The 55,322-nt window shown below is 68.6% G+C and carries 62 protein-coding genes and 1 pseudogene (2 of these 63 cut by a window edge); 43 read left to right on the top strand and 20 right to left on the bottom strand.

Annotated elements, in window-relative coordinates; all coding sequences use genetic code 11:
- The 6 genes from SCA03_RS14630 to SCA03_RS14605 all read right to left on the bottom strand — a co-directional run.
- Positions 1 to 1,267 carry the 5' portion of a phage portal protein gene (locus tag SCA03_RS14630; RefSeq protein WP_268932832.1) on the bottom strand. The gene continues 119 nt to the left of window position 1, outside the view, so only the first 1,267 of its 1,386 coding nucleotides appear in the window; its start codon is at positions 1,265 to 1,267; its stop codon lies beyond the left edge, outside the window.
- A gap of 99 nt (positions 1,268 to 1,366) precedes the next feature.
- Positions 1,367 to 2,962, bottom strand: coding sequence for a terminase large subunit domain-containing protein (locus SCA03_RS14625; RefSeq protein WP_086814146.1), 1,596 nt, complete (start codon positions 2,960 to 2,962; stop codon positions 1,367 to 1,369).
- Positions 2,963 to 3,004: 42 nt separating this feature from the next.
- Positions 3,005 to 3,706, bottom strand: a complete 702-nt coding sequence (locus SCA03_RS14620; protein ID WP_443098230.1) for a phage terminase small subunit — start codon at positions 3,704 to 3,706, stop codon at positions 3,005 to 3,007.
- Between the two features lie 176 nt (positions 3,707 to 3,882).
- The gene (locus SCA03_RS14615; protein WP_086814142.1) at positions 3,883 to 4,449 is read right to left on the bottom strand and encodes a hypothetical protein; all 567 of its coding nucleotides are present in this window, start codon (positions 4,447 to 4,449) and stop codon (positions 3,883 to 3,885) included.
- Positions 4,450 to 4,670: 221 nt separating this feature from the next.
- The gene (locus tag SCA03_RS37245) at positions 4,671 to 5,024 is read right to left on the bottom strand and encodes an HNH endonuclease (protein WP_086814140.1); all 354 of its coding nucleotides are present in this window, start codon (positions 5,022 to 5,024) and stop codon (positions 4,671 to 4,673) included.
- A gap of 287 nt (positions 5,025 to 5,311) precedes the next feature.
- On the bottom strand, positions 5,312 to 5,623 hold the full coding sequence (locus tag SCA03_RS14605; protein WP_141275426.1) for a hypothetical protein: 312 nt from the start codon (positions 5,621 to 5,623) through the stop codon (positions 5,312 to 5,314).
- 287 nt (positions 5,624 to 5,910) lie between these two features.
- On the opposite strand from SCA03_RS14605, the gene SCA03_RS14600 reads away from it, so the two are divergent.
- From SCA03_RS14600 to SCA03_RS14430, 35 genes and pseudogenes are all read left to right on the top strand, one after another.
- Entirely contained in the window at positions 5,911 to 6,402 is a 492-nt protein-coding gene (locus SCA03_RS14600; protein ID WP_086814136.1) for a hypothetical protein, read from the top strand.
- 46 nt (positions 6,403 to 6,448) lie between these two features.
- Complete coding sequence (locus tag SCA03_RS14595; RefSeq protein WP_086814134.1) at positions 6,449 to 6,982, top strand: hypothetical protein; 534 nt, start codon at positions 6,449 to 6,451, stop codon at positions 6,980 to 6,982.
- A gap of 23 nt (positions 6,983 to 7,005) precedes the next feature.
- Positions 7,006 to 8,265 carry an MAB_1171c family putative transporter gene (locus tag SCA03_RS14590; RefSeq protein ID WP_086814132.1) on the top strand — a complete coding sequence of 420 codons (1,260 nt, stop codon included), beginning with the start codon at positions 7,006 to 7,008 and terminating at the stop codon, positions 8,263 to 8,265.
- Complete coding sequence (locus SCA03_RS14585) at positions 8,262 to 8,867, top strand: phosphatase PAP2 family protein (RefSeq protein WP_230988675.1); 606 nt, start codon at positions 8,262 to 8,264, stop codon at positions 8,865 to 8,867. The genes SCA03_RS14590 and SCA03_RS14585 overlap by 4 nt, the downstream gene beginning before the upstream one ends.
- A 929-nt stretch (positions 8,868 to 9,796) precedes the next feature.
- The gene (locus SCA03_RS14580; RefSeq protein WP_086814130.1) at positions 9,797 to 10,192 is read left to right on the top strand and encodes a hypothetical protein; all 396 of its coding nucleotides are present in this window, start codon (positions 9,797 to 9,799) and stop codon (positions 10,190 to 10,192) included.
- Between the two features lie 384 nt (positions 10,193 to 10,576).
- Positions 10,577 to 10,777, top strand: a complete 201-nt coding sequence (locus SCA03_RS14575) for a hypothetical protein (protein WP_086814128.1) — start codon at positions 10,577 to 10,579, stop codon at positions 10,775 to 10,777.
- A 94-nt stretch (positions 10,778 to 10,871) separates the two neighbouring features.
- Entirely contained in the window at positions 10,872 to 11,180 is a 309-nt protein-coding gene (locus tag SCA03_RS14570) for a hypothetical protein (RefSeq protein WP_141275425.1), read from the top strand.
- 142 nt (positions 11,181 to 11,322) lie between these two features.
- Positions 11,323 to 11,571, top strand: coding sequence for a hypothetical protein (locus SCA03_RS14565; RefSeq protein WP_086814126.1), 249 nt, complete (start codon positions 11,323 to 11,325; stop codon positions 11,569 to 11,571).
- 104 nt (positions 11,572 to 11,675) lie between these two features.
- The gene (locus SCA03_RS14560) at positions 11,676 to 11,876 is read left to right on the top strand and encodes a hypothetical protein (RefSeq protein WP_086814124.1); all 201 of its coding nucleotides are present in this window, start codon (positions 11,676 to 11,678) and stop codon (positions 11,874 to 11,876) included.
- Positions 11,877 to 12,158, top strand: a complete 282-nt coding sequence (locus SCA03_RS14555) for a hypothetical protein (RefSeq protein ID WP_141275424.1) — start codon at positions 11,877 to 11,879, stop codon at positions 12,156 to 12,158.
- A gap of 1,085 nt (positions 12,159 to 13,243) precedes the next feature.
- On the top strand, positions 13,244 to 13,438 hold the full coding sequence (locus tag SCA03_RS14545; RefSeq protein WP_141275422.1) for a hypothetical protein: 195 nt from the start codon (positions 13,244 to 13,246) through the stop codon (positions 13,436 to 13,438).
- 96 nt (positions 13,439 to 13,534) lie between these two features.
- Entirely contained in the window at positions 13,535 to 14,803 is a 1,269-nt protein-coding gene (locus SCA03_RS14540) for a hypothetical protein (protein ID WP_086814118.1), read from the top strand.
- Positions 14,804 to 14,874: 71 nt separating this feature from the next.
- A complete protein-coding gene (locus SCA03_RS14535; protein ID WP_086814116.1) occupies positions 14,875 to 15,447 on the top strand; it encodes a hypothetical protein in 573 nt (190 codons plus the stop codon).
- A complete protein-coding gene (locus SCA03_RS14530; RefSeq protein ID WP_086814114.1) occupies positions 15,447 to 15,731 on the top strand; it encodes a hypothetical protein in 285 nt (94 codons plus the stop codon). Before SCA03_RS14535 ends, SCA03_RS14530 begins: the two co-directional genes overlap by 1 nt.
- 28 nt (positions 15,732 to 15,759) lie before the next feature.
- A complete protein-coding gene (locus tag SCA03_RS14525; RefSeq protein WP_158102234.1) occupies positions 15,760 to 16,563 on the top strand; it encodes a M48 family metallopeptidase in 804 nt (267 codons plus the stop codon).
- A 9-nt stretch (positions 16,564 to 16,572) separates the two neighbouring features.
- Positions 16,573 to 16,821, top strand: coding sequence for a hypothetical protein (locus SCA03_RS14520; protein ID WP_141275420.1), 249 nt, complete (start codon positions 16,573 to 16,575; stop codon positions 16,819 to 16,821).
- Positions 16,802 to 17,059, top strand: coding sequence for a hypothetical protein (locus SCA03_RS14515; RefSeq protein ID WP_086814109.1), 258 nt, complete (start codon positions 16,802 to 16,804; stop codon positions 17,057 to 17,059). The genes SCA03_RS14520 and SCA03_RS14515 overlap by 20 nt, the downstream gene beginning before the upstream one ends.
- Before the next feature lie 315 nt (positions 17,060 to 17,374).
- A complete protein-coding gene (locus SCA03_RS14510) occupies positions 17,375 to 17,941 on the top strand; it encodes a hypothetical protein (RefSeq protein ID WP_086814106.1) in 567 nt (188 codons plus the stop codon).
- 91 nt (positions 17,942 to 18,032) lie between these two features.
- Positions 18,033 to 18,836: a RecB family exonuclease gene (locus SCA03_RS14505; protein ID WP_086814104.1), complete on the top strand. Its 804-nt coding sequence runs from the start codon at positions 18,033 to 18,035 to the stop codon at positions 18,834 to 18,836.
- Positions 18,837 to 18,924: 88 nt separating this feature from the next.
- On the top strand, positions 18,925 to 19,197 hold the full coding sequence (locus SCA03_RS14500; RefSeq protein WP_086814102.1) for a hypothetical protein: 273 nt from the start codon (positions 18,925 to 18,927) through the stop codon (positions 19,195 to 19,197).
- 32 nt (positions 19,198 to 19,229) lie between these two features.
- On the top strand, positions 19,230 to 20,036 hold the full coding sequence (locus tag SCA03_RS14495) for an AAA family ATPase (protein WP_086814100.1): 807 nt from the start codon (positions 19,230 to 19,232) through the stop codon (positions 20,034 to 20,036).
- Positions 20,014 to 20,514 carry an endonuclease VII domain-containing protein gene (locus SCA03_RS14490; RefSeq protein WP_308697820.1) on the top strand — a complete coding sequence of 167 codons (501 nt, stop codon included), beginning with the start codon at positions 20,014 to 20,016 and terminating at the stop codon, positions 20,512 to 20,514. The genes SCA03_RS14495 and SCA03_RS14490 overlap by 23 nt, the downstream gene beginning before the upstream one ends.
- A gap of 165 nt (positions 20,515 to 20,679) precedes the next feature.
- Positions 20,680 to 20,904, top strand: a pseudogene (locus tag SCA03_RS37240) (hypothetical protein); the annotation flags it as partial.
- Positions 20,905 to 20,938: 34 nt separating this feature from the next.
- Positions 20,939 to 21,628, top strand: coding sequence for a topoisomerase (locus tag SCA03_RS14480; RefSeq protein ID WP_230988674.1), 690 nt, complete (start codon positions 20,939 to 20,941; stop codon positions 21,626 to 21,628).
- Between the two features lie 5 nt (positions 21,629 to 21,633).
- Positions 21,634 to 22,143 (top strand): DUF3310 domain-containing protein, encoded by a 510-nt coding sequence (locus tag SCA03_RS35520; protein ID WP_230988684.1) that lies wholly within the window; start codon positions 21,634 to 21,636, stop codon positions 22,141 to 22,143.
- Positions 22,140 to 22,949: a metallophosphoesterase gene (locus SCA03_RS14470; protein ID WP_086814095.1), complete on the top strand. Its 810-nt coding sequence runs from the start codon at positions 22,140 to 22,142 to the stop codon at positions 22,947 to 22,949. The genes SCA03_RS35520 and SCA03_RS14470 overlap by 4 nt, the downstream gene beginning before the upstream one ends.
- A 27-nt stretch (positions 22,950 to 22,976) precedes the next feature.
- Positions 22,977 to 23,534 (top strand): hypothetical protein, encoded by a 558-nt coding sequence (locus tag SCA03_RS14465; RefSeq protein ID WP_086814093.1) that lies wholly within the window; start codon positions 22,977 to 22,979, stop codon positions 23,532 to 23,534.
- 16 nt (positions 23,535 to 23,550) lie between these two features.
- A complete protein-coding gene (gene nrdJ, locus SCA03_RS14460; RefSeq protein WP_086814091.1) occupies positions 23,551 to 25,542 on the top strand; it encodes a ribonucleoside-triphosphate reductase, adenosylcobalamin-dependent in 1,992 nt (663 codons plus the stop codon).
- A 101-nt stretch (positions 25,543 to 25,643) separates the two neighbouring features.
- Complete coding sequence (locus SCA03_RS14455; protein ID WP_141275418.1) at positions 25,644 to 26,135, top strand: hypothetical protein; 492 nt, start codon at positions 25,644 to 25,646, stop codon at positions 26,133 to 26,135.
- 69 nt (positions 26,136 to 26,204) lie between these two features.
- Positions 26,205 to 26,936, top strand: coding sequence for an FAD-dependent thymidylate synthase (gene thyX / locus SCA03_RS14450; RefSeq protein ID WP_211293562.1), 732 nt, complete (start codon positions 26,205 to 26,207; stop codon positions 26,934 to 26,936).
- A gap of 5 nt (positions 26,937 to 26,941) precedes the next feature.
- Entirely contained in the window at positions 26,942 to 27,511 is a 570-nt protein-coding gene (locus tag SCA03_RS37235) for a transglycosylase SLT domain-containing protein (protein WP_371863938.1), read from the top strand.
- Positions 27,511 to 27,729, top strand: coding sequence for a hypothetical protein (locus SCA03_RS14440; RefSeq protein WP_086817812.1), 219 nt, complete (start codon positions 27,511 to 27,513; stop codon positions 27,727 to 27,729). The genes SCA03_RS37235 and SCA03_RS14440 overlap by 1 nt, the downstream gene beginning before the upstream one ends.
- Positions 27,722 to 27,892, top strand: coding sequence for a hypothetical protein (locus tag SCA03_RS35085; RefSeq protein WP_158102353.1), 171 nt, complete (start codon positions 27,722 to 27,724; stop codon positions 27,890 to 27,892). The genes SCA03_RS14440 and SCA03_RS35085 overlap by 8 nt, the downstream gene beginning before the upstream one ends.
- A gap of 84 nt (positions 27,893 to 27,976) precedes the next feature.
- Positions 27,977 to 29,770 carry a DNA polymerase gene (locus SCA03_RS14435; protein ID WP_086817811.1) on the top strand — a complete coding sequence of 598 codons (1,794 nt, stop codon included), beginning with the start codon at positions 27,977 to 27,979 and terminating at the stop codon, positions 29,768 to 29,770.
- Positions 29,767 to 30,198, top strand: a complete 432-nt coding sequence (locus SCA03_RS14430) for a deoxycytidylate deaminase (protein WP_086817814.1) — start codon at positions 29,767 to 29,769, stop codon at positions 30,196 to 30,198. Before SCA03_RS14435 ends, SCA03_RS14430 begins: the two co-directional genes overlap by 4 nt.
- 52 nt (positions 30,199 to 30,250) lie before the next feature.
- Here the strand turns inward: SCA03_RS14430 and SCA03_RS14425 are convergent, their stop codons facing one another.
- On the bottom strand, positions 30,251 to 30,508 hold the full coding sequence (locus SCA03_RS14425; protein ID WP_141275417.1) for a hypothetical protein: 258 nt from the start codon (positions 30,506 to 30,508) through the stop codon (positions 30,251 to 30,253).
- A 705-nt stretch (positions 30,509 to 31,213) separates the two neighbouring features.
- Here SCA03_RS14425 and SCA03_RS14420 point away from each other — a divergent pair.
- On the top strand, positions 31,214 to 31,681 hold the full coding sequence (locus SCA03_RS14420; protein WP_141275416.1) for a hypothetical protein: 468 nt from the start codon (positions 31,214 to 31,216) through the stop codon (positions 31,679 to 31,681).
- Between the two features lie 106 nt (positions 31,682 to 31,787).
- Here the strand turns inward: SCA03_RS14420 and SCA03_RS14415 are convergent, their stop codons facing one another.
- Complete coding sequence (locus SCA03_RS14415; protein WP_141275415.1) at positions 31,788 to 32,180, bottom strand: hypothetical protein; 393 nt, start codon at positions 32,178 to 32,180, stop codon at positions 31,788 to 31,790.
- Between the two features lie 405 nt (positions 32,181 to 32,585).
- On the opposite strand from SCA03_RS14415, the gene upp reads away from it, so the two are divergent.
- Positions 32,586 to 33,221, top strand: coding sequence for a uracil phosphoribosyltransferase (gene upp / locus SCA03_RS14410; RefSeq protein ID WP_086817810.1), 636 nt, complete (start codon positions 32,586 to 32,588; stop codon positions 33,219 to 33,221).
- A 67-nt stretch (positions 33,222 to 33,288) separates the two neighbouring features.
- Here the strand turns inward: upp and SCA03_RS14405 are convergent, their stop codons facing one another.
- From SCA03_RS14405 to SCA03_RS14395, 3 genes are all read right to left on the bottom strand, one after another.
- On the bottom strand, positions 33,289 to 34,059 hold the full coding sequence (locus SCA03_RS14405; RefSeq protein WP_230988673.1) for a LytR C-terminal domain-containing protein: 771 nt from the start codon (positions 34,057 to 34,059) through the stop codon (positions 33,289 to 33,291).
- 121 nt (positions 34,060 to 34,180) lie between these two features.
- Positions 34,181 to 34,477, bottom strand: coding sequence for a type II toxin-antitoxin system VapB family antitoxin (locus SCA03_RS14400; protein ID WP_003999914.1), 297 nt, complete (start codon positions 34,475 to 34,477; stop codon positions 34,181 to 34,183).
- Positions 34,478 to 34,699: 222 nt separating this feature from the next.
- On the bottom strand, positions 34,700 to 36,541 hold the full coding sequence (locus tag SCA03_RS14395) for a M28 family peptidase (RefSeq protein ID WP_230988672.1): 1,842 nt from the start codon (positions 36,539 to 36,541) through the stop codon (positions 34,700 to 34,702).
- A 487-nt stretch (positions 36,542 to 37,028) separates the two neighbouring features.
- Here SCA03_RS14395 and SCA03_RS14390 point away from each other — a divergent pair, with 487 nt between their 5' ends.
- Positions 37,029 to 38,156, top strand: a complete 1,128-nt coding sequence (locus SCA03_RS14390; RefSeq protein WP_086818224.1) for a DedA family protein — start codon at positions 37,029 to 37,031, stop codon at positions 38,154 to 38,156.
- Positions 38,157 to 38,219: 63 nt separating this feature from the next.
- Here SCA03_RS14390 and SCA03_RS14385 read toward each other — a convergent pair whose 3' ends face one another.
- The 4 genes from SCA03_RS14385 to SCA03_RS14370 form a co-directional block, all read right to left on the bottom strand.
- A complete protein-coding gene (locus SCA03_RS14385; RefSeq protein ID WP_030887218.1) occupies positions 38,220 to 39,416 on the bottom strand; it encodes a cation:proton antiporter in 1,197 nt (398 codons plus the stop codon).
- Positions 39,417 to 40,114: 698 nt separating this feature from the next.
- Positions 40,115 to 41,653: a tripartite tricarboxylate transporter permease gene (locus SCA03_RS14380; protein WP_141275436.1), complete on the bottom strand. Its 1,539-nt coding sequence runs from the start codon at positions 41,651 to 41,653 to the stop codon at positions 40,115 to 40,117.
- A gap of 2 nt (positions 41,654 to 41,655) precedes the next feature.
- Positions 41,656 to 42,348 (bottom strand): tripartite tricarboxylate transporter TctB family protein, encoded by a 693-nt coding sequence (locus SCA03_RS14375; protein ID WP_169729663.1) that lies wholly within the window; start codon positions 42,346 to 42,348, stop codon positions 41,656 to 41,658.
- Positions 42,345 to 43,328, bottom strand: coding sequence for a Bug family tripartite tricarboxylate transporter substrate binding protein (locus SCA03_RS14370; RefSeq protein WP_030886324.1), 984 nt, complete (start codon positions 43,326 to 43,328; stop codon positions 42,345 to 42,347). Before SCA03_RS14370 ends, SCA03_RS14375 begins: the two co-directional genes overlap by 4 nt.
- A 358-nt stretch (positions 43,329 to 43,686) precedes the next feature.
- Here SCA03_RS14370 and SCA03_RS14365 point away from each other — a divergent pair, with 358 nt between their 5' ends.
- Together SCA03_RS14365 and SCA03_RS14360 are read left to right on the top strand one after the other, a co-directional pair.
- Positions 43,687 to 44,196, top strand: coding sequence for a cupin domain-containing protein (locus SCA03_RS14365; RefSeq protein ID WP_086816754.1), 510 nt, complete (start codon positions 43,687 to 43,689; stop codon positions 44,194 to 44,196).
- Positions 44,193 to 45,101 carry an SDR family NAD(P)-dependent oxidoreductase gene (locus SCA03_RS14360; RefSeq protein ID WP_141275414.1) on the top strand — a complete coding sequence of 303 codons (909 nt, stop codon included), beginning with the start codon at positions 44,193 to 44,195 and terminating at the stop codon, positions 45,099 to 45,101. The genes SCA03_RS14365 and SCA03_RS14360 overlap by 4 nt, the downstream gene beginning before the upstream one ends.
- Positions 45,102 to 45,141: 40 nt before the next feature.
- Here the strand turns inward: SCA03_RS14360 and SCA03_RS14355 are convergent, their stop codons facing one another.
- Both SCA03_RS14355 and SCA03_RS14350 read right to left on the bottom strand, forming a co-directional pair.
- Positions 45,142 to 47,475, bottom strand: coding sequence for an ATP-binding cassette domain-containing protein (locus tag SCA03_RS14355; RefSeq protein ID WP_141275413.1), 2,334 nt, complete (start codon positions 47,473 to 47,475; stop codon positions 45,142 to 45,144).
- Positions 47,476 to 47,606: 131 nt separating this feature from the next.
- The gene (locus tag SCA03_RS14350; RefSeq protein WP_086817712.1) at positions 47,607 to 48,668 is read right to left on the bottom strand and encodes an ArsR/SmtB family transcription factor; all 1,062 of its coding nucleotides are present in this window, start codon (positions 48,666 to 48,668) and stop codon (positions 47,607 to 47,609) included.
- 332 nt (positions 48,669 to 49,000) lie between these two features.
- On the opposite strand from SCA03_RS14350, the gene SCA03_RS14345 reads away from it, so the two are divergent.
- Positions 49,001 to 49,600 (top strand): hypothetical protein, encoded by a 600-nt coding sequence (locus SCA03_RS14345; RefSeq protein ID WP_141275412.1) that lies wholly within the window; start codon positions 49,001 to 49,003, stop codon positions 49,598 to 49,600.
- A gap of 208 nt (positions 49,601 to 49,808) precedes the next feature.
- Here SCA03_RS14345 and SCA03_RS14340 read toward each other — a convergent pair whose 3' ends face one another.
- Together SCA03_RS14340 and SCA03_RS14335 are read right to left on the bottom strand one after the other, a co-directional pair.
- On the bottom strand, positions 49,809 to 50,645 hold the full coding sequence (locus SCA03_RS14340; protein ID WP_086817711.1) for an alpha/beta fold hydrolase: 837 nt from the start codon (positions 50,643 to 50,645) through the stop codon (positions 49,809 to 49,811).
- A gap of 100 nt (positions 50,646 to 50,745) precedes the next feature.
- A complete protein-coding gene (locus SCA03_RS14335; protein ID WP_086817710.1) occupies positions 50,746 to 51,585 on the bottom strand; it encodes an SDR family oxidoreductase in 840 nt (279 codons plus the stop codon).
- A 216-nt stretch (positions 51,586 to 51,801) separates the two neighbouring features.
- On the opposite strand from SCA03_RS14335, the gene SCA03_RS14330 reads away from it, so the two are divergent.
- A complete protein-coding gene (locus SCA03_RS14330; RefSeq protein WP_030886341.1) occupies positions 51,802 to 52,245 on the top strand; it encodes a protein-tyrosine phosphatase family protein in 444 nt (147 codons plus the stop codon).
- A 68-nt stretch (positions 52,246 to 52,313) separates the two neighbouring features.
- On the opposite strand, the gene SCA03_RS14325 is transcribed toward SCA03_RS14330, so the two are convergent.
- Positions 52,314 to 52,973: an RNA polymerase sigma factor gene (locus SCA03_RS14325; protein ID WP_230988671.1), complete on the bottom strand. Its 660-nt coding sequence runs from the start codon at positions 52,971 to 52,973 to the stop codon at positions 52,314 to 52,316.
- 20 nt (positions 52,974 to 52,993) lie between these two features.
- Between SCA03_RS14325 and SCA03_RS36975 the strand changes: the two genes are divergently transcribed.
- Positions 52,994 to 55,322: the 5' portion of a serine/threonine-protein kinase gene (locus SCA03_RS36975; protein ID WP_308697815.1), read on the top strand. The gene runs 5 nt beyond the window's last position; 2,329 of the gene's 2,334 nt are visible here — the first part of the coding sequence; its start codon is at positions 52,994 to 52,996; its stop codon lies beyond the right edge, outside the window.

Genomic DNA, 55,322 nt, shown 5'->3' with positions numbered 1-55,322 from the left:
ACTGCTCCTCCAGGCGCTGCTTCACGTCATCGATGTCGCGCTGAGTGAAGCCGGGCATCTTGGCCAAAATCAGATCAGTCGGCACACCGATGTTGAACAGCTTCACGCCGGCATCGGCCGCCTGCGCGAGGGAGCGATTGCCCTTGTCTGCCCAGGTCACCTCGGCATCGACAGCGTCCCACCCACCCTGGTCTCCGGCGATCAGTGCGCACAGGCGCAGGACGAGCTCCCAGGACTCGCCGAAGGAGTGTCGGATCTCGTCCACCTTCCTGGTGAAGGCTGATTCGGCCGCGGCCAGCGCGTCCGCACTGAGGTTGGCGAGCTTTCCCGACAGCAGGTAGTGCGGCGGTGTCTCGGTGACGGCGCACATGTGCCGTACGACGAGTTCGATCGCGTCGAGGAAGTCCTTGGTTTCGGCGGCCGGCAGTTGCCCGAACGAGGTCGATTCATTCGGGGAGATGAGCATCGTCGAAGGGTCGAGGACCGGTGGCACATAGGTGGGCTGCCCGTCCTGGTCGAGGATCGGCATGCCATTCTCATCGAGCCGCTCGACCGGGGACAGCCCCGTCGCCCAGCGCACCGCGAAGCCCGTGTAATGCTGGGCGATCAGCAGACTCAGGAACATCTGATTGAGCTTGTCCTGCTGCCTGATGACGCCCTCAACCATGCCCGTGGTCCGGCCCAGGAGATCCATCTTCGGCGTGAAGCGGATGATGGGGCACACCCCGAGCCCATGGGGGAACCGACTGAGGATGCGGACCTTGTCCGTCACCTCGACCTCGTAGACGAAGGTGTCGTCGAAGTACTGGCCCTTCACCCGGTTCTTCTTCGAGTAGTTCACATCTTCCAGGTACAGCGCGTACAGCGGGAAGGCGTCGAAGACCGGGTCGTCGTAGGCTGCCATCATGCGGATCGCCGGATACCCGCGGACCTGCGGCTCCTTGGGGTTGGCCGGGTTGGGCAGCACGGACACGTAGGAGCTGCCCGTCGCGAGTGCCTCGCGGTGCACGAAGGACTGCCGCTGGTCGAGGCGGTTGTGCTGCCACCAACGCCACTCCGGCGGGTTGCCGGTGACGTCGGGCCGTCGGTAGCCCTCGACCGCGATGGCGTTCGTGGGCGCGTCCAGCAGGAGCGGGATGATGTTGTGCGTCGACCGCTTCACCAGCTCCTTGAATTCCGGATTGCTCTTCCGAGGTATGTACGGAGAAGCGTGCAGGCCCCGCACATACCGGTCGATCAGGTCGAGCCTGTCGTAGTCGAGCTCGATCCGGGACCGCGCGAAATCGACCCGGGATTCCAGATCCGGGAGTTCGGTGGGGTCGATGCCAATCTCGTCGACAATGTTCGTATCGATACGTGGTCCTCCTTAGAAACCCCCCACCTGTTGCAAGGAGGGCACACGCCTGGGGACAGTGTTCAACTTGCCGGATTCGTAAAGACGTGTCCGTGCGATGAAACACAAAAGCATCGCCGCGTACGCGTCGACCTTGTATGGCGATTCACGGGACGCCTTTCCGAAGGAGATGCCGAAGCGGTTGTGTCGCTTCCGTGTGTTCTCCACATGGCGCTTCAACCCGAAGTGGCCGGTGTGCTTGACCCGCCCAGCTTCTATCGCGCCCACCAGCGCCATGTTCTGAGTCGTGATCTCCTTCTGGTTTCCCTTCATGTCGTAGGCGACGTGCGACCGTCCAGACGCCTTGATCGCGAGCCGGGGCGCGTATTCCTCGGACCACTGATTGACGTATGTTTCCCAGAAGGCGGTGTCGGAGAAGAACGCCTCGACCCGGTAGGTGCGGAAGACCCAGTCGACGAGGTCGGACACCTCCTGCTTGTCGACGCTCCAGTTCTTCGCCTCCGGCCCGTCCGGCTTCTCCCATACGCCGATCGGCTGTACGAGCTGGTCGTGCACGCGCATAGCGACGACGGCCGTTGCGTCGTCCGATTCGCCGCCGTCCAGGGCGAGCACGATCCGGTCGCCGGCCCGCAGCTCCTCATCGGTCTCGCACGCTCCCCACGCGACGGGGTCGACCAGGGCGTCATCGGCGGCCGTGACGAGGTTGCAGTATTTGCGCAGCACCTCCTCGCGGGAGACCGTGCCGGAGTAGCACTGGTCGAGGATTGAATCGATGTCGACCCAGTGCGCGTCATCGGCCGCGGCGGCGATGGCCGCACGCAGTTGATGCTCGTCTTCGATGTCGAAGTCCGGGTTTGCCGAGACGCTGTCGTAGTACAAGCCGGTGCGCCGCTGGGAGCCGTCCTGCTGCTTCTGCCACGCGGTATGGACCCGTTCCGCGATCGAGTCCTCCCCGACCACGTACGCGTTGGTGCCCATCAGCGTCCGGCCGCCGACCTTGGCTGCGTTGGCGGTCGCGGTGGCGTACACCTTGTGCCCGTGGTTGGACTCCAGCCAATGCCACGTCTCGTCGAGAAACAGGGCCGATGGCCGGGCGCCCTCTGCGGACCGGAACGAGGCGGTCTTCGCCTCCAGCAGGCAGAACGTCCCGTCGGCCTGGCGCGCGTGGTAGCGCTCCTGCCCGGGGTCGATCTGGTACCGCTCGATCGCCTGCGGGGTGAACAGGCTGTGCAGCGGCAGGACCATGTTCTTGGTCTGCTCGATGTTCACCGCGTAGAGCTGCACCCACGGCTCGGAAGGGTGGGTGCCGATGGGCATCCCGTTCTCGTCCCAGTGGGAGAACCGCACCGGGCCGAGGAACTCCATGCCGGCGATGCTCGCCATGACCGGCGACTTGCCCTTGCCCTTCATCATCTGGAGGACGCCGGTCCTGTACATGAACTGGCCGTGCTCGTCGATCTCGTACCACCGGAGGATGGTGCGCACCTGGGAGGGGATGAACCGCCAGTCGGCCCGGTAATTCTCCGCGGCCCAGCGCAACAGGCCCCAGCCGAGGGTGCGGTTCGGCGGGGGCACGTAGTCATCCTTGACGGAGCGCACGGGATCCACGACGCACCCCCTCTCTCCCGAGGGCCTGCGTCGTGCTCCTCGTCAGCGCACTGCCTCCGCGTACTCGCGCATCAGTGCGGAGATCGCGTCTTCCATGTCGTTGTCCTCGACCTTCGCCAACTCCATCTGCGCCACCCGGCGGGACGCCTCGGTGGTCAGCAGCAAGGCACACGCCTTCGTCACAGCGAGCAACATCTTTCCGCCCATGTTCCGCCCGGCCATCAGATGCCGGTGCATCATCTCCGCGACCAGGACCGCGAAGGCGATGTCGGTCTGCTGGTAGTACGTCGACTGCCCGGACTTGCTCAGCGAGGTGAACCAGGTGGTGGCCACCGGGTGCCAGTAGTCCTGCGGCTCGGGCCACGTCGTGGGGCCTGGCTCGACGGCGATGCGTACGCGGCGGCGCACGGCTTCCGTTGTCAGGAAGTCTTCAAGAGCCTGGATCAGCGCGTGTGCGGTGTCGGCCGCGATCCGGTCTTCCTGCCGTGTGAGGCCGGCGTCCACGGCCGTGATGACGTACCGCAACTGTGCCCAGTCGGAAGGTTCGAAGTGGTAGGACTGCGGACTTGCCGCGTACGCCTCGTAGAGCTGCTGGGCGATCGGGTGCCAGCTGCTGTCGCTCTCACCTAGGGCATCGTTGCGCCGGCCCCCGGACGGTGACTCGATGACTTCGACGCCGTCCTTGTTGCGCCTGCGACGCATCTTCGGGTCCTTCGGAGCGGGACCCCGAATGCCCAGTGCCACCGGTCACCTCCCCTGCCTCACCTGAGTCGATTAATGCGGGAGGCCCTCCGGGAGTCATGCTCAACCGGAGGGCCTCAACCGCGGGATCAGAGAGGGCAGATAGTGATTCAACCCGTGCACCCTCTCGCTGTATAAGGTGATGCCCCAGGCGGTGTATCCGGCGTAGAAATGGAGAGTCATCGCGCCGGATCGTTGATAAAACGAGTGAGGCGATCGACAGCTCGTGTCACCGCTTTCCGGTCTGTCACCCGCTCACCGTCGACGAGACGGCGGAAGATGAGATCCCGGTCCTTCTGGGACAGACGCGGCAGGTTCTCCTCGACCGCCAACATCAGCGGATCGTTCTGGCTCTCCGTTCCGAGGAAGGGGAGCGCGGAGCGCACAGCCGCTGTCGAGTAGACCCCTTCGGGCGGGCCATAGGCCCCGCGTGCTGTCTCGAATGTGGCGTGAGAGGAAGTGAAGGCCCACCCAGCCACACGGGCTTCCTGCGCCTCGTCAGCGGCGATCTGATGCCCGTAGGTGACCGCGGAGCGGTACAGGTACCGGCGTGGATCTTGGGCGCCGGACATGCCCCGTACGAGGGTGCCGGCGTTCACGATCGTCTTCGCCGCGATCGACTGCCCGAGGTCCGCCGCATTCGACCGCGGCCACAGCCGGGCTGCTTCGGCGCCGGCCTTCCCGCAGATCTCCGAGAGCGCTGTCTCGCCCCCGGCGAGGCCAATCAGTTCCGCAACCGCCGTCATATGTCTCCGTGTTCGAGTGGGAGCTGCTGGTCAGCCCCTCACTCTGAAATTGACAAGCCTGCGTACGTTTGTCAAGTAGGGGGTGCTGTGCCCCCGTAAGACGGAGAGGGGACGCGTGGCCCAGGGAGCCGCGCCGAGAAGCGAGCCCGCCTCGCGGCTGAGGCGGCGAAGTAGGGCACCGCTCTTCGTTCGCGAATCGTGACCGGTCGGCAGGTCCCAGGTCACAGTGACCCGAGTGTCCTGCCGCGCTCTCCGGATACCTGACGTGCGGCTGCCCCCCGGCGGGTGCGCCTGGCTGCTGCCGCTTCCCGCGCTGTCTTCTTGTCGTGGTGGTACTTGCACAGCACCCACAGGTTCTCCGGCCGGGACGTCCCGCCCTGGGAAACAGGCACCTTGTGATCGACGGCGTCGCCCGGCGCCAGGCACGGCCGCCCGGTGTCGTAACGCACGTGCTGACACAACCCGTGATGCCGGCGCCAGGCTGCATCACGCAATGCAGCCCAGTTCGAGGGGAGGTGCTCCCCACGGGTGGAAGAGCCCCAGCCATGGACAGCAGCCTCGGGAGCGTGGGACATGGACCTCCCCTTCGTACATCCACCGGGCCAACCGGCCCGGTGGTTGTCTACAACCAGCGCATTGGAAGCGCTGGTCATCTTCTGCTTCGCCCGCGCCGGCCTTCCGGGCCGGCGGAACGTCACCGCCACCAGGCGGTGTCGTCCGCTGCGCTCACCCCGCGCAGCGGTCGGGATCGACTTCGTCTCCACCGAATTAAGATGATGCCGCAGGCGCTGACCTGGCGGCTTTGCTGCCGCTGTAAGACCGCAGCCGGGCCCCCGTTACCCCAGCCGCCGAGCCTTGGAGGTCACGCGTAGACGTTGGTCTCCACGAGAGTGGCCGTGTCCGCTTCGTCTATCCGCAGCAGGTACTCCACAACCTGCTCCCTCATATCGACTTGGCCGGCAGTGAATGCCTCACTGAAGACGGCGTCGAGGCGGCCACATCGGCACGCTAGGAATGAACTGTGGCTGAGGTGCTCGACGGGTGGATGCTCCACACCAACCTGCACTTCGCGAGGATTCTCCGCGGTGAATGTCCCGGACACAGGATCCGGGCCCGTCACATGCGAACTCGCGGTTGAGGGACCTTGGCGGGGTGTGGTGTCGGAGATCGTCACGGTGTGATCCGTCCCGTCGTCAATTACATGGGGGATGTGCTCAGCTCAATGAGGGGGCCGGCCAGACGAGGCCCGATCAGACATGCGTCATTTCGGGCACCCTGTCGGTTCCGGGACGAGCCGGGCATCGGTGTCACGCGAGGTGCAACCTGACGTTAACTGACCGTCAACGGATTGTGTCAAACCATCGTTGGCAAAAAGATGCAGGGCCCACCTGGTGCAACGATGGTTTGTCGTCGCAGGTAGGGTGGCCCCACCCTCACTGACCGAGAAGGACCGACATCACCGTGACCCCACCCCATGCCAGCCGCTCCTTCGCGGAGCGGCTGAATTTGTTGTTCGAGGCATGCGCCCCCGAAGACCCCGCCAACCCGGGCAACTACGTCGAGTACACCAACCAACAGGTGGCCGACGAGATCTGCCGTCGCCACGGCGAGGGCACGATCAGCGCCGAGTACATCCGGCGGATGCGCAAGGAAGGCGGCCCCAACCCCACTGAGCGGTACCTGTCCGTACTCGCCGACTTCTTCCAGGTCCCCCTCGACGCGTTCAAGATCACCGGAACGCCCAGCGAGGTCGCCGAAAAAGTCATGGACGAAGCACAACGGTTCGTCGAACTGAAGCGTCGTCAACAGCGGGCGCAGGAAGAAGCGCCTGACATTGCCGTTTTGGCACGCGCCGCACGGCGCCTGTCTCCCGCCGGCCAGGCGCGAGCCGCTCGCTACGTCTCCCACCTGGAACAGCTCGAACAACTTGAGAGCGAAACCGGCGACGGCTGAACCCGCACTGGTCGCTGACCCCCCTCGTTGCAGTAGGTGTACCCCGGTGATCAACCACGCCGACAGTCGAATACAGCGTGCCCTGAACCGTGTTCCCGTCCCGTACCCCCTGACGCTCGACTCGCTCTTCGCCGTGATCCGGGACCTCTACCCACGCCCGCTGAAACTCCTACGCGGAGCACCCCCGGTCAAGGGACTACGGGCCAACGGCTTGTGGTTGACACGTCCCCACGCCGACAGCGACGCCATGTGGATCGCCCCGGAACTCACCGGCGCGGCTGCCGTACACAGCCTGGCTCACGAGGCCGGCCACTTCCTGCTCGGCCATGAGCCTGTGGAGATATCCGAGCCCGCACCCGAACCGGACACAGAGTTCCAGTTCCTCAGCTCAGCGTTCCTCACCGGGTGTCTGCTCGGCCGTGCCCGAGCACAGGACGGGCCTCACGACCCGGAGCACGTGCAGATCGAGGACCAAGCCGAACGCTTCGCCTTCGCCCTACGCCGTAAGGCAACCGAGCTCGCACGCGAGAACCGCCACCGTGGAGACGATCTCCTCGACCGGCTTCACCACAGCCTGTAAGCCCCGTACCGAGAAACACCGCCGTGCCTGCTGACGACATCATTGACCTGCTCACCACCATTCCGCTGTGGGCGGTGGTAGCCGCCCGGCTCTATGCCCGACCCAAGACCCCCGGACAGTGGGCTATCTGCTGGACGTTCATGGCCCTAGCAGTCGCCGCCACCCTGCGCCTGACTGCGGTCGAGCACGGCATCGCCGTCCTGACCGGTATCCCCGATCTGGCGATCCTGCCGAAACACCTGCTGGTGATGCTCTGCTGCGCCCTGCTTCTAGGGTGGGTGGAATCGGTGGTCCCACCCCGTGATCCGGAACCAGCGTGGCGCCGTTGGACGGGCCACAAGCAGCGCATGGCTCTCTTCATCAGCACGGGCTCCGTCGCGACCGCGGTCTTTCCGTACGCCCTACCGTCGATGAGAGCGCCTGATGGCTCCACCGACTTCGCCACCCCGCAGTACGGCGACGTCCCCGGCACGCTGCACCTGGTGATGTACCTGCTTCCCATGGGCGTTGCACTGTCGGTATCAACCATGCTCTGCATCACCGCAGCCCGGCGGACCGATGTGTGGCTGCTGCGCCTGTGCATGTATTTGATGGCCGCCGGTGCCGGCGTAGGCGCCCTCTACCCGTGCTACCGGCTCACCTACCTGGTCTGCGGACTCACCGGCTGGGCCTACCCGCTCACCGAAGCCGAGTTCCACCGAGGCGGCAGTCTCATCCAGGCAGCAACAATCCTCCTCGTGATCATCGGAAGCTCGGTCCGAGCTGCGGACATGCTCTGGCGCTCGGTCCGTTACCGCCGCGGCCTGATCGCACTGCGGCCTCTCTGGCAGGAGCTCGTGTCGGTCCTGACGCCCGACGTCATCCTCACGCACCTCAAGCACGGCACATCTCCGAAGGAAGACCGGCGTCGGCTGCGGGACCTCTACGGGCGCCTGGACGCCCGCGTCGTCGAAATCTCCGACGCGCACTTCGAGCTGCTGCCCTGGATCAGCACGGACCTGCACCACCGGGCTCTCGTCGCCGCACGGGCCGCGGGGCTCCACGGCGCGGACGCACGTGCAGCGCGGGAAGCCATCTGCCTGCGAGCCGCGCGCACGAAGGCCATCGACGGCGAGGCGCACGCCTCCCGGCCGGCGGGGCCCGTCCTGGCCCTGCACAACGATCTGCTGGACAACGCCTCGTGGCTGGCCAAGGTTGCCCGCCACTACACGTCCCCCCGTCTGGCCGCCGTCACCGCGGAACTCATCACAGCCCAGAAGAAGTCCCAGGAAGTTGCCGCATGATGAACGCCGACATCGCCCACCGCGCAGAGAACCGTGCCGCCCGCCTCATCACCGACGGGATGGAGCCACGCAACGTCATCGTTCTGGTGAGTCTCGGCGTCGGCGCGGCCCAGAGCAGCCCAATGATCGGACTGCTGTGGGCGCTTGAGGCCATTCTGTTCGCGGCGCTGATACCCATGGCGTACATCAAGTACGGCATCCGGAAGGGGCAGTGGGCCGACCGGCACGTCGGACAGCGGCAGCGTCGCCTGTTGCTCATCCCCGTCATCATGGCGTCGGTTGGCGCCGGCATCGGCGGGATGCTCTGGTTCGGCGCCCCGCAGGCGATGTTCGCCCTGGTCGTCGCGATGCTTGCCACCCTGGCCGTGCTGCTGCCCGTGACGGCGGTATGGAAGATCTCTGTGCACACCGCCGTCGCGGGGGGATCCCTCGCCATGCTCGCCCTCACCTACGGGCCGCTTATGTGGATCGCTGCCCCGGTCGTTCTGGTGATTGCCTGGTCTCGTATTTCTCTCGGTGACCACACGCCCGCCCAGACCATCGCTGGTGCTGTTGCGGGAACGGTGACGTCATACCTCGTCTTTGCGGCCCTCAGCGCATGAACCGGTTTGGCCGGCTGGGCATAGAAACCCGTACAGGATCTCGGGTGCTATGACGCCTCGGGCCTATACGCGCGCGCACGCGAGGCACCCCCCACCCACTTCGTTTCGCTAACGAAATTTTCAATTTCATTCGCGAAAAATTCCATGTTTTGGCTCGCCTCTCGCGCGCGATCCTTTTTTGCTCACGACACTGTGATCCAGTTCACATGGCTGCCAGCTTTACAAACGGATTGGCGAACTGCTGTGATTGCTCACGTCGAAAGCGACGCGGCGCTCCAAGCGCAACAACGCGAACGACACCCCTGGCGGATTACTTGCCGGAGTGCTGACGATTGCAGCACTTGACAAACGGACGAGACACTCCGCTACAGTGGAAACCACGCACCACCGAGTGATGACGACCGCACGACCGTGGCCCAGCTCGAATCAGTGGTGCGTGACCCACTAGTCGACGGCAAAGTCGGCGAGTGCTCGAAATGGCCGCATGGCCCATTGAGCACCCCCCCTCCTTTGTTTCAGTCACTGACTTGACAAACGGAGAAAGCCATCAAGTAAAGTTGGTGGCACACCAAGCGGGAGGCAGACGCCATCCCCGGAAGCCAAAGCATGAACGCATCACACAAAAGCGTGATGTGAATGTGAGGTCGGCGCAGTGAAAGCCTGCGGTGTCCGGTGGACAGGTCACGCAAGAGCTGCCGAACAGACGACTCGCACCTTGACTCGACAATAGAAAGGCGCCGCATCCGCCAGAAGCGATGCGCGGTGACGGGACGGACGTCGACGTGTCCGCCGGACTGTCACCGGATCCCAACAAGGCGAGTAGCTCACTTGGCGGCGGGTGTACAACCCGCCGCTTTCTGAGCCACTCGGCTTGACAAACGGATTAACTCGCTAGATGCGAGGTATTAATTCACGGGAGAGGCTGATCCATGATCACCGATTTCACTGCTGACGTTCTCATCGGGAACATCCTTGTCAATGGCGGCGCCACTTGGGCGCCCGGCAAGGCGGCCCCGACGGCCGGGTACGCGGTGAGCCTTCCGGGGCACGAGGTTCGGATCCCGGTGAACGACCCGGAACGAGCGGGGCGGCTGGCCTGGTATGTGGCCAGCACCCTGCGACTCGTTCTGGAGCGGACCGACCGGGAACGCTACTTCGGAGCGTGGGTGGACAGCGGGGATATCTGTCTGGATGTCTCCGAGGTCATCGAGAACTTCGAGGACGCGATCTATGCGGGAGTCGCTGCCGACCAGGATGCCATTTTCGGCATCCGGGAGGGTGACGTCTACGACCTGCGTACCGGCCGCTGGGGTTCTGTGAGCTGATCGCTACTTGACAAACGGATAATAGTCTTGAAAACCGTAAAGAAAATCGCGGACAGAATTGTCGGAAGCATCGTCCTACTCCTGGTTCTCAGTTTCTTCGACTGGGGTGTGAAGGTCGCCGCTGCGGCCATCGTGACGTCCCCGGTGTGGGGACCGTGGCTGGTCATTCGGGCAGCTGCCAAGCGCCGCAGTCTGGCCCAGGAATCCCACGAAGGCGAGGAGGCCGGGGGACCCGAGGGCGTGAGCGATATCCCACCCCCTCCTGCACACCAGCCGGTCGCGACCTACGAGGGGTACAGAGTCTTTCCACTCCCGCCCCTGGAATGAGCGATTTTGAGCTTGCTCTGTCATGCCGGGGCAAGCCGACACACGAAGGAGACAGAAATGCGTAAGACCCTTGTCAGCTCGCTTGTTGGGGCGCTCGCTTCTGCGGCCGTGGCCTTCGGAATCGGAGTGCACGTCGGCCACACACAGGCACCCGCCGTCGATCCAGTTGTGACCTACAACGACGGATGGCTGGACGGACAAGCGGACTTGCGTGAGGAGGAGGCCCAGGCCGGCCGGGAGCTCCCGTCCGCGCGGTGATGAGTGAAGGGGCGTGTTGGGGCATGGGTCGCCGCCCATGCCTCTTCATGCCTGGTCACTTGACCAGAGCGCGGGACGACTAAGGGAGGAATCCGTGCGCATTCGCGTGGTGAATTCTCATGACTACATGACAGAGGGGGAAACCCATATCACAAGGGAGGACGTCTATGGCGCTCTCCGTACAGCGCCGGGTACGCACAAGGAACTGTTCATCAGTCTCGGCCCCGGAACCTCGGTTGAGCGTGTGGACTCCACCAAGGGTCGGAGGATCTACGGCTCCGCATGGGTGGGGATCATTCAGTATCCCGATGGCGGCATTGCCACTGTGGCGCGGCAAGGAATACCGCATCGTCTCGGCCGCGAGGTTGTGGAGCAAGGCGAAGCAGAAAATCAATATCACTGAGAGGTACCTGTATGTACGTCGCTCATATCGGGCCTGCATGGCACCGAATTTTCGATACCTACTCGGAAGCCGTGGAATACGCCGCTAGGTATGGCCTCCCCCCTGCATTCGTGGAACTGAATTTGAGGAAGAGGAAGTACCAGTGACGAGTACTCAGCGCTCAACGGGCCGCGTGAAAACATACACCTTCGCCGAGGTGTCCCAGGTGGCAAATCATGCTGCCGACACAGTTCTCGCGGAGATGGGCCTGGATGACCGGGATTTCGACGTCGTCGGCCTCGTCGTGAACTACTTCCTGTCCGGGCTTAAGACGCCGGGGATATCCCTGTCCGACGCGGCTAGGGAGAACTACGAGTGTGATCTCGAAGAAATCCGAGGCTGGTTGACCTGACGGCTCGAACGTGACGCGCTTTGCTTGGGGCTGCCTGTCTCTTGATAGTCGGCCCTTTGCATGGCCTGTCAGTCCGACAGACCTAACCGAAGAAAGGGAAACCGATGTCTGAAAACGAGCTCCGTCGGGTGAAGGTCACGTACAGGATCGACGGAGGTGACGGACGGCTCCACACGGAGAAGGTGCTTTTGGAGCCCGGTTACAGCTCCGAGGACGACATCCCGGACATTATCGCGATCCGTCGCACTGGCAGCAATGAATTCGCGCCCCGAATTCTCGTGCAGGACATTACGGTGGACAACTGAATGAAGGAAGTAGTTGTCTTCATCGCCTCTCAGCATACGGCTTCGCCACGTTTGCGGGCGCTTTGGAAAGTCAGCGAGGAAGACGCCAAGAAGATATGCAGCGATCGTCGGATAGCAGGCCGGTCCTGGATGCTGTGCTGGACAGCGGCGGGCGTCGACAATCCGAATGTGCGGGAGTACGTGCCCGACGACGGGCGGCACGCAGATGTCCTCGCAGAGCACGGGGTGACCGTGCTCGATTCATTCGTCATGCAGCAGAACTCTGCTGCTCAGTCAATCTGAGGAGGAGACGCGGTGGGGAAGGGATCCACGAAGGGCAGCGTGCAGCACACGAAAACGCTTCCCGGGGGAGAGATCGGTTGTTGGGTGTACTCCTGCGAGGAAGCCGCCACGCGATGGATCGACATGGAGCGGTACGGGAACCCGCGTTTTCTTTCGACGTCGTACTGCGATTCGCACGGTGACTGGGAACTGGACGATCCGGATAATCCGCGTCGAGTTCGGAAGATACGGAAGTAGGCGAGCATGGCCGTGACGACGGAAACTTCCGTCTACCACTGCGAATGCGGTGGTGAGCTCCAGGTGAATGCCAGTGCGTGGCTCAATCTACGTAAGGGGAGTAAGGGGAGAGCCGAGCTATCAGTCTTCGGGTTCAGTGAGGTGGACTTCGAGGTCGTCTGTGCGCTGTGTGGTGAGCGATCCCAGTCCGATGAATTGGAAGAAGAGATAAAGCACTTCATCTATGGGTCGGGGAGGGCGGATTGGTTCAGGGGGTAGAGAGGTCCGGGCCTCCCGCATGGTTCTTCAGGTATGCCGGGATGGCGACCCTTGGCAAAGAGGGAACCCCTGACTACCAGGGCTACGTGGTGCGTGTATCGGATGCTCGTGCCCTGGAAAAGAACTGGTACGTCTACAGAGTCCGGGGGACGCCGCGCGAATGTACGTGGCTGACGGCGAAATCATCGCTGTATGAAGCAATGCTTCACCTCGAAAACCACGTTATTTGAGTAGCCCGTCGTTTTGATGGCGGGCGGGTGACTTGCCCGTCCGTCGTCATCCCAACGGGAGATGCAGGCTGCACAAAGCAGTGCCGACCCGAGTCAATTCGGGTGCTTTTATCTGGTGCCTGGAAAGGAAAGGGTGAACGTTAATGCGGGAAGAGTACTTCACTTATCAGGTCGAGTACGCCACCCCGAGGGCTATTCCCGGGGATGGCTTCGAGTGGGTTACCCATACGAGCGTGACATGTCGAGTGCGTATCAAGGCGCTTCGCGCAGCCCGTGCCGACGCGGCGCGGTTGCGTAAGTGGCACAGCAAGGTGCGTATTACCCGTAACGGGGAAACGGTGCGGTGAAGGCGTGTCGTATATGAAGTACATCGCTATCCACTGTGAGGAGCACAGCCTCGATCCCGAAGAGGTGTTGTGGTGCATCGAAAAGTCGCGCCGCACGCCCGGCACCGGTAGCGGAGGGCAGGAGCTGAGTCCGCTTTTCGAGCTAGACAACGTGTTCGGTGGTGACGTGTGTACCGCAGTGGCCCGCTCGGCGATGCCCTCGGGGTGAGCTCCAGGACTGGCCGGCCTCGGGTGCGTGGCCGACGCAGCGGCTTCTCACTCATACCTGACTTGACAAACGGACAAGTAGCGAACGGAGAGAGATATGCGCGAGTTCAAGATCTCTGAGAATGCCCGCCGCTACCTGAGCGCCTTCGGTCTGGAGCGAACAGCTCAGGAATTCATCGAGGAGCACGGGTGGAAGGGGTTCGCCATCGTCGAGGCTTACGACGGTTCCCCGCTGCCTTGGGAATACGAGCTCGGCCCCGGGCAGCACACCTGCCGGTGGACACGAGACCGAGTCAACAGCGACGTGATCGTGGCCGAGTTGTCCGAGTTCGACGATGCCCAGTGGAACGTCTACGACGAGTTCCGCGGAATGATCGCCTACGACTACAGCCGCGAGGACGTGCGGACCGTAATCGAGGGGCTGGAGAGAGTGCTCTCCGAGTACTCCGTGCTGGACGACGAGGAGCGTGGCGACCTCTTGTGGGAGGAGGCCGCCCAGCAGCTGCTCCGGTCGGAGGTTCTGCCGCCCGAGCTGGAAGTTGAAGAGGTGCTCGACGCGCTGTGCGACCGGGGCGTCAGTTTCTGCCAGCAGTGCGAGAGCTGGCCCATCAAGGAAATCGTGAAGGACTTCGGGCACCAGCAGTGCGAGTACTGCAACGAGTGGATCGAAACGCACCAGCCGGACCCGCTGTGCTACGACTGCGCCCGGGAAGAGGCCGACACCGACTGCGATTGCCAGCTCATCGTGATCGCTGGAGCCGAATACGACTCGCGGCCGGTCACTCGTGAGCTCCTCGACACCGTCCAGGAGCAGTGCCCGATGTGCGGCACGGGCCCGACGGCCGACAGCAGCGGTGTCGATACGGGCAAGGGCGGTCCGATAATCGGCACCGGCCTGCGACTGGTGGACGTCGACACCGGTGACGTCATCCAGCCGGGCACGTGGCTGCCGCACATGTACGAGCCAGGAGAGCACGTGCAGTACGCGGGCCCCCAGAAGTGCGGTGATACGACGGTCGCGATCCTGCGCTACTCGGACGTCGACTTCTACTGGACGGGCTTCCCGACCGAGGTGCGTGCCCGATGGGACAGCGCGGAGGTGCCCGGTCTCGCTCGCATCGACATCCACGAAAGCGGGGGCGAGGAGCGCTCGACAGCCGTGCTGACCGTCGGCAGGCACGTGGTCTCGTCCCACCACCTCTCGTGGGAGGCCAACAGAGCGGCGTTCCACGCAGAGGCACTCCACCACGCCCGCATAGCGGGCTGGCGGGTGCACCCGAGCAGCACTCAGTGGACCCCCACCGCCACGGGCGGCAAGGCGCGCCGACTGGAGCCCCTGGACTCGTGGGCGGAAATCGACCAGTAACCCGCCGGGGGCCAGGCGTCGGATCTGGCCCCCGGCTTTCCTCATCCATCTTCTGAAAGCAGCAGGGAGAAATGGCAACCGACTACGTGAGCATCGTGCACGAACTGCTCGCCGTATACAGGACGTTGAGGGAGAAGCGCGATGCTGTCCTCGACGGGTATCGCGACAAGAACGGGGAGGTGCCGCCCGATACCCACTCCGCTTATGAGAAGGCTCGGACGGACATGGCTCTCGCGGACAGCGATTTTCTGGCTGGAGCCATGGACTATCTCACCGAGCAGTTCGGCCCGCCGCTGCCCGGAGACACCTACACGGTGACTTACGCCGGGCCGGAGCGCCACGACGGGGAGCAGCCGTACGCCTGGGTCGTCAACGGCCACGACCTCGCCGACGCACGCGCCAACCTCAGCCGTCTTCCCACGTTCCGGGAATGGTTCGAGGATCAGTGCGCTTGGTCTTCTGGAGACGAGGCCGAGGGCGCGCCCGACATCTGCTTCCTGGCGAAGGAATCCCATCCGGGCGTCCCGGAGTGGGGCTACTACAACGACCTGCGCCGTGAGCAGTCGGCCGAGCTCCGGCGTCAGCAGGCGGAGCCCCGGGCCGAGCGGCCTGCTGTTCAGCAACTCCTCGCCCAGGGTGCGTGATGGCGGGGCCGACGCCCTACGGAGGGCTGGAGTGGGCGGCGCACAACGTGGCCGTGTGGATCACCAGTGACGCGCGTCTGCACGGCGAGGCAGTGACTCTGGCGAAGAGCCCGCGGTACGGGCCGGGACGGCTGGAGACCTACGTCACCGAACTGCTGTGGAATACGCCGCCCGGTGTGCGCGGGGACGACGCCCGGACCATCGCGGCCGTCCGGGACGGAATGTCCCGCCGTGATTTCGACGACATCGACTGGCGTCTGGTGCGCGCCGAGATTCTTGACTGAGAGGAGACCCATGCCCGACGCGGCACAGGTGAGCACAGAACTGCGTTACGTCATCGATGAGTCGAAAGCGCTGCGGCGACACCCCTACGAGCTGGTCGTGTCAGAGCGTCGCTGGCGCACCTTCGGCGTGACGGTGAAGGCGGACGGGAGCGTGGTCGTCCGCGTCCCCGTGCTGGAGCGGGAGGACTATCCGCAGGTGGTGGGGTGGCTGGTGAAGCAGGCACCGCGTATCGCGGGTCTCGTGGCCCAGCAGCGTGCCACTGCCCCTGCCCACCCCGTGAAGCGACTCATCCCGGGGGAGGCATTCGATCTGCTGGGTGCTTCGTACAGGCTTCGACCGGTCACCGGCTACGAGCCGGTGATCGAGGTGGACTACACCGGGTCGGGGAACAAGTTCTTGATGGCCGACCGGGCGACGCTGGCGCGCCGGGGTGCCCGGCTGCTGGTCGACTGGTACGTGGAGCAGGGGCAGATATACGCCGAGTGGGAGCTGGACCACTGGGTCCGGCGTATGGGGCTGGCCGGCCGTGTCCCGGATCTGCGTGTGCGGGGCCGTGACATGGGCCGCACCAAGTGGGGGCGGTACCTGGGGCGGGAGCACCGTATTGAGCTGAACTGGCAGCTCTTCCAGCTCGATAAGAGGTTCGTCCAGTACGTCATCGTGCATGAGCTCGCGCACGCGACCAGGCCCGCGGAGCGTTGGCACCACGGCCCGCTGTGGGAGGGCGAGATGGACAGGGTCCTGCCGCATTGGCGGGTGGTGCGCGAGGCGATGACGGAGCCGGGCAGGCACGTGTGGCAGGGCGACGTTCGGGCCGGAGGGGAGAGCTGAATGCGGCCGGTGGAGTACGCGCGAATGCAGGTCCGGACGGCCGGGGACGGATGGCCGGAGGCGGTGATCTACGCACCGGAGGGGACACTGCGCAGCCGAATGCCGGGCGACGCGTCGTGGGGCGAACTGGCGCGGGAGGCGATGGCGTTCGCTCGCACCCACCGCTGGCGTCCCGAGGAGACGAGTCTCTACTGGTATGTGGCCTCGGACAACGGAGAGATGACGAGGAATCTGGAGCGTGACCGTGATGAATCCTGAGCGACTGGACCTGAATGCGCTGGCGGAGAGCGGTGATAGTGAGCTCGACGCGCGTGACGGTGTGCAGGAAGTGACGTGGTCGATGATCTTGAAGTACGCCCTGGATGAGCTGCCGCCTCCCAGCGCGGAAGCCTTCGCTGACTGGCTCAACCGGGAGTGGTACGGGTTCAACGAGGGCGGCGACCTGACGAATGGGGAGGTCCTGTCCGGGGCGCTGAGGCAGTGGAGGGGGGAGTGATGCAGCCGACCGACGCTGTTGCCGGGTTGGCCGGTGTGCTCCTGGTCGGCTGTCTCGTCGGTGCGGCAGCTCATCAGAGGGTTGCTCGCCAGGGAGGGACGGAGCAGTCCGCGGCGACGGCATGCCTCGTGGTGACGAGCGTGGTCGGGGTGCCGGGGGTCGTGCTCTCCCATGTCGACTGGCGACCGGCCTCGGCGTACGTGCTCGCCGCGTGGTATCTGGGGATGAGAAATATCAATGTGTAGTCGGCCGAAGGCTCTTAGTAACCGACCCCGCACTTGACAAACGGACATTGCGAGGGACAGTATCGGCGGTGTGGCGAACGACGAGATGACGGAGCGAGATCGGCGCATTGACGGCATCGTCCGCGAAGCCCGCGGTGATGACGGGAAGATCCGCACCAGTGCAGTGGAGGCACTGCGCACCATGGACCCTCCCGTGTCCGTGGCGCGGATCGCTGAGCTGCTCGGCGTTACTCGTCAGAGCATTTACTTGCACATCCGGGGCAATAAGAACCTGCTCGATCGCAAGCACAACGAGGAGCTGGAGAAGCTACGTCCCTTCGAGGTGCAGCACGAGCACCGGAAGTGCACTGCCTACGTGAACCTGACGCATCAGATCGACTACTACCTGAGTGACGGGAAGCTGGCGGACTACAAGCTGAAGCGGCTGCGGTCATTCTGGCGTGCGCTCGGGACGAACATGTCCCAGGTTCTCGTGTATGACCCCGAGCAGGAGCCCAACTACGTCTCGAAGGAAGGCGGGTGGCGGTATGAGACGCGCCAGCCGGCCGACGAGGACTTCGTGGTTCGCCCGCCCGGTGAGCTGACGGACGAGCAGAAGCGCGTTCTCCGGCGCCCGGAGGGCTGGGAGAGTATCTGAACGGCTCCACAGGAGAGGGCCCCGCGGTGGCGGGGCCCCTCTCCGCACCAGGACTTGACAAACGGATCGCATTGTTCGTAAAGGAGATGGTTTGGGCAGCGACGGCATGCAGCAGCGCATCGAGGAGTACAAGACCCGGCCGCGGTCCTACTCCCAGGTCTCACAGTGGTACCGATGCGGGCACCAGTTCTACCTCTCCCGCATCAAGAGAGCCTCCGAGATCCAAGCCGCATGGTTCGCGCACGGCTTGGCCGTGCACTACGCGGCCGAGCAGTGGGAGACCTCCGGCCGAACGCTGCCGCTGGAAGAGGTGCACCGGCACTTCGACGAGAAGTACACGAGGGAGATCGCCAGGGCCCGAGCTGTCGAGCCCGACGAGCGGCAGTGGTTCAGCTCGGGGCCGTACGCGGGTATCGAGGACATACACCGCCGGCACATCATCGGCCTCAACCAGGTGACGGCCTACGTCGACTACTACCAGGCTCACCCTGACGAGGTGCCCTGGCCGGGAGCCGACAGCATCGAAACCGAATTCGCCCTCGAACTCGGGGGCGTGAAGGTCGTCGGGTTCATCGACCTGGTGGTGGACCACCCCCGGAAAGGTGTGGTCGTGCGCGACACGAAGACGGGTCAGAAGCCGACCGAGCACACACAGCTTGAGCTGTACGCGCTGGCGGTCAACACCTTGCACGGGGCCGAGTGTTCATGGGGGGACTACTGGCTCGCCAAGACGGGCCGCACTTCCCGGGCCCTGCCCCTGGCCCCGGACGCCAGCCGCCTCACGGAGTGGGTGGGCGCCATGGACGAGGGGGTGAAGCGCGAGGAGTTCGTCCCCAACCCCGGGCAGGCTTGCGCCCGTTGCCCGGTGCGCCGGCACTGCGCATACGCCATGTGACCTGACTCGCACTTGTCAAATGGAAACAGGCTTTACGACGGCAGTGCCGGCCGCTCGACCTCCGCTCCGCCCGCAAAGGAAGAAGCCCATGATCCGTGAGTTCGCCGACTTCGTCGCCACCGACATGTCCACCGACGACATCGTGGAGGTGGCACTGACCACCGTCGACGCGTCCGCCCCGGCGACCCGCGGCGATGTCGCCGCGGCCACAGCCGAGCTGCTCGCCCTCGCGATCCAGACCGAAGACCAGCAGGCCGAGGACCTCCAGGACCGCTTGCACGGGCTTCACAGCGCGATCACCTCGCTGGAGATCCGACTGGCGGCACTGGAGAGGGCGGTGCCCCGGACGACTGCCGCATAGGAAGTGCACGTGATCAACAGAAAGGAGGCTGCATGTTCTCGTTGACGCAGTCGATCCGGGCCATGGGGGACGCGGGGGACCCGCTCCCTACGCCGTTCAATGCCATCGAGAGGGCGGGCACCAAGCTCTACCGGGGCCAGGTCTCTCTCACTTCGGCCGGCGGCGGTACGGGCAAGTCCGCGTTCTGGCTGGTGTGGATGCTCAAGGCCCGCATTCCGACGCTCTACTTCTCCGCGGACTCGGATGCGTTCATTCAGACCAGCCGGGCCATCAGCGCCCTGTACCAGGTCGACATGGAGGAGGCGATGAGCGCGGTCCGCCGCAAGCAGATCGCGCAGTACGCACTCCGGCTGGACCAGTGCCCGATCCGGTTCAACTACAACGCCAGTCCCTCACTCGACGACATCGAGAACTCCCTGCGGTGCTGGTACGAGCTGTACAACGAGTACCCGCACTGCGTCATCGTCGACAACGTGACCAACGTGAGGACCGGCGGGGAGGCGAACGCCGAAGACCCCTTCGCCGGACTCGAAGCGCTGATGGACTACCTGAATACGATGGCCCGGGAGACCGGCGCTCACGTGGCGGCGATGCACCACACCACCGGCCCGTACAACGACGGTGACAAACCGATCCCGAAGTCCGGAGTGAAGGGCCAGGTCACCCGCGTGCCAGCGCTTGTGTTCACGCTGCACAAGCCCAGCGAGGACACCCTTGCCGTCTCGGTGGTGAAGGACCGATCGGGGCGTTCCGACGCGACGGGTTCCAGCTTCGTCGAGCTGCGCTTCGACGGGCAGACGATGCAGATCACCGACGATGTGTTCCTCGTCGCCGCCTAGGGGGGCGACGATGACACGGAAGGGATACCGCCGCTGCGCGCGGTGTGAGCGCAACCGGGCTGAACGGTTCTTCGCCGGTAAGCGGGGGCGTATCTGTGCCACGTGCAAGCGCAAGTCGCGTAGCCAGGCGAGTCACGCGGCACGCGTGCAGGCTGTTTACGGCCTGGGCCCCGGCGAGTACGACGCCCTTGTCGCGGGACAGCAAGGTCGGTGCGCGATCTGCGACGGCACCCGCCGGCAGCGCTTGTCCGTCGACCACGACCACCGAAGCGGTGTCGTGCGCGGCCTCTTGTGCCGGCGGTGCAACGGCCGACTGCTCACCGCTGCTCGCGATGACCCAGCGCTGCTGCGCCGGGCCGCCGACTACCTCGACTCCCACCCGGCGACGCGCATCCTCGGGCGAGAGGTGTACGTAGGCAGCGCGCCGATGAAGCGCGGCTACACCTCTCCGGCGCTTGACAAACGGATAGCTGATTGACAACCTGAAAGTGAGGCACAGACGTGGACACGACGTCACGTTCCGCGGGACCCCGACGAACGGGCAGGTCCCAGCGACTCGACCGCATCGAGCCACATCAGCTCGACCCGACCTGGCACCTGATGTCCCAGGCCGGACGGCACTTCCCGGTAGAGGTGAGGGTCGATGAGCACCTTCGGGCAGCCTCGGCACCCCGGCGCTGAGCCCGGCCCCATCCGAGCCGTCCTGGCGCACTACTTCCCGGAGTGGGAAGCGCCACCGAAGCGCAGCGGGTGGATCTCGTGTACATGCCCCAGCCCCCAGCACGACGACTCCCGGCCTTCGGCCTCGGTCAACTACGAGCTCGGGGCGGTGAACTGCCAGGCGTGCGGCTTCAAAGGCTCGGCATACAGCATCATCATGAAGCAGGAAGGAATCGGGTTCGTTGAGGCAAAGCGCAGAGCAGCGGCGCTTTCTGTGGAAGGCGACGACAGCCTTCCGCTCCCAGCTCCACGGCTCCCCGGGCGAAGAGTATTTGGCACACCGGGGGATCGACCCGGAACGGCTTCCCAGTCTGGGGCTGGGCTACGTCGGCGCAGAGGTACCTTCAGGACTTGAGGCGTACCGCGGCTGCCTGTCCGTCCCGTACATGCGCCGGGGCGTCACGGGTGAATGGTCGGTGGCCGGCATCCGGTTCCGCTGTGTCCGCGACGCGTGCGTCAAGGGGGACGACGGCGCGTTCCTGGAGGACGAGCAGCACGACGGGCACGGCAAGATGATGTCCATGCCGGGGGACACCCACCGGCTCTACAACCCGGTCGACGTCCTCGACTCCACAGAGGAGATGTCCGTCGTCGAGGGCGAGCCGGATACGTGGACGTTGAAGATGTGCGGCGTCCCGAGTGTCGGGGTCGGTGGGGTGCACGGCTGGAAGGACCACTTCACCGAGGCGTTCCGCGGGTTCAGGCGCGTATGGATCTTCGCCCAAGGGGACAGACCCGGTCGCGAGTTCGCCGACTTCGTCGCCTCCCGTGTCCCCAACGGGCTGATCATCACGATGGAGCCGGGCACGGACGTGAACCAGAGCTATCGCCGCCACGGAGTGCAGGCGATCCTCTCGAAAATCGGAAGGTGAAGAACATGGCGTTCGTAGAGAACGACTGGGTGACGGTGAGCAACCCCAGGACGCTCGCGGCCCGGATGTACGCAGGCCGCACCGGATGCGTGGTGGCGGTCGAGGACCACCCCTACCCCTATCTCGTCGAGTTCGACGGCGGTGGACGTCTCGCCTTCGCCGGGGACGAACTGAGGCTGTCCGCCTTCGAGGACGATCCGTGTCAGCCGTGTCCACACCGGGAGGGCCTCGCCTGCTGCGCCGAGTCACAGGCCCGTGAAGCCGACTTCGACGACGAGCACTTGACAAACGGACGACAGGTTGACGACCCGGTGAAGCATCCCGCTCACTACACGAGCTACCGCGGCATCGAGGTCATCCAGCTCACCGAGCAGATGAACTTCAACCGCGGCAACGCGATCAAGTACCTCGCTCGCGCCGGCCTCAAGGACCCGGACACCGAGCTCCAGGATCTGGAGAAGGCCGCTTGGTACATCGGGCGTGAGAAGCAGCGCGTTCAGGGGGTGCGGGCATGAAGCGCGTGGTCGTCATCAGCGACACCCAGATTCCGTACCACGACGGCCGGGCGTTGAAGAACGTCCTGGAGTTCATCGGGGCCTACGAGCCGGACGAGGTCTTCCAGATCGGTGACCTCGTCGACTACCCCACGCCGAGCCGCTGGAACCAGGGCACCCGCGGGGAGTTCGAGCAGGCCGTCATGCGTGACTCCGAGACCGCGAAGCGGGTGTTCCTCGAACCGCTGCGCAAGGTCTACGACGGGCCGCTGGGCATCCTCGAAGGCAACCACGACGAGAGGCCCCGCGTGTACCTCGCGCAGAACGCCCCCGCTCTGGCGGAGTTCTCAGACGCCTTCCACTTCTCCAAACTGCTCGACTTCGATGGTTTCGGTGTCAAGCACGTCCCGTCCTTCTACAAGGTCGGCCCCGACACGGTCCTCATCCACGGCCACGAGATCAAGGGCATGTCCCAGATCGCCGGCACCTCGGCCTACAACCACGCGGCCAAGGCGGGCGTGAATGTCGTCATGGGGCATACCCACCGGCTCGGCGTGCGCCGGCACACCGCCGGATACGTCGGTGGCGAGCCGGTCACCCGGTGGGGCTTCGAGGTCGGCAACCTCATGGACGCGAGCAAGGCGCAGTACCTCGGAGTCGGAGGCGTGGCCAACTGGCAGGCAGGCTTCGGCATCTTGTACGTGGGCCAGTACGACGTGAGCCCGGTGGCCGTGGACGTCCGCAAGGACGGCTCCTTCGTTGTCGAAGGGGACCGGTACGGCGCCCTGCGACGCGCACGCAACGGGCAGTTCGTGGCTGCCGCCTGAGACTTGACAAACGGAAAGGCTATTTACATGAGTCCCGATCAGTGGGACACCCTCTACGAAGCAGCAGGTGATGCGGCAGCCCGCGTCTCCCGAACCTGGTACGGAACCATCCGGGCGGACGAGATCGCCCCCGCCATCATGGACACCTACCTCGCCAGCGAAGCCGCCGCCGAGCGCATGCACGCTGCGCTGACATCGGACAGGCCCACCGCGCTGCGTGCACTCGCCCGGCGAGCCGAGGCGATCGCCCGGCGAGTCGACGCGGACCGGCGACTCGGCCCGGCCGCCGCCACCTACCAGCCCATCGACGTGTGGTGCCTGCTGGAGTCCGGATACCTCCTGCCCACCGAGGAGCAGGGCCAGCAGCCCAAGGCCCACCGCGACTACCGCAATCCCGACTCGGTATCCCTCGCTGACAAGGCGGACCTCGCACGCGGATTCCGGCGCCTGTCTGCCGAGCACCAGCTCGCCCTCGGCGCCCTCTACCGGTGGCCCGACCAACGTCGGCGCCACGCCCGCGTCCCCTGGGCACGCGTCACCGAAGCCGTCTCGGCCCTGACCGCCGCGATGAACACCAACCACTGAAAGCCAAGGGGCGTTGATGACCAACCACTTCAAGAACACGACCGCCGAGACCGTCTACCGCCGCACCTACTCCCGCACCAAGCCCGACGGCTCCAAGGAGACCTGGCCCGAGACCGTGGCACGCGTCGTCGACGGCAACATTGCCATGGTCGGCCCGGAGCACGTGGAGCCCGGCGAGCGGGACCGCCTCATCGAACTGATCCAGACCTTCCGGCTGCTCCCCGCAGGCCGGCACCTCAAGAGCGCCGGCGCCAGCGACTACGCGCTCAACAACTGCTGGCACTCAGGCTGGGACGCCGACCCGGCCGCGCACTTCTCCTTCACCCTCTCGCGCCTGGCCGAAGGCGGCGGAGTGGGCACCAACTACAGCAACACCCACCTGTCGGTGCTGCCCGCGGTCGCGCGCCCCACCGTGGTGCATATCGTCTGCCGCGAAGACCACCCCGACTACTCGGCTTTGCAGGCCGAAGGACTCCTCTCGTCCGAGTACAGCCCCGAGTGGGCCGGCGCCTACCCGGTGGAGGACTCTCGGGAAGGGTGGGCCACCGCGCTGGAGGACCTGATCCGCAACGCCCACGACCCGGCAACCGAGCACGAGAACCGCGTCTACGACGTCTCGCGCGTCCGCGAGCGAGGCGCCGCCCTGCGGACCTTCGGAGGCACGGCCAGCGGCCCGGCGCCCTTCGCCCGGCTCCTGGTCGAGGTGGGCCGGATCCTCAACCGCAAGGTGGGCAGCCGGCTGACAGGACTGGACGCCATGGACATCGATCACCAGATCGCCCAGTGCATCGTCTCCGGCGGTGTCCGCCGCTCCGCCCGCATGAGCATCATGCACTGGGCAGACCCGCAGATCGAAGCGTTCATCCGCAGCAAGAGCGACCCGTCCCGCCACTGGACCACCAACATCTCCGTTGAGGTGGACGACGCCTTCTTCAAGCAGCTCGGCAAGCCGGACAGCACCAGTGGCCGCATCCTGCGGCAGATCGCCCAGGGCATGCACCAGAACGGGGAGCCCGGCATCTGGAACAGCAGCCTGTCAGCCCTCGGAGAGCCGACTGCACCCACGTCGACCAACCCGTGCGGAGAGATCACTCTGAACGCGTGGGAACCGTGCTGCCTGGGACACGTGAACCTCGCCGCCTTCGTGGAGCCGGGGAGGGACTTCCCCTCGCTCACCCAGGTGAAGGAGGCACACCGGCTGATGACCCGTTTCCTCATCCGAGCCACCCACGCGATGGTCGAGGACCTCAAGTCGCAGACCGTCATCCAGCGCAACCGCCGCATCGGCGTCGGCCACCTCGGTGTGGCCGAGTACCGCGCCGCCTACACCGAGGACCTCAACGACCTCGCCTGGGACCTGAGCGAATACGCGGCGGCCGTGGACCAGGCCGCCATCGAGTACGCGCACCAGCTCCGCATCCCGGTGCCGGTCAAGAAGCGAACCGTCGCGCCGACGGGCAGCATCAGCAAGCTGGCCGGCGTCTCGGGCGAGGGCATCCACCCGATCTTCTCGCCGTACTTTCTGCGCCGGATTCGCTTCTCCTCCATCGAGCCGGACGAGGCCCGGCAGATCGAGGAGTACCGGGCCAAGGGCTACAAGGTCGAGCCATGCATCTACGCGCCGAACACGATGGTGGTCGAGATCCCCACACGCGATCCGATCCTCGATCTCGTTGAGGAGGACAAGGTGCGGTCCGCTCCGGAGATGACGCTGGACGAGCACCTTGAGATCCAGAAGGTGTACCAAGAGATGTGGGCCGACAACGCCGTCAGCTACACGGTCAACTTCGACCCCGAGGCCGTCAGCGTCGAGGCCATCGAGCGGGCCCTGCGCCGGTACGGACCGAAGCTGAAGGGGACGACGCTGTTCCCGGAGGCGGCACGCCCGCAGTCCCCGTACCAGCGCCTGACCAAGGAGCAGTACGAGTACCTGGTGACGGCCCTCGGGGAAGAGAGCGTGGAGTCCGGATTCGAAGAGGCATGCGCCACCGGGGCGTGCCCCATCTGACCTACTTGACAAACGGATATCAGATTGACACTCTGAAGGTGTACGGGAGATTCGAACTCCCGTCTTATTTTTCGCTGCACGCTTTACAAACGGAGAACTGCTTGACTGCCTACGCTGACCCCTTCGCCACTGCCCCCGCCCCCGAGCCCGCCGCCACCACCCAGCCCGCGCCGGCTTCCGCACCCAACCCCTACAAGATCGGATTCACACTCAAGGCGGCACCCGGCTACGAAGCCGAGTGGCTGACACCCACGGTCTACGGGGCCTCGGCGCAGGAGACAGCCGAACGGGGCAGGGACCTCCTGGTCGCCATGCAGGAAGCCGGCCTCATCGACCTCGCCACCAAGGCGGCCGAATACACCCGGGCCCAGTACAAGGGACAGGCCAAGCCCGCGGCCCAGAACAGCAACAAGCCCACCCAGCAGCCCACCGGCGAGGGCCCGCTGTGCAAGTGCGGAAACCCCTCGGCCTACACCGAGTGGGGCACCAACAAGTTCAACCCCAGCCAGCCGAACCGCGCCTACAAGTGCGCCATCAAGGTCGCCGACTACCGCGACCCCAGCGGCTGCGACTTCATCAAGTGGGTCCGCTGAACCGCACACCAACGGGGCCCGGCCACATACCGCCGGGCCCCGAGGCACCCCCGACCGAGGAGCGAGCCCTTGCACGTCTTCCCCATAGCCCACACCGCCTTCGACACCGCGACCGCCGAACTGGCCGGCTACATCCCGCACTCGGTGACACAGGACGTAGCCCCCGCAGACGAACTCGCAGAGATGTCGGGACGCAACTGCTACCGGTCCTGGCAACGGCGCAACCCCCACACCACGGACAACGCCGGCTATCTGAAGCAGATCATCGATCACCAGCACTACAGCGTGCTGGAGCACGCCAGCGCCACCTTCTTCGTCGAGGGCGTCAGCCGCGCACTGCTCGCCGAGCTCACCCGGCACCGCCACCTGTCCTTCTCCATCAACTCGCAGCGCTACATCGACTACTCCGGCACCACCCCCGTCATCCCGCCGGCCGTCGAGAAGGGCAGCACGGAGGAAGCAGTCATCCGCGACGCGTACACCCGGGCCGTGGCCGACTACACCGACCTCACCGAGGGCCTCCGGGCCCGGGGGCTCAAACGCAAGGAAGCCCGCGAGGCAGCACGCTGCATCCTGCCCAACGCGGCCCCCGTCGATTTGATCGTCACCGGCAACATGCGCGCCTGGCGCGAGGTGATCGCCAAGCGGTTCCACGAAGCCGCCGACGCCGAGATACGCGAGCTCGCGAGCACGCTCCTCCGGCACCTCAAGATCCTCGCACCGGCGACCTTCCAGGACTTCTCCACCGACAACCCCGCCCAGGACGAGCGCGGCGACGGCGAAGGGACGGGGCACGCTTGATCGAAGTGCCCGTCCTCGTCGCCGTGCTGGCCACGAGCCAACCCCAGGCCCACGCCCTCCAGGACCAAGCCGACCAAGCGGCGCTGCTGTTGGCCCAGGAACAGGCCCGCCGCCAGGCGAGCCGACAGGCGCACCACCGGAAGGTGGCCGAGCTCCGCAAGACGACCGAGCGCAAAGCTGCGGAGACTCGCCAGCAGAAGAAGGGGCGGGCCAGCCGCCCAGCCGCACCACACAAGCGGTCGGCCCCGGGCTACCCGAACAACCTGGACGGCTGGATCCGGCAGGCGCTCAGCATCATGCGGCAGCACGGGATCCCCGGCAGCTACGAGGGCATCCGCCGCAACATCATCCGCGAGTCCGGCGGCGACCCCACCGCGGTCAACAACTGGGACACCAACGCCCGCAACGGCGTGCCGTCCAAGGGCCTGCTCCAGGTAATACAGCCGACCTTCCGCGCCTACCACGTACCCGGCACCTCGGGGGACGTGTTCGACCCGGTGGCGAACATCGCTGCCGCGTGCAACTACGCGGCCCACACCTACGGATCCATCGACAACGTGAACGGAGCCTACTGATGCGCGACGACGAGTTCATGAACCTGATGAGGGGCAACGGCATCGACATCGTCGCAGCCGAGCTCGCCTCCCTCGTGGACATCTACAACTCCATCACCAAGGCCGCGGCCGAGGTACGCGAGTACGCCCTCGACCAGCAGTTCACGGTCGGGGCAGCCGAGGACATCGCCCACCAGTTCGTCGTCATGATCACCACGCTGGGGAGCCCGCGTGACTGACCAGCACGTGTACGTCGAGTACGACGACGGAGACGTGGACGAGGTGATCGGCGAAGTCGTCCACGACGGAACGTTCCTCGTGGTCCACGGCCGGGAGGCAACCCACTACCTCAACCCCCGGCGCATACGGGCGCTGCACATGGTGCCCGTCTCACAGCACTAGAACTTGACAAACAGAAACAAGGGGCCTGCGTAAAGCGGGCCCCTTTTTTTTCTGCGCCCGAACGAAGAGAGAGAGAGGGGGACCTTGCTCAGCTTCTGCTACCGGATCGGCACCGAGCCGATCACCATCAACGCCGTCGAACACGAGGAAGACCTGCCGGCCTTCCGCACGTTCATCCGACGCAACAAGACCATCCTCGGCTTCGACACCGAGACCACGGGCCTGAAGATCTACCAACCCGGCTTCAGAGTGCGGCTCGCCCAGTTCGGCAACGCCAACGAAGCATGGGTCATTCCGCTGGAACACGGCGGACAGATGATCGGTGACGTCCTCGGAGCCCTCCGGCACATCGACCGCCTGGTCATGCACAACGGCACCTTCGACATCCTCAGCCTTGACCAGTGGAGCGGCGACATCCGCGCCGAGGAGCTGTTCCCGAAGCTGCTGGACAGCAAGATCACCGCTCACCTCGTCGACAGCCGCAGCAAGAAGGACGGCGGACACGGACACACACTCGAAGAACTCACCAAGGTCTACATCGACGACCGCGTAGCCACCGAAGTCAAGGGCTCCATGGCCCACATCGCCCAGCGCTACCGCACCACGAAGGAAAAAGCCTTCAGCCAGGTCGACCTCTTCGACCCCGAGCTCCTGCTGTACGCCGGCATGGACCCCCTCCTCGCCTACCGCCTGGCCCACACCACCCTGCGGAAGATCCCCCACAGCGCACGCGGACTGATCGGCTACGAACACCAACTCGCCGCCATCTGCGGCTACATGCAGCGCACCGGCTACCTCACCGACCGCGACTACTGCATGCGCGAATCCGCAGCTCTGGCACAACAAGCCGCCCACTGGCAGAACGTGGCCCGGCGCTGCGCCGGGGTCGAGAACGTCAACAGCACCGACCAGGTGGCCGCGGCCCTCATCGCACGAGGCCACCGGCTCACCCACAAGACCAAGACCGGCAAGTGGCAGGTCAACGACAACATCCTCAAAAGCTGCGCCCCCGACCCGTTGGCCGAGGCGGTCATCAACGCGAAGAAGTACGCGAAGATGAAGTCGACCTGGTTCGACAACTTCATCCTCGCCAGCGAAGGCGACGGCCGCTGCCACGGAAGCATCAACTCCCTCGGGGCCAGAACCGCCCGCATGTCCATATCCGGCGACGTCCCCGCCCAGACCCTCCCCTCCAAGGACCCCTACGTCCGCAACGCGTTCATCGCCGACGAGGGCCACGTAACGGTGGCTGTCGACTACGCCGCGCAGGAACTCCGCGTCGCAGCCGCACTCTCCGGCGACCGCCGCATGAAGCAGGCGTTCGCCGAAGGAGCGGACCTGCACCAGATCACCGCGGACGCAGCCGGCGTAGACAGAGCCATCGGAAAGATGACCAACTTCCTGTCCGCCTACGGCGGCGGCGCCTCAGCCCTGATGGAGCAGGGCGGACTCGACGAGCCGACGGCCAAGCACGTCATCACGAAGTTCTGGCAAGCATGGCCGGGGCTCGCCCGCTACAACCGGCAGCTCATGGACGAAGCCCGACGCCGCGGCCGCATCACCACCATGACCGGCCGCCAGATCCTCGTCGACAAGGACCGGCCGTACTCGGCCATGAACTACAAGATCCAATCCTCATCCCGGGACGTCACCGGCCGCGCACTCCTCCGCCTCCACAAGGAGGGCTTCACGCCGTACGCCCGCCTGCCCGTCCACGACGAGTGCGTGTTCTCCATGCCAGCCGAGCACGCAGAGTACGGCGCACGACGGGCCGCCCAGATCATGCGCGAGGAGATACGCGGCGTCGTCATCGACACCGAACCGACCGTGGCCGGCCGGAGCTGGGGCAGCAAGTACGAAAAGGAGTGCGCAGCATGACCACACGCCTCTCCAAACCCGAGCTGTACATGAGGATCGCCGAAGCGGTCGCGCAAGGGTCAACCTGCTCACGCTCGAAGGTCGGAGCCGTCCTCGTCGCACCTGACGAACTATCAGTAGCCTTCGGGTACAACGGATCCCCAGCCGGCGAGCCCCACTGCATCGACGGCGCATGCCCGCGAGGCCAGCTCACCTACGAGCAACTCCCACCCGGGGGCGGGAACGGGTACGTGAACTGCATCGCCGTCCACGCAGAGGCCAACGCCGTGCTGCGCGCCGACACCCACACCAAAAAGGACGGCTCCCTCTACGTGACACGGGAGCCCTGCCATGGATGCGAGCGCCTCATCAAAGGAGCCGGTGTATCCGACGTCCACTGGCGGGAAGCGAAGACAGGACGAATCCTTACCAGGAGGTGGAACGCCTGACCGCCGCCCCTGGTGGGGGCGGCGGTGTTTAGTCACCCGGTCCAGAGCAGCGTCAGCGCACTACTGCTCGTTCCAACACCCTCGCAACGTTGAGCGCCGTCTCGGCGGTGCCTGCGTCGACAGCGGCCAAGTGCCGCAGGAGTTGGGCTGCTGAATCGCACGTTTCTCGCGACACCGCTACGAAGGGGTCGCCCCGCAACGAGGGCGGCCCCTCTCCGACGCGCAGACCGCCATGCAGGTCCCCGGCCTGGATGACGACACCGCCGGCCGTGCCGTTGTTGCTGCTGGCGTGCGTGGGCTGATTGCTCATAGCTGTGACGGTGTTCGGTCATCGTCGAACGCGTGGCCGAAAATGCGATGTTGCTGAAACCAGTTTTGTGGGCATCTTCGGTGAGGGCGTGTCGAGCCGGTGCACGCGGTGGCGGTTTCGGGGCATGGGATCGAACTGGTGTTCCCTGTTCGAAGTTCCGCTCTGCGGAGGACCAAGTTGGGAATGTGCGGAACCAACAACGTCGCGGTGGCGTTTCGGATAGTGATGGCCTAGTCACTCGACGAAGGAAGGCGTGCGGGTTATGGCTAGTTTGACCAGGAATCAGTGGATTGCCATCGTGGTGCCGATCGTAGCCGCGTTGATCAGCGGGGCTGCCTTGCTCCTTGCAGACTCTGGTGGCACTGAGAACAACTGCCGTGACACAGCCCAGTGTGCCGGGGGGGATGCCAATCGCACCGACGGCAGTGACGAGCGGTGAGCGGGCTGAGAGCTCTGCTAATTAAAGGTGCTGCTGGTGTCCTGTTCAGCGCAAGCGCCACCCTCGCTCTGTCTGCGTGCGGCGGGACGGAGATGAACTGCAACGACCAAGCGCAATGTGCGGGAAACGACGCCAACCGAAGAGGTGGCGAGGCTGCCAATGACAGCACCCCTGAGCGCAGTGCTGATGCCCCTCGCGACGGGGAAGCTTCGCACGCCTCACCGGAGAAACCGAAGAGGTACCGTCTAAAGCATAATGCGGTACCCATGGCAATCCGAACCGCACATGATGGCAGTTTTTGCGACCCATACATTGCAATCGATTTCGATGGAAATCCAAATGGCGGGGAGCACCCGATCACCCGACGAGTCGCAGACGAGGGGGATCTAAGTAGTGAGCAGCTAAAAGCTACTGACATGCGTTATGTGACGTGCGCGGAAGCAAAACTGGTGGCCGAGGAGGGTGCTTCGGTCGGCCTGCTGCGTAAGGGGGAGAGGAGTGGCGTCAAGGAGTGCGCCGCCGCTGCCTCCGGCGCCTCGATCGGAGGCGCTTTGGATATCACCGACGATGCGAAGCCCATTGATGATGGTTTTGAGGAAGGTGCATCCCTGTGTGCCGTGACGTCGCAGGGTACTGTAGCGCGGGCCACTATCGATCGTATCGTATATAACGCTGGTATTGCTGACAGTATCCCGACCGTTGAATTCAAGCTGACCACGTGGGGGGCCAGTTAACTGGCTCAGGGCATTGTGTTGCAGACGGTCTGGCGGCTGGGAAAGAAACGTCAACAATGCCAGTCGGCATACTGGCGGGCGTGTTCGGTTTCTTGCTGGTTGCCCTTCAAGTCGATAGCTGTGCACAATAATTAGTCAGCAATGCTGTGGCCGAGTTGTCATTTGGTGCGTCGTAGGAGGGGTCTTCCAGTTGACGAGCTTGCGCATCCCAATATTCGGCGGCGTTGTGTAGTTTGCTACGAAAGTCGGCGCTGCTCGCTTTGGTGGCCGCGTCCCGCAATACGTCAGCGTAAATTTTAATCTGTGCGGGAGACTGAACATTTATCTTGTTTTGCTGGGTGTACTCTGCCACCTGATTACACGCCTTGCGGTCCCCCGAGTCGGAGTCGATCGCCTGCTTTAGTTCATCAAAATTTTTGACTCCGAAGAAGGCGAGTACCGTCAAGATCGACACAGCGATTCCGAGCCAAGTAGCTGTCTTCGATGTGTCATCACTCATGAATGCCCCCCTCGCCGTGCCCTGCGATGGATGAGAGCGATGAGCGTATAGCCGGGGCAAGAAAGTTGCTAGCCCAGAAGTTTCGCGGGGCCCTGGGGGCTCACGGAACGTCAAGTGTTTTGGTCAACTGACGCGTTAAGTGACGCTGGCGCCCCAATGGCGAGCGCCCTACATCACACGGCTGCTGTGCCTTCCGTCGCTTCCCTCCCGCGGCCCTATCCGCCGCTCAGGAGACTGCTCGTTCGCAGCGTCCTCGCCCCCCTGGGGGGCGACCCCGTGTGCTCACGACGCGCGGGCCCAAGGCTGCCTGCGACCGGCACGGCGGTCTTCGTCGCTAGCTCGGTACCCTGAAGCCCCAGGGCCGCTGTGCGGCCTTCGTTGCTGTTCAGGCCCTTGGAGGATATTGTGCGTTTGCAGATCGTCGACCACCCGCTGGTGGCGCACAAACTGACCACCCTGCGCGACGCGCGCACCGATTCCCCGACCTTCCGCCGTCTCGCGGACGAGTTGGTGACGCTGCTGGCGTACGAGGCGACCCGCGACGTGCGCGTCGAAGAGGTCGGGATCCGCACGCCGGTCACGGAGACGACCGGTGTGCAGCTGTCCCGGCCCCGGCCGCTCGTGGTGCCGATCATCCGTGCGGGCCTCGGCATGCTGGAGGGCATGGTCCGGCTGCTGCCGACGGCGGAGGTCGGCTTCCTGGGCATGATCCGGGACGAGGAGACCCTCCAGGCGTCCACGTACGCGAACCGGATGCCGGACGATCTCTCGGGCCGCCAGGTCTATGTGCTGGACCCGATGCTGGCGACGGGCGGCACGCTCGTCGCGGGGATCAAGGAACTGATCCGCCGCGGCGCCGACGACGTCACCGCGCTCTGCCTGCTCGCGGCGCCGGAGGGCGTCGAGGTCATGGAGCGGGAGCTGGCCGGTACGCCGGTGACCGTCGTGACGGCCTCGGTGGACGAGCGCCTCGACGAGCAGGGTTTCATCGTCCCCGGCCTCGGCGACGCCGGTGACCGGATGTACGGGACGGCCGGCTGAGCGGACGCGTGTCCGGCCGCCTCCCCTGCGGCCGGTCACCTCGGAGTGTTCAGCGGGCCCGGCGGATTCAGCAGGGTGCCTCGCTCCGGGTCTTGCGCTTCTCCTCGGCGGTCAGCTGGTGCAGCGCCGCGTTCGCCGACGACTCCTTCGTCAGCTTGGTGAAGCCTTTGCCGATGACGAGGTCGATCTCCTCGCCGTCCCGCTTCTCGTAGCGGGTCTCGGCCCCGCGCAGCTGGGTGCCCAGCACCTTCAGCCGGGCGGCCGTGTCCCCGCCGGGGGCGCCGAGGAGCACCCCGGCCTTCTTGACCTTCTTGTCGAGCTCCGCGGGGGCGTTGCCCACCTTGCCGATCTTGAAGCCGCGCTTCTTCAGCTCCTCCGAGGTGTCCTTGGCCAGACCGCTGCGGGAGGTGGCGTTGAGGACGTTGACCGTGATGCTGCCCGGCTCGGGGAGCTTCCCCGGCGCGGCGGACGAGCCCTTTCCGCCGCCCTTGTCCCCCTTGTCTTCCTTGCTCCCCTTGGCTCCCGTGCTGTCCTTGCCCTCTGCGCCGCCCTTCTCGTCGCCCGGGGTCTTCTCCGGGCCGTCGTCGCGGGCGGCGGACGTGGTCGCGCAGTGGGAGGGGCGGGAGCCCGAGGCGGTTCCGGCCGTGTTGCCTCCGGAGCCGCCGGAGAAGACGTCGATGAGCTGGAGTGTCCCCCACCCGATGACGGCGATGGCCAACACCGCGGCCGTGTAGGCCGTGATGACCTTTCCACGCCCCCGTGACCTGCGCATCCGTGGGTAACGGTCACCCTTGATGCGGTACTTGCCGCCCATGCCAGGAGGAGTGAGCATGCTCATGTGCGCAGCGTAGTGCCGGGCGGGTGCGCTGCCTACTAAATGATCAATGGCTGGTCGGAATGCGTACCCGTTCGGGCCACCCGGGGGCCCGGGCCGGCCGGGTGTGGTCCGGCGGCGGGCGTCAGTCCAGTTCCAGCACGCGGGCGTGCAGCACCTGGCGCTGCTGGAGCGCGGCGCGTACCGCCCGGTGGAGCCCGTCCTCCAGATAGAGATCGCCCTGCCACTTGACGACATGGGCGAACAGATCGCCGTAGAACGTCGAGTCCTCGGCGAGAAGGGTCTCCAGATCGAGCTGGCCCTTCGTGGTGACGAGCTGGTCAAGACGCACCGGGCGTGGGGCAACATCCGCCCACTGGCGGGTGCTCTCCCGGCCGTGGTCGGGGTACGGCCGCCCGTTTCCGATTCGCTTGAAGATCACACGGAAAGCCTACCGGGCCGACGGCGCCGTGCGCAGCCTTGTGACGGGCCCTCGCCCCTTCGGAAGGGCCCCGGCGAGCGCGTCGGGGAGCCGGCCCGCGCGCCCGGCGGCGTATGTGCGCACCGGGTCGCGCGGGGGCGCGGGCGGGGCGGCGGCGCACCGTCCACAACCTGTGCACGGCGTCCGGCCGAGGGGGGGCGGCGGCGCACCGCGCCGGGTGGGTCAGCGGATGAGGTGCGGTCCCCGGTACGGGCCGGTGGCCGGGCGTTCGGTGGGGCGCGTGGCGGTGCGGCCCGGTGCGGAGGCGGTGGAACGGCGGGCGGGGAGCGGGCCGAGGTCCCAGGCGTAGTGCCCGGCGGCGTCGGCGATCGCCTTGACGTTGGCGTCGAGCGCCCGCATGTCGATGTTCTTCAGGGTGTCGCAGGGGCGGTGGTAGCAGCTGTCGTAGGGCTTGCCGGCCGTACCGCCCCACAGCTGTCGCTCCTCGGCCGTCTTGATGCCGTCGCCGCCGGTGAACGTGCCGCCGGCCGGGATGCCCGCCTCGATGAACGGGCCGTAGTCGGAGCGGCCGTCGAAGTCCGTGCCGCGCGTGGCCAGACCGCGGCCGGCGAGGAAGTCGGTGAGGCCCTTCTCCAGGGCGGCCGAGCCCTTCGGGCCGGGGCCGGCGCCCGTGTGGTCGGAGTCGTCCCCGTCGAACGCGAAGATGCCGTAGTTGGGGCTCGCGATCATGTCGAAGTTCAGATACAGCGCGATGCTGTCGCGCTCGCTCCGCGACAGTGCGTCGACGTAGTGCCGGGAGCCTTGCAGGCCCAGTTCCTCGGCGCTCCACAGGGCGAAGCGGACCGGGTGCGGGGGGCGGCGGTGTGTCTGCCGGGTCGCGTCCGCGAGCCGGAGGGCGGTCTCCAGGACGCCGGAGGAGCCGGAGGCGTTGTCGTTGATGCCCGGCCCCTCGGGCACCGAGTCGAGATGGGCGCCGATCATGACGACGTCCGCCTTCCGATCGGCCTTTCCGTCACCCTTTCCCTCGGTTTTCCGGCCGGCCTCTCCGTCTGCTGTCCCCTCGGCCCTTCCGTCGCTCTTTCCGTCGGTTCCGCGCTCGGCTCCGGCCGCCTTCCGGCCGTCGGCGGGCCAGGGGGTCTCCGCGAGGACGTTCGGGGTGCTGCGCCGCTCGCGGTGCTCGCGCACGTCCAGGGTGACGGTCGCGCCCCCGGACGCGGCGGCGCGCTTCGCCAGGGCCTCGCCGTCGGACCGGGCGAGCCCCGCCGTCGGGATGCGGGCGGCGGACGGCTTCCCCAGGGTGCCGCTCAGCTCGCCCTGCCCGGTGTTGTAGATCAGCGCGCCCACGGCGCCGGCGTCCGCAGCCGCGGCCTGCTTCTGTGCGAACGAGCAGGAGCCGCGCCGGATCAGCGCGATCCGGCCCCCGTACCGCGCACCGGTGTAGTCGCGCGCCTCGCAGCCTGTGGAGCCGTCCGCGTCGACCGGGACCGCAGCGAGGGGGGCCGTCAGTCCGCCCTCGGGGGTGTTCTTCGTGTACGACATCAGACGGACCGGGACCTCGCGCCGCGGGGAGCCGTGCAGCGTGAGCTTCTCGGCGAGCGTCCTGCGGTGGACGAAGTCGAACCGCTGGTAGGTGACGCGGTAGCCGGCGGCCTTCAGCAGGGCTCCCGCGTACCGCGCGGAGCGCTCGTGGCCCCGGGTTCCGGCGGCGCGGGTGCCGCCGCTGCGCTCGGCGATCGACCGGAGCGCCCGCAGATGACGCAGGGCGCCGTGCGCGTCGGTGCGCCGCACCAGCTGCCGGGCCAGCCGGTCGCCCTCGGCACGGGGGCCGCTGTGCCGGGCGCGCGGGGCGCCGTCGGCCGTGGCGGTGGCCGGGCCCGGCGGTGCCGGGAGGAACGTCGACACCAACAGGATCAGCGCGGTCGCGGCGAGCGCTGCGGGTGCGGCACGGAGGACGGCCCGACGCCTGCGGCTGCTTCTGCTGCTGCTTCGGCTGCTTCGGCCGGTTCCGCCGTTTCCGGGGCGTTCGGCGTCCGGGGTGCGGCCGGTGCTCGGCGGTACGTGCACGGTCGGGTCCTTCCGGTGGATGCGGCGGGGGTGCCGGCTCGTCGGCCCGGGGGACGGGGCCGGTGGGGCGCGGGCCGGTGACGCGGGGACGGCGCAGACGTGCTGCGGAGTGCTGCACGGAGGACGACGGCGGGGATGCGCGGTGACAGAGGGGGACAGGCGGGGACGCGGACGGTGGTGGGGACGGTGGTGGGGACGGGGCGGAGGAAGGTGCTGACGGGGAGGGGCCGCTGCGGGGGCGGAGGGCCGGCCGGGGTGCGGACGTCCGGTCCGGTGCGGATGGCCGAGTGCGGATTGGCGGGGCGGCGGGCCCGGTGCTTCCGTGGGGAGTGCTCACCGTCCGGGGAGCGCTCTTCAGCCCTCCTAGCACGGGAACGGTGGGCGAGAGGGCCTCGTTGGTAGCGTGTAGCGTCCGATTCAGCCCTTCAGCCCTTCGGTGCTGACGGCGCGTTCCTCTCGTCCTCGCGCTCTGGAGCAGGAGCCTTCCGTGACCCAACTCGCACTTGGACCCAGCTGGCTGGATCCGGACTTCCTGATCCAGACCTTCGGGCCGATCGGGATCCTCGCGATCGTCTTCGCCGAGTCGGGCCTGCTGATCGGCTTCTTCCTGCCGGGCGACTCGCTGCTGTTCACCGCCGGTCTGCTCGTCGTGACGAACCAGCTGCACCTGCCGCTGTGGCTGATGTGCGTGCTGATCGTGCTGGCGGCCGTCCTCGGTGACCAGGCCGGCTACTGGTTCGGCAAGAAGGTGGGGCCCACGCTGTTCCGGCGGCCCGACTCGCGGCTGTTCAAGCAGGAGAACGTCGAGAAGGCGCACGAGTTCTTCGAGAAGCACGGGCCCAAGTCGCTGGTCCTGGCCCGGTTCGTGCCCGTCGTACGGACGTTCACGCCGATCATCGCGGGTGTGAGCGGTATGCGGTACCGCTCGTTCATCGCCTTCAACGTGCTCGGCGGGACGCTGTGGGGGGCCGGGGTCACGCTGCTCGGTGCCGCGCTGGGGCAGGTGGAGTTCGTCCACAAGAACATCGAGGCGATCCTGGTCGGGATCGTTCTGCTGTCCGTGGTGCCGATCGCCATCGAGTACCTGCGCAACCGGCGCAAGACGAAGAAGGCGGAGGCCGAGGCCGCCGCCCGGGGCGAGGCGGTGGCCGGTGCCGTCCCCGGCGCTGCCGCCGGTGCTGCGCCTGGCACTGCCGCCGGTGCTGCTCCCGGTGCGCCGGTGCCGCCCGGCCCGCCTCCGGCCCCCGGAGCGCACGGGATGCCGGGTGCGCCCGGCGCCCACGCCGGTCCGGCCGGGCCCGGGGCTCCGCAGTACCCCGAGGGGGGCCCGCAGCAGCAGGCGCCGCAGGGCCGTTCCGGGGCGCAGCAGCACCCGGGGCAGCCGTACGGGGCGCAGCAGCACCCGGGTCAGCAGCAGGGGCAGCCGTACGGAGGCCGGCAGCACCCCGGTCAGCAGGGCCAGGGGCAGCCGTACGGCCAGCAGCCCGGTCAGCAGTACCCGCAGTACGGCGGTCAGCAGTACGGCGGTCAGCAGTACGGCGGGCCGCTGCCGCCGGAGGGGGACGGCCCCGCGCCCGGCGGGCGGGGCGGACGCGGGCGGCACGCGCGGCGCTGAGCCCGGACCCTTCGCCGCGGCCCCCTCCCGGCGGTTCCGGCGGCCCCGGCTCCCCGGCCCGGCTCAGTGGGTGCGGGCCGGTTCCGAGGCCGGGGCCTGTTCCTGTGCCGGGGGGTCCTTCGGGGCCGGGCCGGGCAGGACGCGGGCCAGCCAGTGCGAGCGGCCGGCCACCAGCGGGGCCACCACGGCGAGGATGAGGACATAGCCCGCGATGAACGGGGAGAGCCGGTCGTCCAGCCCGGCGGTTGCCGCCATGGTCGCCAGGATGAGTGCGAACTCGCCGCGTGCCAGCAGCGTCGTCGCGACGTTGGCGGTGGGCTGGGGCCCGAAGGAGTAGATCTTCGCGGCGCACAGGCCGGCGAGGACGTTCATGAGGACCGTCAGCGCGACGGCGGCGAGCACCGGTACCAGGACGACGGGCAGGTCGCCGGGGTCGATGGACAGCCCGAAGGCGAAGAAGAAGATCGCTCCGAAGGCGTCGCGCAGCGGGTGCACCAGCTCGCGGATGCGGTCCCCGGAGGCGGTGTTCCCGAGCATCAGGCCGACCATGAAGGCGCCGATGGCGTCCGCGACGCCGAACTCCTCCGCCACCCCGGCGACGAGGACGGCGGCGCCGAGGAAGGAGATCACCAGCAGCTCGTTGTCCTTGATGGCGAAGAGCCTGCCGATGAGCCTGGTGCCGAAGCGGGCGGCGAGGGCGAGGACGAGCAGGAAGCCGAACGCCTTGCCTATCTGCACCAGGGCCGAGCCCATGCTGTCGGCGCCCGCCAACACCGGCTGGAGCGCGGCCAGATACAGGGCCAGGAAGATGTCCTCGACGACGATGATGCCGAGGATCGGCTTCGTCTCGGGATTGTTGATCCGTTTCAGGTCGACCAGCGTCTTGGTGACGATCGCGGACGACGAGATGCCCAGGACGCCCGCGAGGACGAGCGCCTCCGAGGTGCCCCAGCCGAGGACGAAGCCGAAGGCCAGCCCGGCGCCGACGTTCAGCGCCAGGTAGAGGCTCCCGGCGAGCGCCATCTTGCGGCCCCCGGCCTTGAGGTCGTCCATGTGGAATTCGAGGCCGAGGTAGAAGAGCAGCAGCACGAGGCCGAGCGCGGAGAGCATCTCCAGGTCGTCCGGGTCGTGCAGCAGGACGAAGCCGGGGGTGTTCGGGCCGAGCAGGATGCCGGCCAGGATGAACAGCGGGATCGTCGGCAGGCCGATGCGGTTGCCGAGGCGGGCGAGGACGGCGGCGGCGACGAAGGCGCCGCCCATGGCGAGCAGGGTGTCGGCATGACCCATGATCAGTCCTCCCCGGCGCCGGGCGGCGTCGTGGTGCGGTGGCCGGCCGGCCCGCGGGGAGCGGGAGCCCCGGCGGACGTGCGCGCGGGGGGCGCGGCAGCCGCCGGGGCGGACGGGGGCACGGGGGACGGGACGGGGATGCGATGGCCGGTGCGGCCGGGCGTCGACAAGCGGATGACTCCTCCTGGGCGTCCGGGGACTCGGTCTCGGTTCCGGGGCGTACCGCGCGGCACCGGTCGCGGTCGCGGGTGCGCGCGGGCTGCGGCCCGCCCGGGGACGGCGGTGTCCTGCGGGGGCCGGGACTGACGGGGACAGGCGGGAACAGACAGGGGCAGGCGGGAACAGACGGGGACAGGGCAATGAAGATCACTGATGACAGTCAAGGAACCGTCAAGGAAGCGTTAATACTTAGATTACCAAATGAGTCCGGAGTGGCTCGGCGCCCTGTGGAAAACTTCTGAACAGGCGTCTGTGACCTGGCACTTCGCTGTTGTTGCGCGGCCTTCCGACAGGAGCCGGGGTCGGTGCTGTGGCAAGGCCACGGGCAAGGGAAAGGCAAAGGCGGGTCGCGGGAGCCGCGAGGGAGGGACGGAAAGGTGCCGCCCCCGCTCCTGGTGTCCGGCGGGGGTCCGGACGGAGCGGGGGCGGCGGTGTGGGGACGGGGCGCGGGGTCAGGGGGTGTCGGGCGGGCCCGGGTCGCGGGAGGCGCCCGGGGCGGGGCGGAGGCGCCGGGGCAGGGCGCGCCGCAGCCAGGGCCACAGCAGCACGAGGGCGATGACCGCGTAGACCGTCACCGCGAACGGGGTGTCGACGAGGCCGGACACGCTGCCGTCGCTGATCTGCAAAGCCCGGCGCAGCTGTTGCTCGGCCGACGGGCCCAGGATGACGCCGATGATCGCGGGCAGCACGGGCAGCCCGTAACGCCGCATCAGCAGTCCCAGCAGTCCGATGACCAGCAGCAGGACCACGTCGAACGCCTCGCCGCCCACCGCGTAGGCGCCGACCGCGGCGAAGAACAGGATTCCCGCGTACAGATACGGCCGGGGAATGCGCAGCAGCCGGGCCCACAGCGGCGCCAGCGGCAGGTTGAGGAGCAGCAGCATCACCATGCCGACGAACAGCGAGGCGATCAGGCCCCACACCAGGTCGGGTTCGCGCTCGAACAGCAGCGGGCCCGGCTGGATGCCGTACTGCTGGAAAGCGGCCAGCATGACGGCGGCCACAGCTGTCGTGGGCAGGCCCAGGGTGAGCATCGAGACGAGGGTGCCCGCCGCGGAGGCGGACGCGGCCGACTCCGGCCCTGCCACGCCCTCGATGGCGCCCTTGCCGAACTCCTTCCGGTGCCGGGAGAGGCGCTTCTCGGTGATGTACGACAGGAACGTGGGGATCTCCGCGCCGCCCGCCGGGATCGCGCCGAACGGGAAGCCGATCACCGGGCCGCGCAGCCACGGCTTCCAGGTGCGGCGCAGCTCGTCACGGCCGAGCCAGGGGCGGCTCAGCGGGATCCCGGCGCCGGGCCCTCCGTCGTGCCGCAGCCGGGCCGCGACCCACAGGGCCTCGCCGATGGCGAAGAGACCGACGGCCACGATGACCACGTCGATGCCGTCGGACAGCTGAAGGCTGCCGAAAGTGAGCCGCTGTTGTCCCGTCATCTGGTCGAGGCCGACCAGCCCCAGGGTGAGGCCGATCAGCAGGGAGGCGAAACCGCGTACCCGTGAGGAGCCGAGGACGGAGGTCACGGCGATGAACGCCAGCACCATGATGGCGAAGTAGTCCGGTGCCCCGATGTCCACGGCCAGATCGGCGACCGTGGGGGCCAGGACGACCAGCAGGACGGTCCCGATCATGCCGCCGGCGAAGTGCCCGATCGCCGCTGCCGCCAGCGCCTGCGGGCCGCGGCCCGCCTTGGCCATCGGGTTGCCCTCCATGGCGGCGATGACGGCGGCGCTCTCGCCCGGGGTGTTGAGCAGGATCGACGTCGTCGAGCCGCCGAACATGCCGCCGTAGTAGATACCGGCGAACATGATGAAGGCGCCGGTCGGGTCGAGCCCGTAGGTGACCGGCAGCAGCAGTGCCACGGCCATCGCGGGGCCGATGCCGGGCAGGACGCCGATGGCGGTGCCGAGCAGGACGCCGACGGCGGCCCACAGCAGGTTCAGCGGGGTCAGCGCGGTGCCGAAGCCGTCCATCAGGGAGCCGAGGGAATCCATCGTCACAGCACCCCCATCAGGGGGCCGCCGGGCAGCGCGACGCCGAGCAGGGTGTGGAAGACCGCGTAGGTGACCACGGAGAGGACGGCGGCGATCAACGGGTCCCGGGTGAAGGCGTGGGTGCGGCTGCCCAGCGTGTAGGCGGAGCCCCAGAACAGGAGGGCGCCCGCGACCGGGAAGCCGAGCGGCTCGATCAGGGCGGCGAAGGCGAGGAAGACGCCGGTGAGGAGGGCGACGGTGCGCCAGTCGTGGGGAACTCCGGCCCCATCTGCGGCAGTTCCGTCCGCGCGCGGCGCTTCCGCAGATGTGCCTGGTTCTTCCCCGGCCTCCGGCTGCTCAGCTGTGCCGGCTTTCGTCGGACCCGGCGCGGGGCCGTCCTCAGCTGTGGCGGCTTTCGCCGTGTCGGCTTCAGCTGTGCCGGATTCCGCGGCGAGCGGGGCGGGGTTTTCTTCGTCAGCTGGGGGCGCCGTCGGGCCCGTGGGGCCGCGCAGGACGTCGACGGCCAGGACGAGCGCCACGACCAGCAGTGCGCCGCCGACGAGTACGGGGACGGTGCGGGGACCGACCGGGCCGCGTACCGAGGCGACGGAGTCCATCGTCAGGGCGTCCGTCAGCACGAGGACGCCGACCGCCAACAGCAGGGCGCAGACGCCGAGTTCGGAGCGGCCGCGCAGGGCCGCGCGCAGGGTCGTCACCGGCCCAGCTCCTTCAGCACGGTGTCGACCCGCCGGTCCTGTGCGGCCAGGAACCGGCCGTACTTCTCGCCGGGCAGCCAGGCGTCGTCCCAGCCGTTGACGCGCAGGGACTTGCGCCACTGTGCCGAGCCGCGCAGCTGCCGGACGAAGCGGATCAGCCGGTCGCGGCGTTCCTCCGACAGCCCCGGCGGGGCCATCAGGCCGCGCCAGTTGGTGAACACCACGTCCAGGCCGGCCTCCTGGAGGGTGGGGGCGTCGAAGCCCTCGATGCGCTTCCTGCCCGTGACGGCGAGGAGGCGCAGTTCGCCGGACTCGATCTGGTCGCGGTACTCCCCGATGCCCGAGACGCCGAACTTCACCTTGCCGCCCAGGACGGAGGCGAGCAGCTCGCCCCCGCCGTCGAAGGGCACGTAGTTGACCGATTTCGGCTCGATACCGGCGGCGCGGGCCATCAGCATGGGGGCCAGATGGTCGGGTCCGCCCGCCGAGGAGCCGCCGCCGACGGGCACCGAGCGCGGGTCGCTCTTCCAGGCGTCCAGCAGCTGATCGAACGTCTTGTAGGGGGAGTTCTTCGCGACGACGACGATGTCCGGCTCCTCCACGATCCGCGCGACCGGGGTGGCGTCCGCGAGCGTGGAGGGCGCGTGGTTGGTGTGCACGGCCCCGACGACGCCGAGGCCCATCGACATCATGAGCTTGCCGTTGCCCCGCTCGTTCACCAGCCGGCTCAGCCCGACGGTGCCGCCGGCACCCGGCAGGTTGTACACCTCGATGTTGCGGTTGAGCCCGGCCTCCTCGGCGTTCTTGGCCGCCGTCCGCGCGGTGATGTCGTAGCCGCCGCCCGGGGTGTTGGGGACCATGAGGCGCAGGCCGGGGATGTGCGTTCCCGTGTCGGTGCCCGAGCCGGACGTCAGCAGCGGTGGCACGAGCAGCACGACCACCGCTGCCGCCAGCGGGGAGAGAAGGGCGCGCGGGCGCACCTGGACACCGCCTTTCCGAAGAGCCTGCGGGGCCGGGGCCGGGCCTGAGCCGTGGCAGAGCAGCGGAAAAGGCCCGGCCGGGGCGTTCCGAGGGAGGGCCACATGCTGCCCTCGCCGGACGGCCGTGTCTCCCCGTGTGCAGCAAGAAAAGTTTCGGTCCTTGTGGTCCTTGTGTTCACGGCCGTGACGACGGGTACGGCCGCCCCTTGTGCGCACTGCTGCGGAGGTCTGCCCACAGCTGCCCTGTGCCCTCAGCTGTGCCCGTGTGCACGACTGCCCTGGTGGGCACAGCTGTTCCGGGGCGCACGGCAGGTCGCGCCCGGGCATGACCGCGGGGGCGGCGGGGCAGCGCTGGGACATGGCTACCCACCCGCCCGAGACCGCCGAGACCCCCGAGGCGCTGATCGCGCACTTCGGCCTGGAGCCGCTGCCGCGCGAAGGGGGCCGCTTCCGGCAGCTGTGGGCAGGCCCGGTCCGTCCCGACGGGCGGCCGGAGGGCTCCGCGATCGTGATGCTGCTGACCGCCCGCCCCGGCGACTACTGCGCCCTCCACCGGCTGCCTTCCGACGAGACCTGGCACCACTACCGCGGCGACCCGCTCGCCCTGCTCCTCCTCGCGCCCGACGGGAGCGTCACGACGCCCGTCCTCGGCCCCGACGTCCTCGGCTCCGGGCATCATGTGCAGTTCACCGTGCCCGCCGGTACCTGGATGGCGGCCCGGGTGGCCGACGGCGGCGCCTGGACGCTCTTCGGCTGCACCATGGCGCCCGGCTGGACGGAGGACGGCTACGAGCACGGGGACCCGGCACGGCTGGCGCGCGCCTACCCCGGACACGCCCGTCTCATCGAGGAGTTGGGGCGCGTATGAGCGCGGCGAGCGGTGCCGAGGGGGCGCGGACAGGCGCGCCGCGCGGCCCGGCGGCGACGGCCGGAACGGGTGCGCCGGGTGCGGCGGATGCGGCGGAGACGGTGGGTGCGGTGGCTGCGGTGGGTGCGCCCGTGCTCGCCGATGGGCGCACGGTGCTGGTGACCGGCGCGTCGGGTGGGATCGGGCGCGGTGTCGCGCTCCGGTTCGCCGCCGTGGGCGCTCCCGTCGTCGTGCACTACCGGTCGGACGAGGCGGGCGCCCGGGAGACGGTCGCGCTGATCGAGCGGGCGGGCGGTGCGGCGTACGCCGTGCGGGGCGAGCTGTCGGACGAGGACGGATGCCGCGACGTGGTGCGGGCCGCGGCCGGGTGGGCACCGTCGCCGGGCCGCCCCGCGGGCCTCGGGGCCGTCGTCAACAACGCGGCCGTACAGCCCGTCCAGCCGCTGCCCGGGATGACGGCGGCGCAGTGGCGGGAGGTCGTCGACACCAACCTCACCAGCGTGTTCGCCTGCACACAGGCCGCCGCCCCGCTGCTCGCCGCGCACGGGGGCGGCAGCGTCACCCATGTCGCCTCGATCGAGGCCGGGTACGCCGCGGTGGGGCACGCGCACTACTCCGCTTCGAAGGCGGCGGTCGTCGCGCACGCGCGGGCCGCGGCCGTCGAGTACGGCGGGGACGGGGTGCGGGTCAACACGGTCTCGCCCGGGCTGGTCGCCCGGGACGGCATCGAACAGGCATGGGAGGACGGGGTGCGGCGCTGGTGTGCGGGGGCGCCGCTGGGGCGGATGGGGCGGGCCGGCGAGGTCGGCGACGCCTGTGTGTTCCTCGCCTCGCCGATGGCCTCGTGGATCACCGGGCACGACCTCGTCGTCGACGGCGGGATGACCGCCCGCTCCCCGTGGTGATCGCCGCGCGGCCCCGGTACGGGCCGGGGCCGCGCGGGGTTCAGGAGTGCCGGGTGGCGGCGCGGAGGTGGCGGGCGGTGAGGCCCTCGGAGTGTGCGACGAGGTCGGCGGGTATGCCGGAGAAGACCACCTCGCCGCCGTCGTGACCGCCGCCGGGCCCGAGGTCGACGATCCAGTCGGCGTGTGCCATCACGGCCTGGTGGTGCTCGATGACGACGACGGAGTTGCCGGCGTCGACCAACCGGTCGAGCAGGGACAGCAGTTGGTCGACATCGGCCATGTGCAGGCCCGTCGTCGGCTCGTCGAGGACGTAGGTGGCGGCCTTCCCCGCCATGTGGATGGCCAGTTTCAGCCGCTGGCGCTCCCCGCCGGAGAGGGTGTCGAGCGGCTGGCCGAGCCGCAGATAGCTCAGCCCCACGTCCTTCAGCCTGCCGAGCACCGCGGCCGACTGCCCGCCGGGGAAGAAGTCGTGCGCCTCGGCGACGGACATGGCCAGCACGTCGCTGATGTTCTTGCCGCGCAGCGTGTACGAGAGGACCTCGGGGGTGAACCGTTTGCCTTCGCACTGCTCGCACACGGACGCGACGCCGGCCATCATCGCCAGGTCGGTGTAGACGAGCCCGAGGCCGTTGCAGTGCGGGCAGGCGCCCTGGGAGTTGGCGGAGAAGAGCGCCGCCTTGACCCCGTTGGCCTTGGCGAAGGCGGTGCGGATGGGGCCGAGCAGGCCCGTGTAGGTGGCGGGGTTGCTGCGCCGTGAGCCGCGGATGGGTGACTGGTCGGCGACGAGCACCCCCTCCCGTCCGGCGAGGTAACCGTGCACGAGCGAACTCTTGCCGGAGCCGGCGACACCGGTGACGACGGTGAGGACACCGAGCGGGATGTCGACGTCGACGTTCTTCAGGTTGTGCAGACAGGCGCCTCTGATGCGCTCCACGCCCCGGGGTTCGCGCACCTGTGCGCGCAGGCGCGTGCGCCGGTCCAGATGGCGCCCGGTGAGCGTTCCGGAGGCCCGCAGCCCGGCCACATCGCCCTCGTAGCACAGCTGTCCGCCGTCGGCGCCCGCGCCGGGCCCGAGGTCGACGACATGGTCGGCGAGGGCGATGACCTCCGGCTTGTGCTCCACGACGAGCACGGTGTTGCCCTTGTCCCGCAGGAGCAGCAGCAGTTCGTTCATGCGCTGGATGTCGTGCGGATGCAGCCCGGCGGTCGGTTCGTCGAAGACGTAGGTGACGTCGGTGAGGCTGGAGCCGAGGTGGCGGACCATCTTCACGCGCTGTGCCTCACCGCCGGAGAGCGTCCCGGCGGGCCGGTCCAGGCTGAGGTAGCCGAGCCCGATGGCGACGAGCGAGTCCAGGGTGTGCGAGAGGGTGGCGCGCAGCGGTGCGACGGACGGGTCCTCGATCTTGCGGACGAACTCCGCGAGATCGCTGATCTGCATGGCGGCGCACTCGGCGATGTTCACCCCGCCGATCCGGGAGGAGAGCGCCTCCTGGTTCAGCCGGGTGCCGCCGCACGCCGCACAGCTGCGGAAGACGACGGCCCGGTCGACGAACTCCCGGATGTGCGGCTGCATCGCGTCCCGGTCCTTGTGCAGGATGGTGCGCCGGATCCGGGTGATCACGCCGTCGTAGGTGAGGTTGCTCGTGCCGACCTTGATCTTGGTGGTCGGCTGGTACAGCAGTGCGTGCCGCTCCTCGTCGCTCAGCTCGCGCACCTTCTTGTCCGGGTCGAACAGGCCGGAGCCGACCAGGACCTGCCAGAACCAGGAGTCGACCGCGAAACCCGGGGCCTTCACCGCGCCCTCGCGGACGGACAGCCCGGGGTCCACGACCTCGTCGAGATCGATCGCCGACGCCTCGCCCAGCCCCTCGCACTCGGGGCACATGCCCTCGGCGCTGTTGAAGCTGAACGTCGTCGAGGCGCCGATGTGCGGGGTGCCCAGCCGGCTGAAGATGATCCGCAGCATGGTGTAGGCGTCGGTGGCCGTGCCCACCGTGGAGCGGGAGTTGGCGCCCATGCGCTCCTGGTCGACGACGATGGCCGCGCTGAGGTTGCGCAGCGCGTCGGTGTCCGGGCGGCCCGGGCTCGGCATGAACGACTGGACGAACGCGGTGTAGGTCTCGTTGATCAGCCGCTGCGACTCGGCGGCCACCGTCCCGAAGACCAGCGAGGACTTTCCGGCCCCGGACACTCCGGTGAAGACGGTGAGCCGGCGCTTGGGTATGTCCAGCGAGATGTCCGCCAGATTGTTCTCCCGCGCGCCGCGTACCTCGATGACGTTGTGACCGTCGGCCGCCGCCCAGCTGCGGGCCGGCGGGGCGCCGGCGGCTGGGCCGTCGCTTCTCCGTGAGGTGGTGGGCGAGTTGGCGGGCATTGCGGTGTCTCCTCTGCTCGACGGCGCACTCGGTCCCCCGGGCCGCGCGCGGTTGCGGTGCGGCCGGACGGTGCGAGCGACCAGGATACTGAGTACGGCGTACGCACATAATGGTTTTCCGGTCCGGCCGCTCAGCTGCGGTCGCGTGCCGGCGTCCGGCCGACGGGCTCCGGGGTGCGGCCGGACGCACTGTGCAGCAGCAGTTCGGCGCCCAGCGGGGTCAGTGTGTGGTGCGCGGCGCGGCCCCTCCGGTGGGTCTCCACCAGCCCGGCGCTGCGCAGCACCGTGGCGTGCTCGCTCGCGGACGCCGGCGACAACCCCACGCGGCGGGCCAGTTGGCTCGTGGAGCAGCCCTCCGCGACGGCCTCCAGCACGGCGGCCCTGCTGTGTCCGAGCAGCGCGGCGAGGTGGTGGTGCGGTCCGGTCAGCGTGTCGAGGGGCGGGTGCGGGACGGCCGCGTAGTGCAGGGTCGGCCGGTCGTCGCCCGGATCGCACGGCAGATAGGCGGTGAACGCGCCCGGTGCGAGCACCAGTCCCCGCCCGCCCAGGTGGTAGACGTCCTCGTTCGGGGAGGACAGCTCCAGGTAGGGCGGGCGCCAGCGCATGGCCGGATGCAGGGTGTCGAGCACCAGCTCGATACCGCCCTCCTGCAACTGCCGGGCGCGGCGGGTCAGTTCGGCGCCGATCGCGGCGTGCAGCTCGCGCCAGTAGGGCGCCACGGCGACCTCGTGGTAGGCGCGGACGGCGTCCGCGAGCCGGCGCAGCGCGGCGGGCCGCCCGTCGGCCAGCGCGCGGGCCCAGCGGGGCAGGGGGCGGCGGGAGGCGACATAGCCGAGGTCCGCGCGCAGTTCGGCACGGGGTGTGGCCAGCAGCCGCTCCAACTCCTCGTCGAGGGTGGGCAGGGCGGTGTGCGGGCGCAGCAGACGCGGGACGGGATGGCTGGGCGCGGTCGCCGCCAGGCCGCCCAGCGGCGGGAAGGCCCCCGGCCGGGCAGCTGTTACCGGTCCGCCCGCCCGGTCCGGTGCGGCAGGGGCGCGGGCCGCCTCGACGGTGCGCCGCCACAGGTCCAGGCCCGGGGCGTCGCCGGGGCCGTGGCGCAGACGGCAGGCGCTGAGCGTGGTCACGGCGAGCGGGCTGGGCGCCGGCGCGAGCCGGGTGCGGGCCAGATCCGTCACGGTGAAGTGGATGCGCATTCCTCGGCCTGCCCTTCTGCTGGGTCTCCGTGGCCGGAAGTGTGGACCGGGAACGCTCGACGGGCTTGTCGCCGGGGCGTTTTCCGGGCACAGCCGCGCGCGTACACGTTTTCCGCCCACATCTGCGGAACGGCGGCGGAGCGGTGCCGTCCGGCCGCGCCGGTTTCCGTTCGGTGACGGCCGAAACGTGTTCCCGCGCGGGGGTGCCGCGGCGACCGTGGGCCCGCGGAACGCAGCAGGGCCCGGCCGGAGCGGAGGGACGGCAGATGCGGATGCGGGGAGCGGCAGCCGGTGGCGTGGCCCGGACGGCGGGCGGCGGACGGAAGGGGCGTGTGCGGCGGACGCGGGGTGCCGTGGCGGCGGCCGCGTGCACCGCGGTGACGGCCGCGCTGCTGTGCGCGGTCCCGGGCGCGCAGGCGGCTCCGGCACGGGACACGGGGGACGTGCCGGCCGGGGCACGGGCCGCCGACCGCTCGGGCGGGTGGCACGGGCCGGTGGTCACCCGCCCGGAACAGCCGGAGATCGACTATCCGCGGGGCGAGGTGTGCCCGTTCCCGGCGCACGCCACGTTCCCCGTCGTCGACATGGTGCAGAAGACCTGGACGAACGACGCGGGCGACCCCGTCTACGCCGTCGTCAGCGGCCCGTTGGTGATGGAGGCCACCAACCTGGACACCGGGAGGACCGTACGCCGCGACGTGTCCGGAACCGGCACCCTGACGTACCCGGAGCCCGGCACGGGGACCCACGTCCTCAGCGGCGGCGACTGGGGCGCCGGGCTGCACACCGGGGACCGGCCCGTCCACAACAGATGGCTCATCTCCCGGGGCTTCATGGCCGTGCGCTACTCCGAGGACGGGAACGGCACGTCCCGCGAACTGCTGGAGCTGTCGGGCCCGTACGAGGACCTGTGCGAGACGCTCGCCGAGTAGGGCGCGCGAGAGGGGCGGCGGCGCACGGGCGCCCGCGCACCGGTGCACGGCCGGAAAACCGCCACAGCTGTGCGGGTTGTGCGCATCGGTGCACGGTCCGAAAACCCCGCTCAGCTGCGGAAGTTGTACGCGGCGTCCTTGCCGGGTGCCGGGTGCCGGGTGCCGGGTGGCCGTGCCGTCGGCAGCTGTGCGCGGCCCGGGCCGCGTGTCACCCCGCTGCCGGGGCCTGCGGATCCGGCAGCGGGCGGCCCTGGAGGAAGGCCAGGGCGAGCGGGGTGGCGACGTCGGCGAACTCCTCGAAGTACGCGTGCCGGGCGCCCGGGACGAGCCGCAGCTGTGCGCCGGGAATCCGGCCGGCCAGCAGCGGCGCGTTGGCCGTCGGGTTGAACGTGTCCTCGGTGCCGTGCAGGACGAGGGTGGGCGCGGCGATGCGGGGCAGCGCGTCCCAGGCGTCGTGCAGGGCGCTGGCACGCAGATGGCGGCGGCGTGCGTACCCGGGCATCGGAGGCGTCCCGGAGCCCGGCAGCGGCTCGCCGAGCGTGGTGAACGGGCCGCCGTGCCGGGCCGCGTAGCCCGGGGTGTACATCAGCTCGATCAGGGCCTGCCGGGCCGCCGCCGGATCGGGCTGCACCAGGGCGCGGCGCACCTCGGGGCCGCGCTCGATGCCGTGCGGGGAGCCCGGCGAGGTGCAGCCGAGCACGAGCCGGCGCACCCGGCCGGGATGGTCGGCGGCCAGCCACTGGGCGACCCGGCCGCCCATCGACGTGCCGTAGACGTGGGCGCTTTCGATGCCCGCGTCGGCGAGGACGGCGAGCGCGTCCCGTGCGAAGCCGGGGGTGCTGTAGGTGTCCGTGTCGGGCCGCTCGCTGAGGCCGGTGCCGCGCCAGTCCATGACGACGGTGCGGAAGGCGGCGGCGAAGTCCGCGCGGACCGGGTCCCACCAGTGGTGATCGTTGGACTGGCCGCTCAGCAGGAGCAGCGGCGGGCCCGCGCCGACGGTGTCGTAGTACAGCGCGGTGCCGTCCTGGGCTCGGGCGAAGGGCATGCGCTCACGATGGCACGGGCCGCGCGGGCGGTGCCGCCGGGTACCGGTGAGCGCCCGCCGGCACGGGGACGAGCCTGCCCGTACCGGCCGGATCCGGCCGTCATCGGGACGGGGCAGCCGTGCCGAGGTACTCCTCGAAGGTCACCTTCCCGACCGCGTGGCCGGGCGCCAGGTTGCGGCCGGCGCGCAGTGCCCTGCCGGTGCGGCCGGGCACCGGCAGGCCGACGATCCGCTGCCGGAGCCCCAGGGCACGCTGGGCGGCCCGGGCCAGGTCCGCCGCCGTGCGCACCTCGGGCCCTCCCATGTCGGGCACCCGGCCCGCCGGCTCGTCCTGCACGAGCGCGGCCAGCCGCGCCGCGACCTCCCGGACCTCGACGGGCTGGAAGCGCGCACCGCGCGGCAGGAGAACGGCGGGCAGCCTGCGCTGGGACCGGACGGCGCCGGCCACCAGGTCGTGGAACTGGGTGGCACGCAGGATCGTCCACGGCAGCTCGCCGCCTTCGATGAGCCGCTCGGCGGCCAGTTTGCGCCGGTAGTAGACGAACGGCACCTCGTCGACGCCGACGATCGAGATGTACACCAGATGCGGCACCGGGTGCGGATACGGCGGGCCGCTCGTCTGCCGCGCCGCCTCGATGACCCGCGCCACCAGCGTCTCCTCCTTCAGCGGGTGGGTGGCGCAGTGCACGATCGCGCGGACACCGCGGACGGCGGCGCCCAGCCCGACGCCGGTCGCCAGGTCGCACCGTGCCCACTCGTAGGGCCGCTCGTCGTCCCGCGCGCGGGGGCGCCTGCTCATGACGCGCACGGGCACCCTCGCGGCCAGCAGGGCGTCCACCAGGGGCCGGCCGAGGGTGCCGGTGCCGCCGGTGACGAGTACCGGACGCCCGGTGGGCACGGAGGAGCGGGAGATGCCGGATGAACCCGTCGTATCGGTCATGTCGGTCCGCCTTTCGGGGAGTTCGGCCGACGACGGCAGGCACCGGGAACACGGGCACAGCTGCCGCCGCGGGTGCAGGTTCTTCCCTTCCGCGGGTACGACAGCCCGAGGGCGCACAGATGTGACAAGCCCGACGGCGCACAGATGTGACACGAGCGGCCGCGGGTTTCCCCGTCCGCCGGTACGCCGGCCGGTGCGCGCCTACGCTCGGGGCGCATGAACGCCGAACGCACACCGTGGGAGCCGGAGACGGCCGGACTGCTGGCCCTGCCGTCCGGACGCGCCGTGCGCGGCAGGGGGCTCAGGCGCCCGCTGCCCGAGGGGCAGCAGCCGGAGTTCGGGCTCTATCTGCTGGGGCACGAGCCGCCGTCCGTGCCGTGGGAGTCCCGCTGGCTGCGCTGGCGCGACTTCCGGTTGCCCGGCGACCGGGACGCGGCGCGTGCGGCCTTCGGCGAGCTGCTGGAGCGGGCGGGCGACGAGCGGGTCGAGGTCGCCTGCGGCGGCGGGTACGGGCGCACCGGTACGGCGCTGGCCTGCCTCGCCGTGCTCGACGGCGTGCCGAACGCGGAGGCCGTCGCCTACGTCCGCGCGCACTATTCCTCGCGCGCCGTCGAGACCCCCTGGCAGCGGCGGTACGTGGCCCGCTTCCCGGGGGCCTGACGGGGCCCGGGAGTCCCGGAGGCTCCCGGGGCCGGGCCCCGTTGGTTCCGGGAGGCTCCCGGGGCGCCTCAGAAGCCGCTGGAGAGCCAGGGGCGCAGCTGGCGGCGTGCGTGGTGCAGCCGGGACTTGACGGTGCCCAGCGGGATGCCGAGCCGGTCGACGATCTCGGAGTACTCCATCCCGCAGATGTCGCGGTAGACGAGCGGTGCGACCAGATGCGGGCTGTCGCGCTCCAGCCGGTCGAGCGCCTCCAGGATGTCGACGCGCGAGCCCGCGATCACGCTGGTCGTACGGGGATCGGGTGCGCCGTTCTCCTGTGTGGCGGGCGTCAGCGGCTGCTCGGCGGAGCGGCGCTTGAGTTCGCGGTACTTCTGCCGTGCGCAGTTGGCCACCACGGTGTGCAGCCAGGTGCTGAAGCGGCTGCGGCCTTCGAAGCGGTGGATGTGCCGATGGACCTGGAGCAGGACGTCCTGCGCGGCCTCCTCCGCGTCCTCGCGGAAGAGCAGGAAACGTCCACAGCGGCGCAGCACTTCGGGGTGGATCGCGCGCAACAGCTGGTCGAGGGCTGCTGCGTCGCCCCCTGCGGCCCGGGTGGCGAGCGCCTCGGTGCCGTCGTCCGGGCGGCCGGCGCCGGCGTGGGATGCGCCGCCGTCGTCGCCGCTGGGATCAGGGGTGTTGTCGGGGTCGTCGGGGGAGCCGGTCACGGTGCCGTGGGGAGGGTTGGACACAGACCGGCATCATAGAGGGCATGCCCGCACCTGAATCGATCGGCCGGTACCGAGTGGAGCGACGTCTCGGCTCGGGGGCCTTCGCCGTTGTATGGCTGGCCCACGACGAGCGGCTGCGGGCGCCCGTAGCGGTCAAGGTCATGGCGGAGAACTGGGCCTTCCGCACGGACATCCGCGAGCGCTTCCTGACCGAGGCCCAGATGCTGCGCAAGGCCACCTCGGAAGGCGTCGTCCAGGTCTTCGACGTCGGTGAGCTGGACGACGAACGGCCGTATTTCGTCATGGAGTACGCCGATCTCGGTACCGTGGCCGATCTGCTGGAGGAGGGTCCGCTGCCGGTGCCGGAGGCGCTGCGGATCACCGAGCGCGCGGCGCGGGGCGCGCACGCGCTGCACGAGGCCGGCGTCGTCCACCGCGATCTCAAGCCCTCCAACGTGCTGCTGGCCCGGGGCGCCCGCGCCGGCCGGGAGCGGGTGCTCGTCGCGGATCTGGGGCTCGCGAAGAACCTCGCGCAGGCGTCCGGGCTGACGGTGGTCGCCGGCTCGACCGGCTACATGGCCCCCGAGCAGTCCGAACCGTACGACGGGATCGACGCACGCGCCGATGTCTACGGGCTCGGCGCCGTCCTCTACCACCTGGTGACGGGCACGGTACCGGGCCCGGCGGGCCGGATGGCCCCCGCCGACCGGGTACGCCCCGGACTGCCGCAGGCCCTGGTGAGGGCGCTGACCCGCGCCCTGGAGCCGGACCGCGAGCACCGCTGGCCCACGGCCGCCGCCTTCGCCGACGAGCTGGCCCGCCTGGCGAGCGGCAGCGACGCCGGGCAGGGCATGGACTCGGGCACCACCATGACCTTCTCCCGGCCGCCGTTCCTGGGGGCCGGCCCGGCGCGGGGCGCTCCGCGGGCGCCGTCCGGGACGCCGACGGCGCTCGTGGGGCCACCGTCCGGAGCGGGCGGCTCCGCTCCGGATGCTCCGGCCCCGGACGAGACCGCACCGTCCGACGCCACCGAGCCGAGGGACGCCGTACCGGCACCCCGCGAACCGTCCTCGGCCTCCGGATCCGGCCCCGCCCGGCCCGCCGGGGCCTCCGCGTCCCCGGCGGCCGGCACAGCTGCGGCGGCCGCCACGTCTGCCGCAGCTGCCGAAGCCGCCTCGGCCGGCTCCGCCGCTCCCGCATCCGCGGTCTCCTCCCCCGACGCGGCCTCTCCGGCAGGATCGCCCCCTGACGCGGCCTCCCCGGCGGGACCGCCGGGCGAGCCGGACACCGAGGTCGGGAACACGGCGGGCTCCGGGCCCGCACAGGAGACGGAAGCCGACGCGGAGGCCGGGCCGGACGGCGCGGCCGGGCAGGGCACGGAAACCGTCGCGCGGGCAGGCGCGACGGCTTCCGAGGACCTCGGGGAACGGCGTACGGCGCCGGGGCCGGGCGCGGCGCGGGGCACGGCCCCGGCGGAGCTGGAGGAGACCTGGCAACTGCGCGGCGGCCTCGGCGCGGCGGGCGGCGGTGCGGCCGGGCAGGGCGTCGGCACGTATCCGGCGGCCCCGTACGGATCGGGGGCTGCTGCGGGCGTGCCGGGGCAGGGCACCGTGAGCCACGGGCACGTCACGGGGGTCGAGCCGGCGAGCGGCGCGGGCGAACCGCTGGGCGGCGTCCAGGGTTCGTCGAGCAGCATCGCGGGGCCGCCGGGCGCGGTCTCCGGCCCGGCGAGCGGTGCCGGGGAGTCCGGGCGGTCGCGCGGGCGGCGGGGCCGCTCCCTGGCGATCGGTACGGCGCTCGCCGTCCTGCTGGGCGGTGCGGGCGCCGGCGCGTATGTGCTGGGCCGGCAGGACCCGTCCGAGCCGCCGTCCGAGATCCGGGTGTCCGACGCGTCCGGCCGCATCAGTGTGGAGGTTCCGGGCGACTGGGCGAAGGAGACGGCCGGCTCGGGCTGGCGGCCCTCGGCGCTGGGGCTCTCCGACCAGAGCGCGCCCGGGCTGACGGTCGCGCAGGACGTGTCCCGCTGGCAGGACCTCACCGCGCCGGTGAGCGGCGTCTTCGTCGGCCTCGGCACGGACGGCCGGGGCGCCGGGGGGAAGAAGGACCAGACGGCGGAGCAACTGCCGCGCAGGGTCGGTGCGATCGACCACAAGGGGTGTGTGCCCCGGGGCAACCGGTCCTTCCGCAGCGGCTCGTGGTCGGGCAGCGTGCGCTCCTGGTCGTCCTGCGACTCCCCGGGGCACGGCCTGGAGGAGATCGCGCTGTCCTCCGGCAAGTCCGGCATTCCGCCGGTATATGTGCAGATCCGCTGCGACCAGGACTGCAAGGCGCGCACCGACAGGGTGCTGCGCAGTCTGCGCGTCCACCCGT

This window comes from Streptomyces cacaoi, from assembly GCF_006539165.1.
In the GTDB taxonomy this organism is placed as follows: domain Bacteria; phylum Actinomycetota; class Actinomycetes; order Streptomycetales; family Streptomycetaceae; genus Streptomyces; species Streptomyces cacaoi.
This window is presented reverse-complemented; position numbering and strand designations above follow the sequence as displayed.

What these genes read in the sequence shown, in the direction of transcription:
- SCA03_RS14385 (WP_030887218.1), bottom strand. Translation starts at nt 39,416, where the DNA reads ATGGGCGGCGCCTTCGTCGCCGCCGCCGTCCTCGCCCGCCTCGGCAAC.
- SCA03_RS14440 (WP_086817812.1), top strand. Translation starts at nt 27,511, where the DNA reads ATGCGCGACGACGAGTTCATGAACCTGATGAGGGGCAACGGCATCGAC.
- SCA03_RS14380 (WP_141275436.1), bottom strand. Translation starts at nt 41,653, where the DNA reads ATGGATTCCCTCGGCTCCCTGATGGACGGCTTCGGCACCGCGCTGACC.
- SCA03_RS14500 (WP_086814102.1), top strand. Translation starts at nt 18,925, where the DNA reads ATGATCCGTGAGTTCGCCGACTTCGTCGCCACCGACATGTCCACCGAC.
- SCA03_RS14495 (WP_086814100.1), top strand. Translation starts at nt 19,230, where the DNA reads ATGTTCTCGTTGACGCAGTCGATCCGGGCCATGGGGGACGCGGGGGAC.
- SCA03_RS14405 (WP_230988673.1), bottom strand. Translation starts at nt 34,059, where the DNA reads ATGAGCATGCTCACTCCTCCTGGCATGGGCGGCAAGTACCGCATCAAG.
- SCA03_RS14580 (WP_086814130.1), top strand. Translation starts at nt 9,797, where the DNA reads ATGATCACCGATTTCACTGCTGACGTTCTCATCGGGAACATCCTTGTC.
- SCA03_RS14360 (WP_141275414.1), top strand. Translation starts at nt 44,193, where the DNA reads ATGAGCGCGGCGAGCGGTGCCGAGGGGGCGCGGACAGGCGCGCCGCGC.
- SCA03_RS14530 (WP_086814114.1), top strand. Translation starts at nt 15,447, where the DNA reads ATGGCGGGGCCGACGCCCTACGGAGGGCTGGAGTGGGCGGCGCACAAC.
- SCA03_RS14430 (WP_086817814.1), top strand. Translation starts at nt 29,767, where the DNA reads ATGACCACACGCCTCTCCAAACCCGAGCTGTACATGAGGATCGCCGAA.
- SCA03_RS14560 (WP_086814124.1), top strand. Translation starts at nt 11,676, where the DNA reads ATGTCTGAAAACGAGCTCCGTCGGGTGAAGGTCACGTACAGGATCGAC.
- SCA03_RS14470 (WP_086814095.1), top strand. Translation starts at nt 22,140, where the DNA reads ATGAAGCGCGTGGTCGTCATCAGCGACACCCAGATTCCGTACCACGAC.
- SCA03_RS14330 (WP_030886341.1), top strand. Translation starts at nt 51,802, where the DNA reads ATGAACGCCGAACGCACACCGTGGGAGCCGGAGACGGCCGGACTGCTG.
- SCA03_RS14490 (WP_308697820.1), top strand. Translation starts at nt 20,014, where the DNA reads ATGTGTTCCTCGTCGCCGCCTAGGGGGGCGACGATGACACGGAAGGGA.
- SCA03_RS14335 (WP_086817710.1), bottom strand. Translation starts at nt 51,585, where the DNA reads ATGACCGATACGACGGGTTCATCCGGCATCTCCCGCTCCTCCGTGCCC.
- SCA03_RS14350 (WP_086817712.1), bottom strand. Translation starts at nt 48,668, where the DNA reads ATGCGCATCCACTTCACCGTGACGGATCTGGCCCGCACCCGGCTCGCG.
- SCA03_RS14585 (WP_230988675.1), top strand. Translation starts at nt 8,262, where the DNA reads ATGATGAACGCCGACATCGCCCACCGCGCAGAGAACCGTGCCGCCCGC.
- SCA03_RS14355 (WP_141275413.1), bottom strand. Translation starts at nt 47,475, where the DNA reads ATGCCCGCCAACTCGCCCACCACCTCACGGAGAAGCGACGGCCCAGCC.
- SCA03_RS14555 (WP_141275424.1), top strand. Translation starts at nt 11,877, where the DNA reads ATGAAGGAAGTAGTTGTCTTCATCGCCTCTCAGCATACGGCTTCGCCA.
- SCA03_RS14545 (WP_141275422.1), top strand. Translation starts at nt 13,244, where the DNA reads ATGAAGTACATCGCTATCCACTGTGAGGAGCACAGCCTCGATCCCGAA.
- nrdJ (WP_086814091.1), top strand. Translation starts at nt 23,551, where the DNA reads ATGACCAACCACTTCAAGAACACGACCGCCGAGACCGTCTACCGCCGC.
- SCA03_RS14615 (WP_086814142.1), bottom strand. Translation starts at nt 4,449, where the DNA reads ATGACGGCGGTTGCGGAACTGATTGGCCTCGCCGGGGGCGAGACAGCG.
- SCA03_RS14540 (WP_086814118.1), top strand. Translation starts at nt 13,535, where the DNA reads ATGCGCGAGTTCAAGATCTCTGAGAATGCCCGCCGCTACCTGAGCGCC.
- SCA03_RS14465 (WP_086814093.1), top strand. Translation starts at nt 22,977, where the DNA reads ATGAGTCCCGATCAGTGGGACACCCTCTACGAAGCAGCAGGTGATGCG.
- SCA03_RS14340 (WP_086817711.1), bottom strand. Translation starts at nt 50,645, where the DNA reads ATGCCCTTCGCCCGAGCCCAGGACGGCACCGCGCTGTACTACGACACC.
- SCA03_RS37245 (WP_086814140.1), bottom strand. Translation starts at nt 5,024, where the DNA reads ATGTCCCACGCTCCCGAGGCTGCTGTCCATGGCTGGGGCTCTTCCACC.
- SCA03_RS14425 (WP_141275417.1), bottom strand. Translation starts at nt 30,508, where the DNA reads ATGAGCAATCAGCCCACGCACGCCAGCAGCAACAACGGCACGGCCGGC.
- SCA03_RS14415 (WP_141275415.1), bottom strand. Translation starts at nt 32,180, where the DNA reads ATGAGTGATGACACATCGAAGACAGCTACTTGGCTCGGAATCGCTGTG.
- SCA03_RS14575 (WP_086814128.1), top strand. Translation starts at nt 10,577, where the DNA reads ATGCGTAAGACCCTTGTCAGCTCGCTTGTTGGGGCGCTCGCTTCTGCG.
- SCA03_RS35520 (WP_230988684.1), top strand. Translation starts at nt 21,634, where the DNA reads ATGGCGTTCGTAGAGAACGACTGGGTGACGGTGAGCAACCCCAGGACG.
- SCA03_RS14365 (WP_086816754.1), top strand. Translation starts at nt 43,687, where the DNA reads ATGGCTACCCACCCGCCCGAGACCGCCGAGACCCCCGAGGCGCTGATC.
- SCA03_RS14535 (WP_086814116.1), top strand. Translation starts at nt 14,875, where the DNA reads ATGGCAACCGACTACGTGAGCATCGTGCACGAACTGCTCGCCGTATAC.
- SCA03_RS14420 (WP_141275416.1), top strand. Translation starts at nt 31,214, where the DNA reads ATGGCAATCCGAACCGCACATGATGGCAGTTTTTGCGACCCATACATT.